Here is a 51,355-nt window from a genome sequence, read left to right as displayed (position 1 = left end):
GCCCCCGTCCGCTCAGGCCTCCACCGTCACCGTGAAGGAGAACCGGTCGCCCCGGTAGCGGATCCGCGCCACGTCCACCGCGCGGCCGGTCTCGTCGTACACCACACCGGTGTAGTGCAGGATCGGGCTGAGCAGCGGCACGTCCAGCAGCTTCGCCGTCTCCGGGTCCGCGAGCCGTGCCTCGACGGTGTCCGTGATGCGGCTGATCCGCACCCCGGCCCCGTCGCGGAGCACCTTGGTCATGGGCTGCCGTACCAGGTCCGCCGGGTCGATCCGCTCCGCGATCTCCGGGCGCACCGCGTTCTCGGCCCAGTTGGTGGGCTCGCCGGTCTTCTCGTCGCAGCGCAGCCGGCGGAACTCCACGACCTCCTCCAGATCCGGGAAGTGCTCGGCCACCTCCGCCGGCACGGGCACGGGCCCGTGGCCCAGCAGCGTGGCCGTCTCACCGGACTGCTGGGCGACGATGCTGTCCACCGAGCCGAGCAGCCGCACCGGCGCGCCGCGCCGGGCCGCGGGCTCGATGAAGGTGCCCCGCCGGCGGTGCCGGCTGATCAGCCCCTCGTTCTCCAGCTCCTTCAGCGCCTGCCGCATGGTCAGCACGCTGACGCCGTAGTGCTCGGCGAGCCGGTCCTCGGGCGGCAGCCGCAGCGGCTCGGTGGGGCGGCGGCCCAGTATGGAGGCGCGCAGCGACTGCGAGACCTGGTACCACAGGGGCAGCTTGCGGTTCAGGACCAGTGAGTCGGGCGAGAAGACGGTGGTCACGGCTGCGGCTCCGGCGGGTCTGCGGTCGGGCGGGTCTGCGGGGCGGTCTCGGGGGCGTGGGACACAGGTGTACCGCAACGCGGTGGCCGGTGCCCCGGAGCCGCGGAACGGGCGGCCGCGCTCCGGCTCCGGCGCCGGCCCCGGTACTCGGGGCCGGCCGCCGGCCGGCCCGCTGTCGCGTACGCCGGAGGGGACCCGTTCGTGTCAGCGCCGGAAGTGCCGTTCCAGCCCGTCCCACACCCGGTCGTAGCCGGTCTGGAGGTGTCCCGCGCCGCGTGCCTGCGCGGTCACCGTCACCGGCCAGCGGGTCTCGAACATGAAGGCGAGGCCGTCGTCCGCCTTCTGCGGTGCCAGCTCGGCCGCGCTCGCCTTCTCGAAGGTCTCCCGGTCGGGTCCGTGCGCGGACATCATGGTGTGCAGCGAGCCGCCGCCGGGCACGAAGCCGCCCGGCCCGGAGGTCTTGGCGTCGTAGGCGCCCTCGATCAGCCCCATGTACTCGCTCATCACATTGCGGTGGAAGTACGGCGGCCGGAAGGTGTCCTCGCCGACGAGCCAGCGCGGCGCGAAGACCACGAAGTCGATCCCCGCCAGGCCGGGGGTGTCGGACGGTGAGGTCAGCACGGTGAAGATCGACGGGTCGGGGTGGTCGTAGCTGATGCTGCCCAGGACGTTGAAGCGGCGCAGATCGTAGACGTAGGGGGTCAGGGTGCCGTGCCAGGCGACGACGTCGAGCGGCGAGTGGCCGTACTCCGCGGCCCAGAGGTTGCCGCAGTACTTGGTGACGACCTCCACCGGCTCCTCGCGGTCCTCGAAGGCCGCGGCGGGGGCGAGGAAGTCGCGCGGGTTGGCCAGCCCGTTGGCGCCGATCGGGCCCAGCTCGGGGAGGGCGAAGGGGCGTCCGTAGTTCTCGCAGACGTAGCCGCGGGCGGAGCCGCCGGTCAGCTCCACCCGGAAGCGGACGCCGCGCGGGATGAGCGCCACCTCGCCGGGCCCGGCGAGCAGCCGGCCGAACTCGGTGTGCAGCAGCAGCCCGCCGCGCTCGGGGACGATCAGCAGTTCGCCGTCGGAGTCCGAGAACACCCGGTCCGTCATGGAGGCGTTGGCGGCGTAGAGATGGATGGCCATGCCGGCGCGCTGCCGGATGTCGCCGTTGCCGCCGAGGGTCCACAGGCCGGCCACGAAGTCCGTGCCCGGGGCCGGGTCCGGCAGCGGGTCCCAGCGCAGCCGGTTGGGGTCGGGCTCGGTCTCGTCGAACGGGGTGCCGCGCAGCGCGCCGTTGTCCGTCCGGGTGAAGGGCGGGTGGGCCGCCGAGGGGCGGATGCGGTACAGCCAGGAGCGGCGGTTGTCGTGGCGCGGCTCGGTGAAGGCGCTTCCGCTCAGCTGCTCCGCGTAGAGGCCGAGCGGGGCGCGCTGCGGGGAGTTGCGGCCCAGGGGGAGCGCGCCGGGCACCGCCTCCGAGCTGTGCTCGTTGCCGAATCCGCAGGAGTACGCCGGGGCCCCCGGCTCCTCGCCGGGGACTGTGACCCGCTCCGTGGTGGTCCCGCTCATGTCCGCTCCCGTCGTCCCGCTGTCCGTGTGCCTTGATTCCTGTGCTGAACCATAGGAATGGCGGCGCGGGCCCGTCAATGACCCGTGGGGCGCGGCGGGACGGGTCCCCGGGCGCGCGCCGGGCGCGGGCGGGGCGCCGGCCGCGCCCGGCGGTGCGGGGGCGCCGGTGAAGCGAGCGGCCGGGCGGGTGGTGCGGGCGCGTCGGCCGGGCGTGTGGAGGTGCGGGCGTGCCGGCCGGGGCGCGGGCCGGGGGTGGGTGTCGCGGCCCGGCGCGCGGCCGGGGTGCGGGCCGGGTGTGCGGGGGCGCGGGTGTGCCGCCTCGGCTCAGGGTGCGCGGGTGCGCCGGGGTGCGGTGGCGCGGGTGTGCCGGGGTGCGGAGGGCGGAGTGCCGGACCGGTTCCGGGCGAGTGATGCCCGCAAGGCGGGTGCCATCGTGCGTACCGGTCGGTATGGTCAGCGGTGCTCCTGTCGCCGCGCCCCGGCTCCCCGTGCGGCGAGCCCGGCCCCCTGCCCCTACCCGCAGCCTCCCGCCCCGGCCCCGCCGGGCGCCCCATCCCCGACGGAGGGAACCGATGAGCCGCACCGCTCCGCGTATCTGCCCGCTCTGCGAGGCCACCTGCGGCCTCGTCCTCACCCTCGACGGCGACCGGGTCACCGGTGCCCGCGGGGACCGCGACGACGTGTTCAGCGCCGGCTTCGTCTGTCCCAAGGGTGCTGCCTTCGGCGGCCTCGACAACGACCCGGACCGCCTCGCCGGGCCCCTCGTGCGCCGCGAGGGGGCCCTGGTGGACACCGGCTGGGCCGAGGCGTTCGAGGAGGCCGCCGCCCGGCTGCGGCCGGTGATCGACAGCCACGGCCCGGACGCCGTGGCCGTCGTCCTCGGCAACCCGAACGTCCACACCATGGCGGGCGGGCTCTACCCGCCGCTGCTGATCGGGGCGCTGCGCACCCGTAACGTCTACACCGCCAGCACCCTCGACCAGATGCCCAAGCACGTCTCCAGCGGGCTGATGTTCGGCGATGCCGCGGCCATCCCCGTCCCCGACCTGGACCGCGCGGCCCACCTGCTGCTGATCGGGGCCAACCCGCTGGAGTCGAACGGGAGTCTGTGCACCGCCCCGGACTTCCCCGGCCGGCTCAAGGCGCTGCGCCGGCGGGGCGGCACCCTCACCGTCGTCGACCCGCGCCGTACCCGCACCGCCGCGCTCGCCGACCGCCATCTGGCGCCCCGGCCCGGTACGGACGCGGCCCTGCTCGCTGCCCTCGTCCAGGTGCTCTTCGCCGAAGGGCTCACCGACCTCGGCCGGCTCGCGGAGCACACCGAGGGCGTGGAGGACGTCCGCGCGCTCACCGCCGAGTTCACCCCGGAGGCGGTGGCGGCCCATTGCGACCTGCCCGCCGAGGACATCCGGGCCACCGCCCGCGAACTGGCCGCCGCGCCCACCGCCGCCGTCTACGCCCGGGTCGGCGGCTCCACCGTCGAGTTCGGCACCCTCACCAACTGGCTGGCCGATGTGCTGAACACGCTCACCGGCAATCTCGACCGGCCCGGCGGTGCGATGTTCCCCCTCTCCGCCACGGCCCGCGCCCCCCGTCCCGCCGGCCCCGGCAAGGGCTTCGCCCTCGGCCGCTGGCGCAGCCGTGTCTCCGGGCACCCGGAGGCCAAGGGGGAACTGCCGCTCGCCGCCCTCGCCGAGGAGATCGAGACACCGGGGGACGGGCGGGTGCGCGCCGTCGTCGTCATCGGGGCCAACCCGGTCCTCTCGGCTCCCGACGGGGACCGCCTGGACCGGGCGCTGGCCGAAGCCGACTGCGTCATATCCGTCGACCCCTACCTGAACGAGACCTCCCGGCACGCCCATGTCGTGCTGCCGCCGCCCCCGCCCTCCCGGACCCCGCACTACGACTTCGCCTTCAACGCGCTCGCCGTGCGCAACCAGGTCCGCTACACCCGGGAGGCACTGCCCCTCGCCCCCGGCCGGCCGGACGAGAGCGAGATCCTCGCCCGGCTCGTGCTCATCGCCGCCGGCCTGCACGGCACGGACCCGGCCGAGGTGGACCGCACGGCCATCGGGGGTGCGCTCGCCAGGGCCGTCGCCGACCCGCACGGTCCGGTGCACGGCCGCGAGCCGGCGGAGCTGGAGGCCGAACTCACCGGGCGCACCGGCCCCGAGCGGCGGCTCGACCTGATGCTGCGGCTCGGCCCGTACGGCGACGGCTTCGGCGCCCGCCCCGACGGCCTCTCCCTGGACCGGCTCCTGGAGCACCCGCACGGCATCGACCTCGGGCCGCTGCGGCCCCGCGTCCCCGGACTGCTGCGCACCCGCAGCGGCCGGGTCGAGCTCTGCCCGGAACCCGTCGCGGCCGATGTGCCCCGGCTGCGCCGCTCCCTGGACGCGGCCGGCGGCGAACTGCTGCTCGTCGGACGCCGCCATCTCCGTTCGAACAACAGCTGGATGCACAACGTGCCCGCGCTGACCGGCGGCAGCAACCGCTGCACCCTCCAGGTCCACCCCGCGGACGCGGACCGGCTCGGCCTGGCCCACGGCGCCACGGCCCGGGTGAAGGGCGAGGGCGGCGAGCTGGAGGTCCCCGTCGAGGTGACGGACGCGGTGCGCACCGGGGTGGTCAGCCTCCCGCACGGCTGGGGCCACGACCGCCCCGGCACCCGGCTCTCCGTGGCCTCGGCGGCACCCGGCGCGAACGTCAACCAGCTCCTGGACGGCAGCCGCCTCGACCCCCTCTCGGGCACGGCGGTGCTCAACGGCTTCCCGGTGCGGGTGGAGGCGGCGGGCTGACCCCGGCGGGAGGCCGGTGCCCTGTGCGCCTCCGGCGGAACGGAACGGGCCGGGCCGGGTCGGGCCGGGCCGGCCGGCGGAGCGGAGGAGCCGCCGTACCGGGCCTCCGGCGCGCGGACCGGTACGGCGGCGGGTGCCGGCCCGGCTCCGGCCCGGCTCCGGCCCGTGTCCGTCCGGGAGACCCGGGCCCCGTAGGTCCCGTCCGCGTCGGCGGGCCCGGCCGCGGGTAGGGAACCGGGCCGGGCCGGGTTGCCGGGTGCGCACGTGCGCGGGCGCGCGGGGAGGACGTGAGCCGGGGCACGTCCGCCCGTCCTGGCGCCGGAAAACTAACAGCGCTAGTTTGGTTCCCCGGATCACATACCGAGCAGTCTGTCCTGGAGGTCAAGGCGATGAAGGCCCACGACGGGATGTACATCGACGGCGACTGGCGGCCCGCCGCCGGGCGGGACACCATCGCCGTGGTCAACCCGGCCGACGAGTCGGTCATCGGCACGGTTCCGGCCGGCACCGCCGAGGACGTGGACGCGGCCGTGCGCGCCGCCCGCGCGGCCCTCCCCGGCTGGGCCGCCACCCCGCCCGCCGAGCGCGCCGCGCACCTCAAGGCGCTGCACGCCGCGCTCGACGCGCGCCGCGACGAGATCGCGGAGACGGTCACCGCCGAGCTCGGCTCCCCGCTGAAGTTCTCGCGGACCGTGCACGCGGCGGTGCCGGCCGCGGTCGCGGGGAGCTACGCGGAGCTGGCCGCCACCCATCCCTTCGAGGAGCAGGTGGGCAACTCCACCGTCCTCTCCGAGCCGGTCGGCGTCGTCGGCGCGATCACGCCGTGGAACTACCCGCTGCACCAGATCGTCGCCAAAGCCGCCCCGGCCTTCGCCGCCGGCTGCACGGTCGTCCTCAAGCCGGCCGAGGACACCCCGCTGGTGGCGCGGCTCTTCGCGGAGATCGTGCACGAGGCGGGGCTGCCCGCCGGGGTGTTCAACCTCGTCACGGGCCTCGGTCCGGTCGCCGGGCAGGCACTGGCCGGGCACCCGGGCGTCGACATGGTGTCCTTCACCGGCTCCACCGCCGTCGGCAAGCAGATCGCCGCCACGGCGGCCGCGGCCGTCAAACCGGTGGCCCTGGAGCTCGGCGGCAAGTCGGCCAACGTCATCCTGCCGGACGCCGACCTTGCCCGCGCCGTCAACGTCGGTGTCGCCAACGTCTTCGCCAACTCCGGCCAGACGTGCAGCGCCTGGACCCGGATGCTCGTGGACGCCGACCGCTACGAGGAGGCCGTCGCCCTGGCCGCCGCGGCCGCCGCGAAGTACGTCCCCGGCGACCCGGCGGACCCCGCGAGCCGCCTCGGCCCCGTCGTCAGCGCCAAACAGCGGGACCGCGTCACCGGCTACATCGAACGCGGCATCGAGGAGGGCGCCCGCCTCGTCGCGGGCGGCCCGGGGGCCCCGGAGGGCCGGGAGACCGGCTACTACATCCGGCCCACCGTCTTCGCCGACGTCACCCCGGAGATGACCATTGCGCAGGAGGAGATCTTCGGCCCCGTGCTGTCGGTCCTGCGGTACGAGGACGAGGAGCAGGCCGTGGCGATCGCCAACGGCACCGTCTACGGCCTCGCCGGCGCCGTCTGGTCCGCCGACACCGAGCGGGCGGCGGCGTTCGCCCGCCGTCTGGAGACCGGACAGGTCGACATCAACGGCGGCCGCTTCAACCCGCTCGCCCCCTTCGGCGGCTACAAGCAGTCGGGCGTGGGCCGCGAACTGGGCAGCCACGGTCTGGCCGAGTATCTGCAGACCAAGTCGCTCCAGTTCTGACCGCGGCGCGGCACGGGCGCCGCCGTCCGTGCCGCGCCGTCACCGCACGGCCCGCGCCGGGCGGGGACGGGAAGCCCGAAGACCGGCCGAGACGCCCGGGCGGACGACGCCCGGGCGGACGACACCCGAGCGATCGAGAAGCCCCGAGATTCCGAGAAGCCCCGAGATACCGAGAAGAGCCGCCATGACCCGTGCCGTCGTGCTGCCCGCCGTCAACGCCCCCCTGGAGATCACGGAGATCGAGCTGCCCGACCCCGGCCCCGGCCAGGTGCGGATCAGGATCGCCGCGGCCGGGGTCTGCCATTCCGATCTGTCCCTCTCCAACGGCACCTTGCGCCAGCCCGTCCCCGCCGTCCTCGGCCACGAGGGCGCGGGCACGGTCACCGCCGTCGGGGAGGGGGTCACCACTGTCGCCCCCGGAGCTGCGGTGGTCATCAACTGGGCTCCGTCCTGCGGTAGTTGCCACTACTGCGGCCTGGGAGAGCCCTGGCTCTGCGCCGGCGCCCTGGCGGGCGCCGCGGTGCCGTACGCGCGCCGCACGGACGGCACCGCCCTCCACCCGGGGCTGAACAGTGCCGCCTTCGCCGAGGAGACCGTCGTCTCCGAACGCTGTGTGCTGCCGCTGCCGGAGGGCGTACCGCTGGCCGACGCGGCCCTGCTCGGCTGCGCCGTGCTCACCGGCTACGGAGCCGTCCACCACGCCGCGCGGGTGCGGGCGGGGGAGTCGGTCGCCGTCTTCGGCGCCGGGGGTGTCGGGCTCTCGGTGATCCAGGCGGCCCGGATCGCCGGGGCCGGGCAGATCATCGCCGTGGACGTCTCGCCGGAGAAGGAGGAACTCGCCCGGAAGGCCGGTGCGACCGACTACCTGGTCGCCGCCGACGACACGGCCAAGCGGATACGGAAGCTCACCGGCGGGCACGGCACGGACGTCGCCGTCGAGTGCGTCGGCCGGGCGCAGACCATCCGCACCGCCTGGTCCTCGACCCGGCGCGGCGGCCGCACCACGGTCGTCGGCATCGGACGCAAGGACGACCAGGTCTCGTTCTCCGCCCTGGAGATCTTCCACTTCGGCCGCACCCTCTCGGGCTGCGTCTACGGCAACTGCGATCCGGCCCGGGACCTGCCGGTGCTGGCGGGACTCGTCCGCGAGGGCAGGCTCGACCTCGGCGGCATGGTCACCGACCGCATCGGCCTCGACGGGGTGCCGGCGGCGTTCGACGCGATGCTGGCCGGCCGCGGCGGCCGGGCCCTGGTGGTGTTCTAGTGCCGCATCAGGCAGCGTTCGCCCCGTCGCGACGCCCGGCACTCCCCCAAGCTCTGCGAGCAGGGGGCGCCCCCACCCCAAGCTCTGCGAGCAGGGGGCACCCCCACCCCGAGCTCTGCGAGCAGGGGGCACCCCCGCGCGTCGCACCGGCCGAAAGCCCCCGTGCGATCCGGTACGAGAACTCCCGGCCGGCTCGCCGGGAGCACGCACCGGACGATGCTCCTCACCGGGCACACGCTGCCTGATGCGGCACCGGTCCGGCACCGGGGCTGTCGCCGGTCCGTCCCCCCGGTGCGCGGCGCGCCCGGGTGGGCGGCCGCCGTCCCGCGGCCTCACGCGACGGCGGTGCCCATCAGCGCCCCGATGGCGTAGGTGACGGCCATCGCCGTGAAGCCGCCGGTGACGTTGCGGAGCACGGCGATGCCCCGTGGCGCCCCGCCCAGCGCCGCGCTGGACCAGCCGGTCGCGGCCAGCGCGAGCAGCACCGTGGAGACGGTGACCCACAGCCGGACGGCCGCCGGCGGCAGGACGATGGCCAGCAGCGGCAGCAGCGCGCCCGCCGAGAAGGCGGCGAGGCTGGCCCAGGCCGCGTGCCAGGGGTTGGTGAGCTCCTCCGGGTCCAGGCCCAGCTCCGCCTCGGCGTGGGCGGCGAAGGCGTCGTGCCGGGTGAGCTCCTCGGCGACCTCGCGGGCGAGGCGGGGGGAGAGGCCCTTCGCCTCGTAGAGGCCGGCGAGTTCGGCGAGTTCGGCCGCCGGTGTATCGGCCAGTTCCCGCCGCTCGGTGGCCAGGGTGGCGCGCTCGGAGTCGCGCTGGGTGCTCACGGAGACGTACTCCCCGACGGCCATCGACAGGGAGCCCGCGAAGAGCCCGGCGAGACCTGCCACGAGCAGGGTGTCCGCCGAGTCCGTGGCCCCCGCGACGCCCACCACGAGACCGGCTGTCGAGACGATGCCGTCGTTGGCGCCCAGGACGGCGGCGCGCAGCCAGTTGAGCCGTACCCCGAGGCCGGCCCGGTGCGGTTCGTCGTGCTGCGGCTCGTCCGCGTCCGGGGAGGGCCCGCCGAATGGTTCGCTCATGGGACGCAGTATCGCCAGGGCCGCCACGGTGCGGCGGTGGGGACGCGCCCGGCCCTTCCCCCCGGCCCGGCGGGAGAGGGCCGCGTCCCGCGCCGGGCGGGCCGGCGCCGGTTCCGGCGCGACGGGCTGTCCGGCTGCTCGGACGCGAAACGCGACCTATGGCGTAGAATACCCAAGGGGGTATGAGAGGAGGAAATGGTGGAGCTGGAAATGGCAGCGGAGGACCTGAAATCGGTCCTCAACCGGCTGCGGCGGGCCCAGGGCCAGCTGGCGGGCATCATCCGGATGCTGGAGGACGGCCGGGACTGCGAGGACGTCATCACGCAGCTCTCCGCCGTGTCCAAGGCGCTCGACCGGGCCGGATTCGCGATCATCGCGACCGGACTGCAGAGCTGCATGGCCGACGGCGCCGCCGACGTGGCGGACCGGGACGCGATGAAGCTCCGCCTGGAGAAGCTCTTCCTCTCCCTGGCCTGATCGGATCCGCGCCGGCCGCGGCCGGCGCACCGCCGGCCCGCCGGGTGAGGCGCCCCGGCGCCCGCCGTCGCACGGCCCGTCCGCCCGGCGCCCCGGCCCCGGGCGGACGCGCAGCGCGCCCGGCTGCCGGGGCGGGAGCGCCATCCGGGCCAGGGGCGGCCGGGGGGGCGCCATCACTCTCCCGCCGGGCGGACGACGCGCAGGCCGGCCTCCCCGGCGGCGTCGAACGCGTCGTCCACCGCCACCACCTCGCGGCCGGCCGCGTCCAGCATCGAGGCGGCGATCGCCGCGCGCATCCCGCTCGCGCAGTGCACCCACACCCGGCCCGGCGGCACCTCGCCGATGCGGCCGTGCAGTTCGTGGATCGGGATGTGCGCCGAGCCCTCGACGCAGCCGCCGGCGCGTTCCGCGTCCCGGCGCACGTCCAGGACCACCGCGTCCCCATCGCCGCCCGTGCCGCCCCCGCGCGTCTCCGCCAGGCCCGCGAAGGTGTTCCGTTCGAAGGACCGCAGCCGGTCACCGTCCCGGACCCAGGAGCCGGGGTCGCCGGTGGCCGCGGCGGCCGGCCGGTCGATCCCGACCCGGACCAGCTCGCGCTGCGCGCCGGCCAGTTGCTCCGGGCTCTCGGCGAGCAGCGTGACCGGCTTGCCCCACGGGATCAGCCACGCCAGATACGTGGCGAGCTGCCCGTCCGCCTCGAAGTTGAACGAGCCCGCCACATGCCCGGCGGAGAAGGCCGTACGGCTGCGCAGGTCCACCACCCACTCCCCGGCCGCCAGCCGCCGCGCGATCTCCCCGGCGTCCGCGGACGCGGCGGGGGAGAGGTCCACCGGGGGCGGGCCGGCGGCGTTGAGCGGCCCGATGTGCGTGTAGTAGGCGGGGATGTCGTCCAGGCCGGCGAGCAGGCCGGCGACGAACGCGTCCACGTCCTTCAGGAGGACGTCGTTGCTCTTCCGCTCGGCGCCGATGGTGGTGCTGTCCCGGTCCGTCTGCGGCGAGGAGGAGCAGAAGCTGCCGAAGCCGTGGGTGGGCATGACCGGCACCTCGTCCCCGAGCTCCCGCGCCAGCCGGTGCGCGGAGGAGTGCTGGGCGCGCGCCAGTTCCTCCGTCAGCCGCGGCTCCACCAGGTCCGGGCGTCCGACGCTGCCGATGAGCAGCGAGCCGCCGGTGAAGGCGGCGGCCTCGCGGCCGTCCTCGGTGAGGACGTACGCGACGTGGTGCGGGGTGTGGCCGGGGGTCGCGACGGCGCGCAGCGCCAGGCCCTCGTCCACCGGCAGGGTGTCCCCGTCGTGGACGGGGGTGTGCGGGAACGACACGCGCGCGGCGGCGGGCACGACGTGGCGGGCGCCGGTGATCCGCGCCAGCTCCGGCCCGCCGCTCACGTAGTCGTTGTGGACGTGGGTCTCCGCCACCCGGACGATCCGCACGCCGCGCCGTGCCGCCATGGCCACGACCCGGTCGACGTCCCTCGGCGGGTCGACCGCCACGGCGGTGCGGGCCCCGCCGGCCAGATAGCCGCGGTTGCCCAGCCCTTCGGTCTCCACGATGTCCACGAAGTACACGGATGCCTCCTTGTCGGGTGCGCCTGCACGCGTACCCGCCGACGGGCGTTCCAGCCGCCGGCGGGCGGGTGCCGCGGCGAGGCCGGGGGCGTGCGCCCGGGGCGTGCGGAGCCGTGGCCGCGGGCGCCCGTGGCGACCCGTCAGGACGGGCGCAGCAGCAGCAGTGCGACGTCGTCGGCGCGCTGGCCCCCGGCGCCGACCGGTTCGATCAGGGCGTCCGCGATGTCGTCCAGCCGTTCGAGGCCGGCCAGGGCGGAGACCCTCTCCGCCAGAGCGGAGACGGACAGCCCGATGTCCTCCCCGGGGATCTCCACGAGACCGTCGGTGTACAGGACGAGCAGGCTGCCGGCCGGCAGCGGCACCTCGGCGATCTCGTACCGGGCCCCGGAGTCGATGCCCAGCAGCAGCCCCGGCGGCACCCGGAGGACCTCGGTGCCGTGCCCGGGGACGTGCAGCAGCGGCGGGAGATGCCCGGCGCTGGCCAGCAGGGCCCGGTGCCGCGACAGGTCGAGGTGCGCGTAGAGGCAGCTGGTGAAGAGCCCCGGGTCCAGGTCGGTGACCAGTTGGTTGGTGCGGGTCAGCACCTCGTCCGGCGGCGCCCCGGCGGTGGCGTGCGCGTGGACGGCGGTCCGCACCTGCCCCATCAGCGCGGCGGCGGTGACGTTGTGCCCCTGGACGTCCCCGATGAACGCTCCGGCCGTGACCGGATCGAGGCGGATGAGGTCGTAGAAGTCGCCGCCGATGTCCATGCCGTGCGTGGCGGAGGCATAGCGGGCCGCGACGTCCAGGCGGCCGGCCATCGGGGGCAGGCTCTGCGGCAGCAGGCTCTGCTGGAGCCCCTGGGCCAGCCGGTGCTTGGCCTCGTACAGTTGAGCCCGGTCGAGGGCCTGGGCGAGGAGGCCGCTCACCGAGGTGAGCGCGGTCCGTTCCTCCGGGGGGAAGGGGTGCGGCTGTTCGTAGCCCAGGACGCAGGTGCCGACCGGGCGCCCGGAGACGATCAGTGGCAGGAAGGCCCAGGCGCGCATGGCGTCGTCCGGCGCGGGGCCCGCGGGGAAGAGGCGTGCCCGTTCCTCCGGAGAGGCGAGGAAGACGGGTGTGCCCCGGGTGAGGGCCCGCGCCACCGGGGCGTGCCCGGAGACCGGCATCCCGTCGAACCGGTTCAGCGTCGCGTCGGGGAAGCCGCGGTGGCCGGCCTGGCGCATCCGGCCGCCCTCGGCGACCATGAGCGCGAAGCCGCCGGCTCCGAAGGCGGGCATCAGGTGGTCCGCCGCCAGCTCCATGACCTGCCGCACCCCCGTGGCCTGGGTCAGCGCGCCCGCCAGGTGCATCAGCTGGTAGATGGACCCCACGCGCGTGGGCTCGGCGGGGTGGTGCTCCTGCTTCCCCGGCTGTTCCGGGTGCTCCCCCACCCGGGCGGGGGAGATCAGCACGCTGATTCCGGAGGCGTCCGGGAAGAGCCGGAAGGTCAGCCACTGGCCCGGCGGCCGCAGGGCGGTGAACGAGGTGGGTCTCCGGCTGATGACGGCGGCGCGGTAGCGGTCCTCGTACACCGGGTCGTCGAGCCAGGGCAGGGCCTCCCACGGCAGCGCCCCCATCAGCTGCTCCACGCCGCGGTCCACGAGTTCCGCGCCCCGGTGGTTGATGTAGGTGATGCGCGCGTCGAGCCCGAGGGCGCAGCACCCGTCGGGGAGGCGTTCGAGGAAGCCGGCCACCGCCAGGGGGGCGGAGCGGCCGCCGGGGGCGGCGGCGCCGCCCGGCTCGGGCAGCACCCGGGTCGCGGCCAGCGGGCGCAGCGGCTTCTCCGCCTCCGCCGCCCGGTGCAGCACCCCGGCCATCCCGGCGGCGAGCTCCTGGACCCGTTCCCGCTCCGCGCCGGGCAGGCGCTCGTCGTGCGAGGCGGGCCAGAACAGGAGGACGGTTCCGTGGCAGACGCCGTCGGCGAGCAGGGGCGCGGCCGCCAGCCGGAAGTCGTACGGCAGGATCAGGGCCGACTGCGGATAGCGGTGGGTCAGCTCCTCCGTTCCGCTGATCCAGACGAAGCGCGCGCCGCGCACGGCGTCGGTCCCGGGGGTGGGCGCGCCCAGGGGGACCCGGGCCCAGGGGGCGATGAACTCCAGCGGCACGCCGATCAGGGTGTCCAGGCGCAGCGCGTTCTCGCCCGGCAGCGGCAGGTACAGGGCGGCGCCGTACGCGTCGGTGTCCTGCACGGCGTTCGCGAGCATCCGTTCCAGCCGGAGTCTCTCCGGGCTGGAACGGATGGCCGAGGGCCGCTGGACCGGCACGCCCTGCTCTCCCGTCTCACCCGCGGGGCGGGGCGGTGTCCTCCGAGGGCCGCGGCGAGGCCCGGCGGGGGGAGGACGGGGCCGGCGCCGCGGGTCCGGAATGCCGGGTATCGGTCATATCCGGATGGTACGCCGGGGTGGGCGCGGCGGCATGTGCGCGCCGGAGGCCGGAGGCCGGGGGCCGGGAGCCGGGGACGCGGCCCGGCGGCTGAGGCGGGGCGGCGGGGTGGCGGGGAGCGGGGCCCGCGGCCCCCGTCAGCCGGCCGCCCGGGATCCCTGTGCCGCGGCGCCGGCGGGCCGGCCGGCGGCCACCTGCTCGTACTGCAGGGCGAGCCCGTCGACCAGGGCCCGCAGCCCGGTCTCGAACGCGCCCTCGTCCACCTGCTGCTGGTGCTCGGCGAGCCGGTGGGCCTGCTGAAGGTGCGGGTAGTCCGCCGGGTCGTACGCGGTGGCGTCGCCGACGAAGCCGCGGGCGAAGGAGCCGAGGGCCGAGCCGGTGACGAAGTAGCGCATCAGGGCGCCGATCCGGGTGGCGTGGGCGGGCGGCCAGCCGGCCTCCACCATGGCGCCGAAGACCGCGTCGGCCATCCTCAGGCCGGCCGGGCGGCGCCCCGGGCCCTGGGCGAGGAACGGGACGATGTGGGGGTGGGCGGCCAGGGCCGCCCGGTAGGAGCGGCCCCAGCGCAGCAGTGCCGTGCGCCAGTCCTCGCCGCCGCCGAACATCGACAGGTCCACCTGGGCGACGACGGTGTCGGCCACCGCGTCGAGGATCTCGTCCTTGACGGTGAAGTGGTTGTAGAGCGACGGGCCGCTGACCCCCAGCTCCGCCGCCAGCCGGCGGGTGGAGAGCGCCGCGAGCCCGTCCTCGTCGATCAGCGCGAGGGCGGCTGTGACGATGCGCTCTCTGCTCAGCAGGGGCTTGCGGGGGCGGGCCATGCGCCACATAGTAGAGACGAGAAAAACTAGCAGCGTTAGTTAAAAGCCCCGAGGACCTGAGGAGCGGGCCGTGGATCTGGAGCTCTCCGAGGAGCAGGCGGCCGTTCGGCAGCTCGCCCGGGATTTCGTCGAGCGGGAGATCGCCCCGCACGCCGCCGCGTGGGACCGCGCCGAGCGGGTGGACCCCTCCGTGCCGGAGAAGCTCGGGAAGCTCGGCTTCCTCGGGCTCACCATCCCGGAGGAGTACGGCGGCTCCGGCGGGGACCACCTCGCGTACGTCCTGGTCACCGAGGAACTCGGGCGCGGTGACTCCGCCGTCCGCGGCATCCTCTCCGTGTCCCTCGGCCTGGTCGCCAAGTCGATCGCCGCCTGGGGCGACGAGGAGCAGAAGCGCGCGTGGCTGCCGCGGCTGTGCTCCGGGGAGGCGCTGGGCTGCTTCGGCCTCACCGAGCCCGGCACCGGCTCGGACGCCGCGGCCCTCACCACCCGGGCGGTGCGCGAGGGCGGCGGCTATGTGATCAACGGTTCGAAGATGTTCATCACCAATGGCACCGTGGCCGATGTGGTCCTGCTCTTCGCCCGCACCGGGGGCCCCGGCCACCGGGGCGTCAGCGCCTTCCTGGTCCCCGCGGACACCCCCGGCCTGGAGCGCCGCGAGATCCACGGGAAGCTCGGGCTGCGCGGCCAGGCCACGGCCGAACTGACGCTGACCGACGTGCGGGTGCCCGCCTCGGCGCTGCTCGGCCAGGAGGGCAGGGGCTTCGCCGTCGCCATGTCCGCGCTCGCCAAGGGCCGGATGTCGGTGGCCGCCGGCTGTGTGGGCATCGCCCAGGCGGCCCTCGACGCCGCCGTGCGGTACGCGGGCGAGCGCGAGCAGTTCGGCAGGCCGGTGGCGCACCATCAGCTGGTGCAGGAACTGCTCGCCGACATCGCCGTGGACGTCGACGCCGCCCGGCTGCTGACCTGGCGGGTCGCGGACCTCATCGAGCGCGGGCTGCCGTTCGCCGCCGAGTCCTCCGTCGCCAAGCTCTACGCGAGCGAGGCCGCGGTGCGGTGCGCCAACAACGCCCTCCAGGTCTTCGGCGGGTACGGCTACATCGACGAGTACCCGGTGGGCAAGCTGGTCCGCGACGCCCGGGTGATGACCCTCTACGAGGGCACCAGCCAGATCCAGAAACTGCTCATCGGCCGCTCCCTCACCGGCGTCTCCGCCTTCTGACCGGACGCGGGCGCCGGCCGCGGTCCCGCCGCCCGCCCGCCTAAGCGCTTGCTCAGCACCCTGTAAGGTGTTCGCCGCCGGTGGAGAGCCCGCCGGGCACCGGAGGAGCGGGGCGCGATGAGCAGCGAGGCGCAGCAGACCGAGGAGTGGGCCGATGTGACGCCCGACGCCGCCAGGCGGCTGGTGACGGCCGCCGTCGAGGCCTTCGCCGAGCGCGGCTACCACGCCACCACCACCCGGGACATCGCCTCCCGCGCCGGCATGAGCCCGGCCGCGCTCTACATCCACTACAAGACCAAGGAGGAACTGCTCTACCAGATCAGCGGGGTGGGCCACCGGCGTGCCCTGGAGATGCTGGAGCAGGCGGCCGACGGCGGCGGCGGCCCCGCCGAGCGGCTCGCCGAGGCGGTGCGGTCCTTCGCCAGCTGGCAGGCCGAGCGCCACACCACCGCGCGCGTCGTCCAGTACGAGCTGGGCGCGCTCGGCGAGGAGCACCACGCCGAGCTGCTCGCCGTGCGCCGGAGGACCGACGGCGCGGTGCGCCGGATCATCCAGGAGGGCGTCACGGCGGGCGACTTCGATGTGCCGGATGTGAACGGCACGGCCCTCGCGGTGCTGTCACTCTGCGTTGACGTGGCCCGGTGGTTCAACCCCGAGGGGCCCCGCAGCCCCGAGGAGGTCGGCGAACTCTACGCGGACCTCGTCCTGCGCATGGTCGGCGCGGCCCGTCCGGAGGTGTGAGCGGCCCCGGGCCGGAGCCGTCCCGGGGCGGGGCGAGCCGGAGCGAGCCGGGGCCGCTCCGGTCCACCCGGAGGCCTCAGAGGTAGAAGCGGGTCACGGCCTCCGCGACGCAGACCGGCTTGTCGCCGCCCTCCCGCTCGACGGTGACCACGGCGGTCAGCTGGACGCCCCCGGTCACCTCGCTCACCTCCGCGATCCGCCCGGTGGCCCGCAGCCGCGAGCCGACCGGCACGGGGGAGGGGAAACGGACCTTGTTGGAGCCGTAGTTGATGCCCATCCGCACCCCTTCCACCCGCATCAGCTGCGGGACGAAGACGGGCAGCAGCGAGAGCGTCAGATAGCCGTGGGCGATCGTCGTCCCGAAGGGCCCGGCGGCGGCCTTCTCCGGGTCGACGTGAATCCACTGGTGGTCACCGGTCGCCTCGGCGAAGAGGTCGATCCGCTTCTGGTCGATTTCCAGCCAGTCGCTGTGGCCCAGCTCCTCGCCGACCGCGGACTTCAGCTCGTCGAGCGACGCGAACACCCGGGGCTCCGCCATCTCCATGACCTCCCAAAGACAGATACTAAGCGGTTGCTCAGCATGCTGCCCGGTGCGGCCCCTGTCAACGGCCGGACCGCGGCTCCGGACGAGATCACACGGGGCGGGGCGCCGGCGGGGCGGAACCGCCGGATCCGGCGGACCGGCGGGCGCCCTCCGGCCCCCGCCGCGTAGCCTTGGGCGGCGTGCCGCAGATTCCCGCAGGACTCCAGGAACTCACCGTGGGCCAGCTCTCCGCGCGCAGTGGCGCCGCGGTGTCGGCGCTGCGCTTCTACGAGTCCAAGGGGCTGATCAGCAGCCGCCGCACGGCGGGCAATCAGCGCCGCTACAGCCGTGACACGCTGCGCCGGGTGGCGTTCGTCCGGGCCGCCCAGCGGGTCGGCATCCCCCTCGCCACCATCCGTGACGCGCTCGCCGAACTGCCCGACGAGCGCACGCCGACCCGCGAGGACTGGGCCCGGCTCTCCGAGGCCTGGCGCTCCGAGCTCGACGAGCGCATCACGCGGCTCGCACGGCTCCGCGACCATCTGACCGACTGCATCGGCTGCGGCTGCCTCTCCCTGGAGACGTGCGTGCTCTCCAACCCCGATGACACGCGCGGCGGTCACGGCAGCGGGTCGGCGCTGCTCTCCGAGCGCGGGCGGGCGCGCGGCGGCTGAACGCTGTGGCGTGCGCCGCGCGGCGGGGGGCCGGAGGGGGCCCGGGTCCCGAGCCCGGTCCCGGTCCCGGTTCCGGTCCCGGTCCGCTCAGCGGGCGGTGGCGGAGGCCAGCTCCGGCCGCCGCGACCGGCGGGAGGCGGCCAGGGCCTGCTCGGTCAGCACCGGTTCCGGTACGACGATGCCGCAGTCCGCGCAGACCGGGCCGGAGCTGGGGACGTGGTCGAGGCCGCCGCGCCAGGTGATGCGCGGCGAGTCGCAGACCGGGCAGACGGAGCCGGGTTCCGACTCCAGCGCCGTGATGATGCGCCGCAGCACGTCGGCGAGCGGCGCCGCCGGATGGACCAGGGGGTCGTCGCACCAGGCCACTCCGCAGCCTCCCCAGGTGCACCGGTGCCAGTCGTCCAGGGCGCTCGGCTGGCGTATGCCCAGCCGCTTCTCCCGCTTGCGGCGCACGCCGAACGCCACGTCGTACGCCAGCCAGACCCGCCGGGCCTCCTCCAGCTCCGCCAGGGCCTCGACCAGCCGGTCCGGCGCCGGGCGCCGGTCCTCGGTGCCGATGCCGACCCGGCCGCACAGATGGTGCCAGGTCGCCCGGTGCCCGTACGGGGCGAACTTCTCCAGGCACCGGCGCAGCGCGGTGCGGCGCTGCTCGGGGGTCAGCCGGGGGTCACGCACCTGTTCGGCGAGACTTCTGAAACCTGCCATCGCTTCCCACCTCCGTCGCTTGTACTTCGGCGATGTGGAATGGACGTACCGCGACCCGAAATGGCTCCCGCTTCCGGGAGTTGACCGCAAACTGTCCGGTTGGGCGCTCTTGCGTCCCGGCCCGCGCATCCCCGGCTCCGGATAGCGCTGACGGCCAATCGGAAAATGTGATGTCAACTCCCTTCCGTGGCCCTGTACCCGGCGGTAACCTCCGGCGCACCCCCCTTCGGAAGGAGCAGGAATGCGCCGCTGCCTCCCGCGTTCCCTCAGCCGCAGAGTCCCGCGCCCGCGCGGGACTCTCGTCGCGACCGCGCTGCTCGCCCTGGGCGCGGGACTGCTGTCCCCGCCCCCGACCGCCGCCGCGGCCGGGGAGACCTCCGCCACCGCGGCCCCCGCCGCGGCCTCCGCCGCCTCCGCGGACGACTACTGCGCGGACCAGTGCTCCGACATCCTCCCGCCCGGCGCCAACGGCAACGCCACCCTCGCCGGGATCCTCGCCCACCGCACCCTCGGCACCCGCCCCGCGCACAGTTCCGACCAACTCGGTCCGTACAACGACCTCGTCGCCGGCTATCCCTCCCTCACCGACGCCGGACTCACCGCCTTCTTCAACGACGCCTCCTTCGGCGTCCCCGAGGACGAGGTCGACTCCGTCACCCGGCCCCGCGAGGACGTGACGATCACCCGCGACAAGAAGACCGGCGTCCCGCACATCAAGGGCACCACCCGCGAGGGCACCGAGTTCGGCGCCGGATACGCCGCCGCCCAGGACCGGCTCTGGCTGATGGACCTCTTCCGGCACATAGGCCGCGGCGAGCTCACCCCGTTCGCGGGCGGAGCCGCCGGGAACCAGGGCCTGGAGCAGCAGTTCTGGCCGCAGGCCCCGTACACCGAGGCCGACCTCCAGGCGCAGATCGACCGGATCGCCGCCTCCGGCGAGCGCGGCGCGCAGGCCATGGCCGACGCCCAGGCCTACCTCGACGGCATCAACGCCTACATCGGGAAGTCCAAGAAGGGCCGCTACTTCCCCGGCGAGTACGTCCTCACCGGGCATGTCGACGCCATCACCAACATCGGCACCATCGAGAAGTTCAAGCTGACCGACATGGTGGCGCTCGCCTCCGTCGTCGGCGCCCTCTTCGGCGGCGGCGGGGGCGGCGAGGTGCAGTCCGCGATCGCGCTGCTCGCCGCGCAGGAGAAGTACGGCACCGAGCAGGGCACCGCCGTCTGGGAGGCGTTCCGGCAGCGCAACGACCCGGAGGCCGTCCTCACCCTGCACGACGGGGAGTCGTTCCCGTACGCCGGCAAGCCGGAGAACGCCCACGGCACGGCCCTGCCCGACCCCGGCTCGGTGACCGCCGAGCCGCTGGTGTACGACCGCGAGGGCGCGGCCGTGAAGGACGCCGAGACCCCGGTCAAGGCGCCCCCGCACCTGCGGAAGCTGCGGAACCTCCACGACGACGGGGTGCTCCCCGCCGATCTGTTCGCCAAGCCGCACGGCATGTCCAACGCCCTGATGGTCTCCGGCGCGCACACCGCGAGCGGCAACCCGGTCGCCGTCTTCGGGCCGCAGACCGGCTACTTCGCGCCCCAGCTGCTCATGCTCCAGGAGCTCCAGGGCCCGGGCATCAGCGCCCGCGGCGCGTCCTTCGCCGGGGTCGGCATGTACGTCCAGCTCGGCCGCGGCCAGGACTACGCCTGGAGCGCCACCTCCGCCGGCCAGGACATCACCGACACCTACGCCGTCGAACTGTGCGAGCCCGACGGCTCCGCGCCCTCCAAGGACTCCTCGCACTACCGCAACGGCGGGGCCTGCGAGCCGATGGAGAAGCTGGAGAAGCGCAACGCCTGGAAGCCCTCCCTGGCCGACTCCACGGCCAAGGGCTCCTACCGGATGCAGGTGTTCCGCACCGACTACGGCATCGTCACCCACCGGGCCACGGTGGACGGCAAGCCGGTCGCCTTCACCTCGCTGCGCTCCTCCTACCGGCACGAGGCCGAGTCGATCATCGGCTTCCAGATGTTCAACGACCCCGGCTACGTCACGGACGCGAAGTCCTTCCAGCGCGCGGCCGAGCACGTCAACTACACCTTCAACTGGTTCTACGCCGACTCCCGCGACACCGCCTACTTCAACAGCGGCAGCAACCCGGTACGGGCCGAGGGCGTCGACGCCTCCCTGCCCGTGAAGGCCGAGAAGGCGTACGAATGGCGGGACTTCGACCCCGGACCCAACACCGCCGCCTACACCCCGGCCGACGAGCACCCGCAGTCGGTGAACCAGGACTACTACATCTCCTGGAACAACCGGCAGGCGAAGGACTACAGCGCGGCCGGCTTCGGCAGCGGCTCCGTCCACCGCGGCGACCTGCTCGACACCCGGGTGAAGCGGCTGACGGAGAAGGGCGGGGTCACCCGCGCCTCCCTCACCCGCGTCATGGCCGAGGCCGGGCTCACCGACCTGCGCGGCGAGGCCGTGCTGCCCGTGCTGCTGAAGGTGCTGCGCGGCGGCGGCGTGAGCGACCCGGCGGCGGCCGAGGCCGTCCAGCGCCTGGAGTCCTGGGCGGACAGCGGCGCCAAGCGCAAGGAGACGGCGGCCGGTTCGCGCACCTACGCCCACGCGGACGCCATCCGGATCATGGACGCCTGGTGGCCGCTGCTCGTCGAGGCCCAGTTCGCCCCCGGCCTCGGCGACCCGCTCTACGAGGCGTTCCGCGCCAAGCTGCCGCTGGACGAGTCGCCCTCGGCGAGCCACGGCGCGACCGGAGGGCACGCGGGCTCGGCCTTCCTCGCCGGCTGGTGGAGCTATGTCGACAAGGACCTCCGGGCCGTCCTCGGCGAGCCGGTCGCGGGCGGTCTGGGGGAGGAGTTCTGCGGCGGCGGAGAGCTCTCCGCCTGCCGGGAGGTCCTGCTGACGACGCTCACCCGGGCGGCCGCCGCCCCGGCCACCGAGGTCTATCCGGGCGACGAGGACTGCGAGCCGGGCGACCAGTGGTGCTCGGACGCGATCATCCACCGGGCGGTGGGCGGCATCACCCACCCGGTCGTCCACTGGCAGAACCGCCCGACGTACCAGCAGGTGGTGGAGTTCCCCCGGCACCGCTGAGACGTCACCTCCGGGACAGGGTCATCCCCGGGCGGCGGCCGGCTCCCACCGGCCGCCGCCCGGCGGCGCGCACGGGCCCGGACCGCGGAACCGCGGCCGCGGGCCGTCAACCCGGCGCCGGGCGGCCGCCGTTCACCGCCGGTACAGCAGATGCTCCGCGCGCATCCGGCGGAAGGCCGCCAGGTCCGCCCGCCAGCCCGCCACCACCTCGTCGGTGTCCGCTCCCCGGTCGATCGCCGTACGGACCCAGGTGCTGCCCGTCAGCTTGTCGATCCAGTGGTCGGAGCGCCAGGTGAAGCCGTCCCACACCCGCTTCGCGGTGACGAGCAGCCCGATCCCGGTGCGCACCGGGTCGAACGCCTCCCGGTCGTGGACGTGCAACTGCACCCCGCCGACGGTACGGCCCTGGAATTTCGAGAAGACGGGCTGGAAGTACGCCTCCCGGAAGCGCACCCCGGGCAGCTCCAGCGCGTTCGCCGCCTCCGCCCAGCGGCGGTCGATCCCCTCGGCGCCCAGCAGTTCGAACGGCCGGGTGGTGCCGCGCCCCTCCGAGAGATTGGTGCCCTCGAAGAGACAGGTGCCGGAGTAGACCAGGGCGGTCTCCGGCGTCGGCATGTTCGGGCTCGGCGGCACCCAGGGCAGCCCGGTCTCGTCGAAGAAGTCACCGCGCCGCCAGCCCGACATCCGGACCACGTCCAGCTCCACCGCCCGCCCGGCCGCCTCCGGCACGAACTCGGCGTTGAACAGCAGCGCCAGCTCGCCGACCGTCATGCCGTGCGCCTGCGCGATCGGCTCCCGGCCCACGAAGGTCGCGAACTCCTTCTCCAGCACCGGCCCGTACGCGCCCCGCCCGGTGACGGGGTTCGGCCGGTCCAGCACCATGAACCGCTTGCCCGCGAGCACGGCGGCGGCCATGCAGTCGTACATCGTCCAGATGTACGTGTAGAAGCGGGAACCGGCGTCCTGGATGTCGAAGACCACCGTGTCCACCCCGGAGGCGGTGAAGACGTCCGCCAGCTCCTGCCCGCTCTTGCGGTAGGTGTCGTAGACCGGCAGGCCCGTCGCCGGGTCCTCGTAGCGGCCCTCGGAGCCGCCCGCCTGGGCCGTGCCGCGGAAGCCGTGCTCCGGACCGAACACGGCCGTCAGGTTCACCCGCTCGTCGGCGTGCATGACGTCCACCAGGTGGCGCACGTCGGCCGTCACCCCGGTGGGGTTGGTGACCACCCCGGCCTTCTGCCCCTCCAGCGGCGCGTAGCCCGCCGCCGCGAGCCGGTCGAAGCCGGTACGGACCCGGGGCCCGCCGCGGCGCCCGGACCGGCCGCCCGCCGCTTCCGCTCCCGCCGCGGGCGCGGCGGTGGCCGCCACCGCGCCGACGGCTCCCGTGACCGCCAGCAGATTTCTCCGGGACAGGGACATCCAGCACCTCCGGGCTCGGCGTCGGACCGGGGCGCGGCGGCGCCGGCCCCGGCGATTGCGCTGTGCCCCCGCACGCTAACCCGCCGTGGCCCCGCGCGGAACGACCCCGGCGGCCCCCGGCCGGGCCGGGCCCCGCCGTCCCCCCGCCGTCCTTCCCCGGCGTCATACCGACCGGTTAGTGTGCGGTGCGGTCCACCCCGGGGTTCCCGGTCCGGCCGCGGCGAGAGGGCCGGGGAATCCGGGCTCCTGCCGGAGCCCCGGCACCGGCAGGTGGGAGGATCCTGCGACGGGACCGCGTGTCCGGCCCCGCGGCGCGCGGGCACGGCGGCGGGACCGCGCGGCAGGGCGCCGCGGAACGGCAGAGCAGAGCAGAGAGGCAAGGTGGCGGTGATGGCCAGAACGACGGAGGGCAGCGGAGCACCCGTTCCGCAGCGGCTGCTGGCCGCCGCCACCCGCCTTTTCGCGGACCGGGGCTACGACCGGACGTCCGTCCAGGAGATCGTGGAGGCCGCGGGGGTCACCAAGGGCGCCCTCTACCACTACTTCGGCTCCAAGGACGATCTGCTGCACGAGATCTACGGCCGGGTGCTCCGCCTCCAGCAGGAGCGGCTGGACGCCTTCGCCGAGTCCGACGCCCCCGTCGAGGAGCGGCTGCGGGGTGCGGCGGCCGACGTCGTCGTCACCACCCTCGAACACCTCGACGACGCGACGATCTTCTTCCGCTCGATGCACCAGCTCAGCCCGGAGAAGAACAAGCAGGTGCGGGCGGAGCGGCGGCGCTACCACGAGCGGTTCCGCGCCCTGATCGAGGAGGGGCAGCGCACCGGCGTCTTCTCCACCGCGACCCCGGCCGACCTGGTGGTCGACTACCACTTCGGCTCGGTGCACCATCTGGCCACCTGGTACCGGCCGGAGGGTCCGCTCACCCAGCAGCAGGTGGCCGACCACCTCGCCGACCTGCTGCTGCGGGCCCTGCGGCCGTAGCCCGCGGTTGCCGCGGGACGACGGCCCGCGGGAAGCGACGGCCCCTGGCGGACGGCGCCACCCGGGGCGGGGGGGCCGCCGTGGTTCCGGTCCGGGCCCGCCCCGGGTGCTCCGCGCAGCGCCCCGCGCCCCGCCCTCCCGGCTCCCGTCGGCCGGCCGCCGTCAGCGGTACTGCTTGATCTCCCGGCGTGCCAGGGAGCGCTGGTGCACCTCGTCCGGCCCGTCGGCGAGCTGGATCGTCCGGGCCGCGGCCCACAGCTCCGCCAGCGGGGTGTCCTGGCTGACGCCGGCCGCGCCGTGCAGCTGCACCGCCCGGTCCAGGAGGGCCACGACGGTGCGCGGCGTCGCGATCTTGATGGCCTGGATCTCGGTGTGCGCGCCCTTGTTGCCGACGGTGTCCATCAGCCAGGCCGTCTTGAGGACCAGCAGCCGGAGCTGCTCGACGGCCACCCGGGCGTCCGCGATCCACCCCTGGACGACGCCCTGTTCGGCCAGCGGCTTGCCGAAGGCCGTACGGGAGACCGCGCGCCGGCACATCAGCTCGATGCCCCGCTCGGCCATGCCGATCAGCCGCATGCAGTGGTGGATCCGGCCGGGGCCCAGCCGGGCCTGGGCGATGGCGAAACCGCCGCCCTCCTCGCCGATCAGGTTCGTCACCGGGACGCGGACCCGGTCGAAGACGATCTCGGCGTGGCCGCCGTGCAGTTCGTCCCCGTAGCCGTAGACCGTCATCGCGCGGCGCACCTCGACGCCCGGGGTGTCCCGCGGGACCAGCACCATGGACTGCTGGCGGCGGATGTCCGCACCGTCCGGGTCGGTCTTGCCCATGACGATGAAGATCTTGCAGTTGGGGTTCATCGCCCCGGAGATGTACCACTTGCGGCCCGTGATGACGTACTCGTCGCCGTCCCGCTCGATGCGGGTCTCGATGTTCGTGGCGTCGGAGGAGGCCACCGCCGGCTCGGTCATCGCGAAGGCCGAGCGGATCTCACCGGCGAGCAGCGGCTCCAGCCACTCCTTGCGCTGCGCCTCGTCGCCGAAGAGGGTCAGCACCTCCATGTTCCCGGTGTCCGGGGCAGCGCAGTTGAGGGCGGTGGACGCCAGGTGCGGGCTGCGGCCGGTGATCTCGGCGAGCGGCGCGTACTGGAGATTGGTCAGCCCCGCCCCGTACCGCTCGTCCGGCAGGAAGAGGTTCCACAGGCCCTGGCGGCGCGCCTCGGCCTTCAGGTCCTCGACGACCGGCGGGATGTGCCAGGGGGAGGGCAGCTCCGCCCGCTGCTCCTCGGCGGTCCGTTCCGCCGGGTAGACGTGCTCGTCCATGAACGCGAGCAGTTTCCCGCGGAGTTCCTCGGTACGGGCGTCGAACGCGAAGTCCATGAGCTCAGCCTTCCTTCAGGGTGGTGAGGCCGTTGTCGATGAAGACCGGGACGAGGGCGCCGATGCGGTCGAAGCCCGAGCCGACGGTCTGGCCGAGGGTGTAGCGGTAGTGGATCCCTTCGAGGATCACCGCGAGCTTGAAGTAGGCGAACGCCGTGTACCACGCGATCCGCGACACGTTGCGGCCGGAGCCGGCGGCGTAGCGCTCGATCAGCTCGGCCGGGGCGGGGTGGCCGGGGGCGTCGGCGGTGGTGCTGATCGGCATGCCCGGCATCGCGCGCTGCCCGCTGTACATCACCAGCAGGCCGAGGTCGGTCAGCGGGTCGCCGAGGGTGGACATCTCCCAGTCGAGGACGGCCCGGACGGAGTCGTCGGGGCCGACGAGGACGTTGTCCAGCCGGTAGTCGCCGTGGACGACGGTGGGCGCCGGGGAGTCGGGCAGCGCCTTGCCCAGGGCGGCGTGGAGCTCGTCGATCCCGGCCAGCTCGCGGTTGCGGGAGGCGTCGAGCTGCTTGCCCCAGCGGCGCAGCTGGCGGTCGAGAAAGCCCTCCGGGCGCCCGAAGTCGCCCAAGCCGGCGGCCTCCGGGTCGACCGCGTGCAGATGGACGAGGGTGTCGACGAGGCCGAGGACCACCCCGCGGGTGCGCTCCGGCCCCAGCGGGGCCAGCTGCTCCGAGGTGCGGTAGGGGGTGCCCTCGACGAACTCCATGACGTAGAAGGGGGAGCCGATGACGGACTCGTCCTCGCAGAGCAGCACGGTCGCCGGGACGGGTACGGCCGTCGGGTGCAGGGCGCTGATCACCCGGTGCTCGCGGTGCATGTCGTGGGCGGTGGCGAGCACATGGCCGAGCGGCGGGCGGCGCACCACCCAGCGGGAGGTACCGTCCGTGACCGCGTAGGTGAGGTTCGACCGGCCGCCCTCGATCAGCCGGGCGGTCAGCGGCCCCCGCACCAGCCCGGGGCGCTCGCGGTCGAGATGGCCGCGGAGGCGGTCCGGATCAAGGCCGGGCGGGTGGTCCTGGCTCATCACTGCTCCTTGGGGGGAAGGGACGTCCCGCTTATCATGCCGACCAGTCGGTATGACGTCCAGACCCGGGCGGCACTTGACAGCGGCGGCCGGGCCCGTCGGCCCGGTGCCGCGCCGTGGGGCCGGGCGCCCCGCGACGGGTGTCACAGCACCAGGAGGATCCCGCAAACCGCGATGGCCACGACGCAGAACGCCGCGAGGGTGACCGACCGTACGGACACGGCCTCGGGCCGCGCCCGGTCCAGGGCCCGGATCCGGCGGTGGGCCGCGGTCAGCAGGACGAGCCAGGCCGCGGCCATCAGGGCCAGCGCCGCCCCCGCGACGTGCCCGGTGTCCCCGTGCAGGGCCAGCCGGGCGGCCAGGATCGCGGCGACCGTGGCCGCCAGCGTCGAACGCCGCCAGGCGAAGCCGGTGCGCTCGGGCTGTGCGGCCGGGTCGCGCGCGACCGGGTCCGTCATCAGCCGGCCCAGCCGACGGCCACGGTGGTCACCATGACCGCGGAGACGAGGATCACCCCGGCCGCGAGGAAGGCGGGGAAGCGTGTGGACGGCAGATCGTCGCCGCGCCGCATCGCCAGCTCCACCCGCACCCAGTGGTTGACCGCCCGCGCGGCCACCAGCGCCCCGCCCACCAGCAGGAGGACGGCGACGGTGGCCCGTACCGACCGGTGCAGGTCCGGCAGGAACTGGGCGACCGCGAAGCCGCCGCCCACCAGGGCCAGGGCGGTGCGCAGCCAGGCGAGGAAGGTCCGCTCGTTGGCGAGCGAGAAGCGGTAGTCGGGCGTCTCGCCCTCGGAGCGGATGCGGGCGGGGGCGAACCACAGCCGCACCGCGGCCGCGGCCGCGCGAATCTTTTCGAACCCGGTTCCGGCCATGCCCCCATCCAATCATCAGGGCCCCGGGGAAACCTTCGAGGGGTGAACGCGAGGAGCTCCCCGGCCGGGGCGCGGGGGTTTCCTTTCCCGTCCAACGGGCCGCCGGCCTGCGGTCCTGCACTTCTCGGGGCGGACGCCGCGCGGAACGGATTGTCAACAAGATGTAAACAGCCATCCGGTGAGGAAACGGTCCTCCGGGGACGCCTTGACGCGGAGTGGTGACTAACGCTTTGCTGTCTGTGATCATCGACCGGTGTAGCGGAGATCACGCCGCCGGCGGGTCCGCCAGATGCACGGACAAGTGCCCCATACCGGGCGGGAAGTGGCGTGTTGCCGTGGAGGAAGAAGCTCACGGATGACCCCTCCACCGCCGCCACCGCCTCCGCTGGGCAGATCCCGCAACAAGGACGGCTTCGCCTTCGACCCCGCCCTCGACGACACGGAACTCGCCGGGGTCCGCGACGCGCTCGTCCAGGGCCGCTGGGGGGAGAGCCGCGCCCTGCTGGCCAGGACGGGCCGGGACTGGGACCGCCGGGGTCACCGGCTGGTCGTCCTCGGCATGGAGCCCAACAGCGCCGCCTGGGCCGAGGAGTGGCGGCTCGCCGAACCCGACAGCGTGGACGCCGCCGCCCTGTACGCGTGCGCCGCGGTCTTCCGCGCGCTGCGCGGCAAGGAGAAGCCGGCCGCCGCCCGCGAGGTCTGCCGGGCCGCCGCCCGGATGTACCCGGCCGACCCCTCGCCCTGGCTGGCCCTGCTGATCCTGGCCCGGCACACCGGCACCGACGAGGAGCGGCTGCAGATCTTCGACCAGGTCCGCGGCCGCCACCGCGAACACCACCACGCCCACCACCTCATGACGGCCTGCCTGGCGGAACACCAGCAGGACCGGGACGACCCCTTCCACGAGGTCTACGACTTCGCCGCCTGGGCCGCCGAACAGGCCCCCGCCGACTCGCCCCTGTGCGCCCTGCCGGTCGTCGCGCACACCGAGCGCTACCGGGTCCTCGCCCAGGCCGGCATCGAACCGCGCGACCCCACCCGCTCCGGCCACTGGAAGAGCCGCCGCGCCCGCCAGGTGATGAAGGCGGCCTTCGACTGGTGGCTGGAGTGGGGGTACGAGGAGCACCCCCGCCGCCTCGTGGACCTCAACTTCCTGGCGCACGCCAAGTACCACGAGGGCCGGCCCTGGGAGGCCGCCGCCCTGTTCCACCGCATCGGACGTCACGTCACCAAGGAGCCCTGGTCCTACCCCGACCGGGATCCGCGGAGGACGTACCGCGCGGCCCACGCCGCCGCCACCGGCGGGACGGACCTCCGGTGACCGGCCCTCCGTGCGTCCGGCACCCCCTCTTATCCGGCCGACAGACCCAACCAGCGGGAAGGTGACCATGCTGACGGACAACGCCTCCGGCATCAGCACGTACAAGGGCGAGGAAAGGGCGCTGCGCGCGGACCGGATCGGCCTGGGCGGGCTGCTGCTCTCCGTTCTGGCCGCCAGCGCGCCCCTCCTCGTCGTCGCGGGTGTCATGCCCACCACATACGCGGTGATGGGCATCGTCGGGCAGCCGCTGCTCTTCGTCCTCCTCGGGGTGGTGCTGCTCCTCTTCAGCGTCGGCTACGCCGAGATGAGCCGGCATGTGCACAACGCCGGCGCCTTCTACGCGTACATCGCCCGGGGCCTGGGCGGCACGGCCGGGGCCGGTGCCTCCGTCGTGGCTCTCGTGGCCTACAGCGCCATGCAGGTGGGCATCTACGGCATCTTCGGCTTCGAGATCAGCGGGCTCGCCGCGACCCACCTGGACCTGACCGTCGCCTGGTGGATCCCCGCCCTCGCCGCCGCGCTGATCGTCGGCGTGCTCGGCTGGCTCAAGATCGACCTCAGCGCCAAACTGCTCGGCGTGCTGCTCGTCATCGAGGTCTGCATGGTCGTCATCTTCGACGCCGCGGCCATCGGCGACCCGGGCCCCCAGGGGCTCTCCCTGACGGCCTTCGACCCCGGCACCCTCGCCGGGGCCGGCCTCGGCACCGCGCTCTGCTTCGCTTTCGCCTCCTTCGTCGGCTTCGAGCAGGCCCCGGTCTACGCCGAGGAGACCAAGCGCCCGCAGATCGTCGTCGCCCGGGCCATGTTCCTCGCCGTCGGCTTCGCCGCGCTCTTCCTGGCCCTCAGCTCCTGGGCCCTCAACATCGCCTCCGGCCCGTCCCGGATCGTCCAGGACGCGCAGGAGCAGAGCGCCGGACTGCTGTTCTTCCTCACCGAGAGCCGGCTCGGCGGAACCTTCACCGACGTCATGCACGTCTTCTTCGTCACCGGCATGTTCGCCGCCATGCTGAGCTTCCACAACGTCGTCGCCCGCTACGCCTTCGCCATGGGCCGCGAGGGCCTGCTGCCCGCCGCCCTCGGCCGGACCACCCGCGCCAGCGGGGCCCCCGGCACCGGATCGCTGCTGCAGAGCGCGGTCTCGCTCGTCGTGATCGCCGTCTTCGCCGTCACCGACGACAAGCCGCACGGCGACCCGACCGCCCCGGTGCTCAACCTCTTCACCTGGATGGGCAACGTCGGGGCGCTCGGCGTCATCGTCCTGATGGCCACCGCCTCGGCGGCCGTCATCGCCTTCTTCGTCCGCCGGGGATCCGCCCGCGCCCAGGCCTGGCGGCTGGTCTGCTCCGGGATCGCCTGCGCCGCGATGCTCACCATCGTCGTCTACACGGTGAAGGACTTCGACGTGCTGCTGGGCGCGGAGCCCGGCTCCGTCCTCCGCTGGATCCTGCCCGGCATCATCGGCCTCGCCGTGGCCGGCGGCCTCGTCTACGGACTGGTGCTGCGCACCGTACGGCCCGAGGTGCACCGCCGGATCGGGCTGGGGAACCAGGCGTTCCAGCTGGAGCGGACGGCGGCCGCGGAAGCGGACTCCGCGCCCCCCGCGGGCACCGCGGCTCCCCGCGGCTGACCACCGCGACGGCACGCGACGTGCGGCCCGGATCCCGGGATCCGGGCCGCACGTCCGATCATCACTCTTTCGAGTGCTGAACGCCCGGCCACCCCTAGGCAGTTGAGGATTCCGAACGGTAACTTGCGCTCGCCGACGGCCCCGCCGCGGCGGGAACGGGTTCGAGAGAGGTGACGCGGTGCGCGAACTCAGCCTTCCGCCCCTGGTGCAGAAGCTCCGTACGGGAGGACTCGCGGATTCCGTGTACGAGATCGCCGGAAGAGCCCCGGGCCGGGTGCAGTTCTCCCGGCGCGAGGACGGCCCCGACGGCATCCGCTGGCTCCCCGTCACGGCCCTCGGCTTCCGCAGCGAGGTCACGGCCCTGGCCAAGGGCCTGATCGCGGACGGCGTCCGCCCCGGCGACCGGATCGCCGTGATGTCCCGCACCCGCTACGAATGGACCCTCTTCTCCTACGCCCTCTGGGCCCTCGGCGCCCAGCTCGTCCCCGTCTACCCCACCTCCTCCGCCGAACAGGTGCACTGGATCCTCTCCGACACCCGCGCCTCCGCCGTGGTCGTCGAGCACGCCGAGGAGGCGATGACCGTCGGGGCCATCTGCGACGACCTCCCCGGGCTGCGCCGCATCTGGCAACTCGACGAGGACTGCGTCTCGGAGCTGACCGCCCTGGGCCGCGGCATCCCCGACGCCCTGGTGGACCGGATGCGCGCCGGCGTGAGCCCCGACGCGGCGGCCACCATCACCTACACCTCCGGCACCACCGGCCGCCCCCGGGGCTGCGTGATCACCCACGCCAATCTGGCCTTCGAGTGCGACACCCTCATCGAGGGCTGGCGCGAACTCCTCGCCGAACCCGGCGAACAGCCCGCCGTGCTCGCCTTCCTGCCGCTGTCCCACGTCTACGGGCTGATGGTGCAGGTGGCCTGCCAGCGGCACGGCGTACGCCTCGGCCACCAGCCGGACCCGTCCGCCGCCGGGCTCCTCCCCGCGCTCGCCTCGTTCCGGCCCACCTTCCTCTTCGCCGTGCCGTACATCTTCGAGCGGATCTACCGCACGGCCCGCCGCCAGGCCGAACAGGCCGGGAAACTGGAGGCCTTCGACCACGCCGTGGACGTCGCCATGCGCTACGCCGAGGCCGTCGAACGGCGGTCCCTGCTCCGCGGCTCGGGGCCGGGCCCCGGCCTGCGGGTCCAGCACGCCCTGCACGACCGCGCCGTCTACGCCCGGCTGCGCGCGGTGCTGGGGGGCCGGGTGCGGCACGCCGTCTCCGGCGGCTCACCGCTCTCCCGGGAGCTCGGGCTGGTGTTCGCCGGGGCGGGGGTCACCATCTACGACGGCTACGGCCTCACCGAGACGGCCGCCGCCGTCACCGGCCACCCCATCGGGCGCCCCAAGTTCGGCACCGTCGGCCGCCCGCTGCCCGGCTGCTCCGTGCACATCGCGGAGGACGGCGAGATCTGGGTGCGCGGGGACAACGTCTTCGCCGGATACCTCGACGACCGCGAGGGCACCGAGGAGGTGCTGCACGACGGCTGGCTGGCCACCGGCGACATCGGCCACCTCGACGAGGACGGCTACCTGCACCTCACCGGGCGCAAGAAGGACATCATCGTCACCAGCGGCGGCAAGAGCGTCTCCCCGCTCGTCCTGGAGGAACGGCTCCGCTCGCATCCGCTCATCTCGCGCTGCCTCGTCGTCGGCGACAACCGGCCGTTCATCGCGGCCCTGATCACCCTGGACGAGGAGGCCCTGGGCCACTGGCAGCAGCTCCGCTTCCGGCAGCCCATGGACCTGCGGGTGGTGGTGCGCCACGCCGAACTCCAGGAGGAGATCCAGCGCGCGGTGTCCCGCGCCAACACCGCGGTCTCCCGCAGCGAGTCCATCCGCGCCTTCCGCCTCCTGCCGCACGACTTCACCGTCCAGGGCGGCCTGCTGACCCCCTCCCTGAAACTCCGCCGGGGCGCCATCGTCAAGACGTACGCGGCCGAGATCGCCGAGCTCTACCGGCGGTGACCCGCCGGGCGGTGACCCGGCGGGCCCGCGGGCCCGGCCGCCGGCGGAGGGGGGCGGCGACCGGGCGGTCCGTCAGCGGACGTGCACCCAGTGGGCCTTCGAGGGCACACCCGCGGAGTCCGTCACGAAGAGCATGTACCAGCCGCGGGGCACCAGCGTCGGGTCCTCCGGCACCGTCACCGCCAGCCGGCCGCCGGGCCGCCGCTCCAGGCCGAGCTCGACGGAACGCTGTTCGACGTCGGTGGTGTGGGTGACGGCGCTCGGCCGCATCAGCCGGGCCCGGGCCGGGCGCCTGGCCGACTCGACGGTGAGGACGGCCGTGCCGCCGCGCTCGGCCTCGGCCGGCCCGCCGGTGATCCGCGGCCGCTCGCCCCGGTGCAGATAGGGCGGGGAGAAGATCTCGACGCGCTGCTCGAAGGTGCCCGGCTGGTTGTTCTCCGGGTCGGCGTAGAGCGGGTCGGAGCCGAAGGTGGCCACCCGCCCGTCGGGCAGCAGCAGCGCCTCGGAGTGGTAGTTGCGGCCCACCACCGGGGACGCGGCGGGCCGGAACGTGTTCTTCTCCGGGAGGTAGAACTGCGCCTTGTGGATGTCGCTGTCGCCCTTGCCGCGGTAGTCCTCGGAGCCGCCGGTGGTGAAGACGGTGTCGTCCGGCAGCAGCACGCTGGACAGATAGCGGGTGCCCTGCGGCAGGTCGGGGCCCGGGGTGAAGCGGGGGTCCTTCCGCGCCAGATCGGCGACGGCGGTGCGTGCGGTGGACTTCGGCGACTCCCCGACGCCCCCGCCGCCGAGCACCATGACCTTCTGCTCCTGGGCGGGCGGCAGCAGCACCGAGGCGGAGGTCTCCAGCTGGTCCTGGTCGGCCAGTCCGGGCACGGGGCGGAAGGTGTTCTTCTCCAGGTTCCACAGCCCGGGGGCGCGGCCCTTGTCGGCGGGGCCGTAACCGGCGTTGGACCCGGAGTAGAACAGGTCTCCGCCGCGGGTCAGGAAGAGCGCCGGATAGGTGGGGAAGTAACGTTCCGGCGCGGGTGACCAGGTCCGGGTCTCCGGGTCGAAGATCTCGTTCTTTCCGGGGACGACCTGCCCGATCTCGTCCAGGCCGGAGACCGCGAGGACCCTGCCGTCCTTGAGGGTGGTCAGCGTGGGGTACCAGCGGGCCTCCGCCATCGGGTCGACCGGCAGGTACCGCTCGGCCACGGGATCGAACTCATAGGCGACGTCGAGACCGTGGTAGTCCTGCTTGTCCAGGGTCAGCGACTGCGCGAGGCCGTAGACGTTCCGCCGGTCCTCCCCCTTCAGCCCGTCGACGGTGTACTGGGCGGGGCGCCGGGTGACCTGCCCCCTGCCCTTGCGCACGGCCTCGACGAAGACCCGCTCCTCGCTCGCCGTGACGGTGACCTTGCCGCCCTTGCCCTTCTTCTTCCCGGCGGCGGGCAGGTCGAAGGCCCGGGTGGTGCGGTACTCCCTGCCGTCCGGGGAGCGGAAGACGGTGCCGCGGGGGAAGTGGTGCTTCCGGTCCGGGTCCTCGTTCTTGACGAGCATCCCGCCGCCCGCGCGCTCGACCTTGCCCTCCAGCACCTCGTAGCGGGCGGTGCCGCCGGCCACCAGCAGTTTGCCGCTGGGGAGCTGGGCGTGGCCGGAGCAGAACAGGTCCTCGGGGGTGGGGATCAGCCGGAAGGTGTCCTTCTCCGGGTCCCACAGCAGCGTCTTGAAGGTGCCCGCCTCGAACGTCTTCTCGTTGTTGCCGGAGCCGGCGATCAGCAGCACCTTGCCGGTGTGCAGCAGGGCCGCGTGGATGGCGTTGACCCGGTACTTCTCCGGGACGCCGAGCAGGTCCCAGTGGCCGTACCGCGCCTTGTACTCCGGCTGTTCGATCTTGTAGGCGTGGTAGGTGCGCTCGGCGTAGCTGATGGCGGCGGGGGCGTTGAGCCCGGCCAGGGTGAGGAAGGCGGCCGCTCCGAGGGCCGTGGTGCGGAAGCGGGGGCTGATCAGATGGCGCACAGCGGGTCCTTCTCTGCGGGGGTGTCACTCTCCGTGGACGCGGCCGGGGAGGCGGCCGGTGGCGGCGCGGACGCGGGTCCGGCCGCGGCGGGGACGGCGGCCGGGGAACCGCCCGGGCCGCGGCGGGAGGTGCCCGGCTCCGCCGGGCGGGGGGAGGAGTCCGCCCGGGCGGCGGGGACAGCGGGCTTCGCCGCGACCGCGGCCCGCGACCGCCGTTCCCCGGCGGCCCAGACGAGCACGGGGGCGAGGCACAGGGTCAGGGCGAGCAGGGCCCAGGCCGTTATGGCGGCGTGGAGATGGCCGAGGAAGAGGGCGGCCACCACCGAGCCGCCGAAGACCAGGGCCCAGCCGAGGTGGATCCGGAAGGTGGCGAGCCGGTCGGGGCTCGCCGAATCACCCTTGGGCGTCACCACGAAGGAGCTCTTGCGCCGCAGCGCGGCGTCCACCAGCGACTTGGCGTAGACGGGCGCGGAGAGGGCGGACATCGCCATGCCGGCGAGCCCGCCGGACCCCTCCGGCTCGTGCGGCGAGACGTTGTGCCGCCGGTTCCAGATGTAGAGGCCGATCTGCAGGGCCGCCGCGTCGCTGTACAGCATCAGCCAGATCTCCGCGGGAACGTGCAGACCGGAGGCGCCGACCACCAGGAAGAGCAGGCAACTCAGCGCGGCCAGCATCCAGTTGAGCGCCGTCATCGGGTAATAGACGATCATCAGTGTGTAGTTGAGCAGCCGGCCCGGCGAGAGGGAGAACGGCGCCTTCCAGAACTGCTTCAGGATGGTCTCGTACGTCCCCCGCGACCAGCGGAGCTGCTGGGTGAAGAAATCCGTCCACGCGGCCGGTCCCTCGCCCACGGCGAGCACGTCGGGGGTGTAGACGGAGCGCCATTTCCGGCCGGTCTCCGGATTCCTGGCCCGGTGGATCTCGAAACCGGTCGCCATGTCCTCGGTGATGGAGTCGTAGAGGCCGCCGATTCCCCGGATGGCCTTGATGCGGACGGCGTTGGAGGTGCCGACGAACATGGGCGATCCGTAGGCGTTCCCGGCCCGCTGGATGAGCGCGTGGAAGAGGAACTGCTGGCTCTCCGCGGCCTTGGTGACGGCGGTGTCGTAATTCCCGTACACCTGGGGGCCGATGACGAAGGCGACGTCGGGGTCCCGGAAGAAGCCGAGCATGCGTTCCAGATAGTTGGGGAGCGGCACGTGGTCGGTGTCGACGGAGGCGAAGAAGTCGTAGTCCCCGCCGTGGGCGTCCAGCCAGGCGTTGTAGTTGCCGTGCTTGGTCCGGGCGCGGTGCGGGCCGGCCGGCCGGTTCCACCTCTCGACGCCCTTGCGGGTGAAGTGACGGACGCCGAGGCGGGCGCAGACGGCCTTGGCCACCGGGTCGTCGCCCTCGTCGAGGAGCCAGACGTGCACGGTGCCGCGGTGCCGGATGCGGACGGCGGCCTCCAGGGTCCGGGTGACCATCTCGATCGGTTCCTTGCCGGGCACGAACGAGGTCAGAAAGGCGACCCGGGTACCGGCCTCCGGGGTGACGGGCACGGGGTCCCGGGCGACGAGCGTCGCGTGGGCGTTGGAGAAGACCGTGCACAGCCGGAAGAACTCGATGAGGCCGATCGAAACGAGCATCGCGGTGTCCGCGGCCGATTCCCAGGCGGACACGTACGGGCGGTGCACCCAGTGGTCCGGCTGCAGCAGCCAGACCAGCAGCAGCGCCGAGACGAGGGGAGCGGCACAGAGGAGGAGGGTGGCGCGGACCCGGTGCGGCTCCTGCGCCAGCAGGCTGCGGTAGGCCACCCGGTACGGCGCTTCTCCCTTTTCCGGGTCGTGGAGCGGCCCCGCGAGTCTGCTGTACCGCTCGTAATCGTAGGCCGGAGAGGAATCGGGGACGGGCGGCTCCCCGGCCTTCTGGGTTACGGAATTCGGTGACGCCATCGGGGCACTCCCGTGGGACTGACTGGAAGGAACACGAAGGGCGATGACCCGGATGGCCCAGAATTTTCATGTCATCGACCGAGATGAGAAGGTAACAATCACCAGTCGGAATCCTGCGGAAATGTGATGTTCGGCGCGCCATGATAATGACCCCGGAGCGGCAGGGGGACGGCACCGAAAAGGACGTCCGCGCCTGCGGAAACGGGCCCGCGCGGCACCGTCATTGCACGGCCGGACCGGCGGACGCGCTGCGGGACGACCGGTAGCGGAGCGCCCGGCACGGGCCGCCCCGCCCCGCGCGGCGGACGCGGGAGGCAGGGCCGGGGGCAAGCCGGGGCGTCCGGGAGAGCGAGGACCGTCCGAGTGGCGTCAGCCGTCCGCGGCCACGGCGCCGTACACCTCGGCTGTTCCGTACCGGGGCGCCGTACGCCTCAGCCGTCGAGGACCACGGCGCCGTACGGGGGCAGCCGCAGCGTGCCGTCCGCCGCCGCCCGCGCCGCGGAAGGGGCCGGACCGCCAGGACGCCGGCAGCACCCGCCCGCCCGGCGCGGTGCGGGGCGCGTCCGCAAAGTTGACCGCGACCGTCACGGACCCCCGCCCGCCGGGGGGCGCGGTGCGCCGGTACGCCGGCCCCGGCCGTCGTCACCGCGGATGTCCGCCCGCCCCGGGCCGGGCACGGTGACCCGGACGGTGCGCGGCGCGCGGGCCGCGCTGTGCAGCGGGGCGCGCCGCGGCGCCCTCACGGCAGCCGGTCCGGGCGGGCCACGCCGATCCTGGCGTCGGCCATGCCGTGGAAGACGTAAGCCACCCCGTCGATCTCACGGCCCGTGATCGGCGAACCGGGGCCAGGAGCATCGTGGTTGCAGGGTCCGGCCGCGCATCCGTCAGCAGCAGCCGTGCGTGAGGGGCGGGAAGGAGCCGACCGGAGGCCACAGCGCAAAGAAGTCCACGGCAAAGGCCGCGCAGCAGGCGGCAATACGTCCCGGCAGGACTGAAGGACCGGCAGAGTTGACCCATGTCCGTCATCCCTGTCCTCATCTGCTGCGCCCTCACGACCGCAGGGTGGTTCTGGAGCCGTCCGCTGATCCTGGGCACATGGCGGCGCAACCCCGCATGGCTCACCTGGAGTGCGGTGCTCCTCCTGATGGGAGCCGGTGTCACCTACCTCATCGGCCTCCTCTTCCCCATCACGTCACTGGACCCGGCGGAGGCCTGCACCAAAGCGGGCCAGGCCTACGACGGGGACTACCGCAGTGCGAACTTCGAGGAGTACACGCGGTGGTTCCCGCTGCACAACAAGTGCAACGCGGAATACGACCTGATCCCCGCCTGGGTGAATCCGGCCCTGGTCGCGCTCCCCCTTCTGGCGCTCCTCTGCCTGGCCTACGCCGTGCTCCTGGCCGTCATCCGACGCCGGACCAGGAACAAGGGCACGACGTAAGCGACTTGAGCAGGCGCCGTGAGCTCGCCGCCGCAGGCGGCCCGGCCGGGGCCGCTGCCCTCGGCTCGGCGGTCCCGGCGGTCTGGCGATCCGCAGCCGCGTCAAACGCTGGCCCCCGCCCGCCCCCGCAACAGCCGGCCACGCGAGCGGCCTGCCGGAACGACCGGTCCGCCAGGTCGTTGCGTTCCCGGTCCATCGGCGCCAAGGCGCAGGCACCCATGGCGACTCCGGCCGCGCCCCGCCACGGTGCTCTTGCCCGCACCCGGTGGACCGGTGAGGACGATCGCCCTTTCCGACGGAGAAGCGGAGGTCGGCGCGTCGATGGTGGGCGGATTCATGCGGCGATCCTGTGGCGCGGCGCGGAAAACTCGGCTGCGATCCGGACCGGCCCGCCCATATCCTCGCGCGGGGGGCCGACTTGGCGCCCTGCCGGCAGCCGGCACCCAACGGACCGAGGACGCGTGGAGCAATGAGCAGCCGACTCTTCGCAATATCCTTCGACGCGCACCAGCCCGAACACCTGGCCCGCTTCTGGTCCGGCCTCCTCGGCCTGGAGAGCGCCGGCGATTCCGCCTCCTACGACGGCGTCGCCGTGCGGTCCGGAAACGCCGCCGGCTACCGCCTCGGCTTCCGTCCCTCCCCGGCGCGGAAGGCGGCCCAGAACCGGCTGCACTTCGACCTGACCAGTCTCTCCCCGGAGGACCAGCGGGAGACCGTGGCCCGGGCGCTCGATCTGGGCGCGCACCACGCCGACGTCGGCCAGGGACCGGACGCCTCCCATGCGGTGCTGGCCGACCCGGACGGCAACGAATTCCGCGTGCTGGCACATGGCTGAGGCCGTAACTGCGGGGCCGTGATGTGCGGTTGGTGCACCGAGGGGCGGCTCACGTCCCGGTCTCCGGGTGCCCGGCATCGAGGGGAAGCCTCACCTTCGCCGCCTCCGCCTTCGAGGAGGACGCGGAGCCCGGCTTCTGCCGGACCCAGTACGCCGGTCACGGGCCGGGCCCGGAACTCCTGGGGGAACCCGCGCTCCGTGCTGGAGATCGGCTGCGGCACCGGCCGCGCCCTCGCCCGCCTCGCCCGGCAGGGCATCGCCGCCCCGGGTGTCGACCTGCCAGTGGCGTCATTCCTCCAGCGTGATCACTACCTTGACGTCGTCCGGGCGCTGCTCGAAGGCCTCGGCCGCCCGGTCGAGCGGCGGACGGCGGGTGATGAGCCGGTGCAGCCATGCCGTGTCGGCCCGTGCGAGGGCGTCGGCGGCCTGCCGGTAGTGCCGGCCATTGGCGTTGACGGAGCCCACCACGACATCGTTCTCCAGCACGATGTCGCGGTTCACCGAGCCGGCGTCGACGGTCAGCCGGCGTCCGGCGGGTGACACCCCGGTGAGGCAGACCACGCCGTAGGAGGCGGTGCCGCGCAGGGCGGCGAACACCACCCGTCCGGCACCGGTGGCCTCCACGACGACGTCCGGACGCACGGCCGACAGCACGTCGTCCACCGCGCCGCTGTGGTAGGTGGCCCCCAGAGCGCGGACCAGCCCGGGCTTCGGTCCCTCCGTCACCCGGTCGAGGACGTGGACCTCCAGCCGGCGCTGCTTCCCGAGCAGGGCGGCCAGCAGACCGATCGGGCCGGCGCCGGTCACCAGGACGCGCCGGGGCTCGAACCAGGCCCTGGCCCCCACGCGCTCGATCTGCTCCCAGGCCTTGGCGACGACACTGGCCGGTTCCAGCAGGACGCCCGCAAGTCCCAGATCCGCGTCGACCGCGACGGCGTAGTCGTCCTCCACACACCACAGGCCGGCGCCGTAGCCGTCCAGTTCCTTGATACCGCGTTCCCGGTAGCGCCCGTTGCGGCACATGTCGTACTCGCCGTGCGCACAGGCGCCGCACGGTTCCGGGTCCGGGCGCCGCACCACCCCCGCGACCAGGTCGCCCAGGGCGAAAGCGCTGCCGTCCGGTGCCTCCTCGACCCGGCCCAGTGATTCGTGGCCCAGCACCAGCCGGTCCCGGTCCGCGGGCGCCCGGCCGTACTCGCCCGCGGCGATCTCGCGGTCCGTGCCGCACACCCCCACGGCGATACCGCGGATCAGGAGTTCACCCGGTGCCGGCTTCGGCTCCTCCACATCCCGCACCTCGAGCGAACCGCTGTGACCCGGCCGGACCGTCAGTGCGCGCACGTTGCTCTTCCTCTCCAACCCCGGTGTACGGATTCCCGGCCGGGTACCGCGGAACGCGGCCGGTACACCTCCCCGGGAGAGACCGGAATGCCGCCGGCTCCTCGTGTCCGGTAGCGGTGAGCGCCGCGCACGTGATCGTCCGGCACACCCGCCGCGGCAGCCGGCGGCCGGCGGACGCCCCGCCGCCGAACGTTCCCTGCACTTCGGAGGCCGACGGCCCCCCGCCGAGCCCTCGGGGACGTCACATGCCGGGCGACCCGGTGGCGCCCGCCGGTCCGGCCCCACGGACCGCGCGCTCCGGCTCGGCGCGTCCGGGCCGTTCCCCGACCCGGTCCCGGCCCCGGCGCGGAACGCGGTCCCGGAGACGGCCCTGCTTCGGCCGCCCGGACCCGGGTACACACAACGACGGCCGCGGGGATGCGCCGGCCGCGGCCCGGGGCCCTCCCGGCAGTGCCGTTGGCCGGACCCGGCGAGAGCCCGGTCCGGCCGCTCGCCGCTGCCCGCCGACGAGGTGACCCGCCGTCTCGCCAACCCTGGAGCCAGCATGTGGAAGCGCAGGAAGGACCGTCGCCCCGGGGACCCCGTCCCTCTGGAACTGTGCGATCTGTGCGCGCGGACCTTCCCGGAGGACGAGGCGGTGAGCGGCTATGTCCGGGACTCCTCCTGCGCGCATCCCCGCCGCCAGTGGTTCGACGGTCTCCGCCGGGTCACCGCCTGCAGCGAGGAGCACTTCGGGAAGATCCGTGAGGAATACCGGCTCCGCCCCTTCGTACCGGAGGAACTCTGGGCGGCGAAGGTCAACTGCGTCCTCACCACGGGCCGTCCCGTGCTCACCCTGGAGGAACTCGGCCGCCGGACCGGCCTGCACGAGCCGGAGATCCGACGGGCCATCGCCTGGCACAACGAACGGCTGCGGCACGCGGGCGGCAACGGCACCGACGAGGGGACGAGCACGGTCTGAGCCGTGCCCCGGCGGGAACACACGGTGCCGTCGTACCCGCTGCCCGCCGTCATCGGCGAGGCCGGGCGGCACGTCCGCGACCGGACGACCGCCGCATCGCGGAGCGTGTGCCGCGGCTCCTCGCCCGTCGTGGCGGGCTCGCATCGGCACGGACCGGATGCGCGCAGCGCGCCGGAGGCGGCGGCGCCGGGTGGGAGACCCCCGGGGGTGAGCTCGGGGGAACCGGTGTCATCCGGCGGCGAGCGGGCACTGGGGGCGGCACCCACCGGCCGTTGGGCGGTCGGCCACGGCCCGGCCGTGGCACGTCCCGCCGGCCTCACGGTGCCCTGCCGTGACGCGGCCCCGCGGGCCGTCGCCCGAACGGCACGCGTCGCCATTCTGCCGAAACGACTCCTGGATGCCGCTGCCCCGGGGCGATGCGCAGCACTTCACGTCATGCCCGCCCCCGACGTCATCGGCAGCATGACGCCCGGGCAAGGACCCCGCACAACGGTGGCTGCGGCAGCGGGCCCGCACGGCGGCGAAAGCCTCCGCCCGACAGGCCGGGAGCCCGGCCCGGATACACCGCGGCGCCCGGCCAGCCGGCCATCCCTCCACCCCCGTCCACCCCCTCCACCCCCGTCCGTGTCCGCGTCAGGCGGGGTGGCACTCGCGGGCCGTTCCGCCGGCCGGGAGGAAGCAGACGCGCAGACCGGCGCGGTGGACGCCGCCCAGCATCGGGGTGAAGCGGTAGACGCGCGTGTCCGCCGGGGTCCGGATGACGACACGGCGCGGCGTCGCGCCGGGCACCGAGATCTCGACCGCGTCCCCGACCCGCGCGTGCCAGACCCGCCCCCACGCCGCGGCGCAGACCGTGCTGTACCGGATCTCCACGTGCGCGCCGGTGCGGGTGCGGCGGGGCGGGCCGAACGCGTCGGCCCGGCCGGGCAGCCCGCAGGCCATGGCGTCGGGATCCTTTCCGTCGCAGGCCTCGCCCCGGCAGCCGGGGGGCGGATCCAGCACCGGGGAGGCCGGCACCGCCGTACGGCCGGAGGTCTGGCCGGGCAGCCACAGGGCGGCCGTCGTCACGGCGGCTCCGGCGCCGAGGGCCAGCAGGTACCACGGCCGGAGCCGGCGGGGGCGCGTGGCCGTCCGCGCGGCCTCCGGAGGCACCGGCCCCGGGGCGGCCGGCGGGGGAGCGGTGGAGCGGGCGCGTCCGCTCCATTCGGCGTCGGCCAGCTCCCACAGCGCGAGCAGCCGTCCGGGAGGCTCGCCCGCCATCGCACAGAGCGCCTCGACGGCCTGCCGGGGAGCAGGCAGCTTGCCGTTGAGATAGCGCTCCCAGGAGGACTTGCTGTACGTGGTGCGCCGGGCCAGGGCCGCCAGGCTCAGACCCGTACGGGCCCGCACCGCGCGGAGCCCCTCGGCCAGGGCCGCGCACTCGGGTGCGGGGGTGGTCATCCGCGCAGCACCCGCCAGGTGTGCGGGCCCACGACGCCGTCCGCCGGCAGCCCCGCCTTCTTCTGCAGCCGCATCACGGCCGCGATGGTCTGCTGTCCGTAGACCCCGTCGACGATGCCCGGGTCCATCTCGTGATGACCCAGCAGGCACTGGGCCTCCACGACGTCCCAGCCCGGCCCGGCGAGGACGGCGGTGCGTGTCGTGCTGTATCCCGCGACCAGGCCGGGGCCGTCCGGGCCACCTGATCTGCGGACCTCGCAGGGGTAGGATCTGCCGGGCTCGAAGACGTACCGTCCCCGCCCGTTGCCGGCGGACGTGGCCGGGGCGGGGGAGCTCGGCTGCGCGGCCGGTGTGCCGAGCGCCGTGCCGGCCTTCTCGCCGCCGCCGTCGCCATCGCCGTCGGCGTCACCGCGCAACGGTGTGCCCAACAGCAGCCCCGCGTACAGCCCGGCGAGCGCGGCGGCCGCGACGGCGACGGCGGCGGATCTGGAGATCCCCGGCCGACGCCCGCTGCCCGACGCGGCGGGCTCCTCGCCGGCGGGCTCCGCCGGCGCCGCGCCGGTCCGGCCGCGCCGCTCCCCGGCCTCCGCGCCGGCCGGCGGAGAGGGCGCGGACCGCTCCTGCCACGCCTTCTCGGCCACCTCGTGCAGGACCAGCAGCCGGGTCGGCTCCGTCCCCGTGATCCGTGCCAGTTCCTCCACCGCGTGCCGTGGAGGCAGCGCCTTTCCGTTCAGGCAGCGTTCCCACGACGACCGGCTGTACTCCGTCTTGGCGGCGAGCGAGACGAGGCTCAGCCCGCTGCGGTCCTTCAATCTCCTCAGCTGGACGACCAGGTGCCGGACCCTCTGATCCAGCGAATCCGGCAGTTCCTTCCAACGCCGCATGGCTCGCTCCGTAAGCGTCGTCAGGGCCCGAGGGCCTTCACCTCCTCCATGGTGGGACCGCCGTCGTCCCCGGCGCAGGCTCCTGCCCCGGGTTCACCCGGTGCCCACGCCTCTTCGGCCACGTCCCCAGACGGCCCGGCGTCCCGGCGATCCGGCGTTCCGTCGTACGCCTTCGCAGGTCAGCACGTGGGACATCCCACGGTGTCCCGGCCGGCCCGATGCCCCTGGCCGCCGTTCCGGGTTGGCCGGCAATCTCGGTGGGGCCGAGCCGGACGGTGCGGAAACGTCCACCACCCGCACCGTTCTCCGGCCACCATCGACAAGGGGGAACCATGAACAGGATCACATCAGCCGTCGCCACAACGGTGGCGGCGGCCGCTCTCACCGTCGGCCTCACCGGCGGCGCCACGGCCGCGGACCGGGCCGACGCCGGCCGGGGCGGCACCGCCGGGCTCGCCATCGCCGGAACCGCGCCCGCGTGTATCGAGCGCACGAGCGTCACCAACAAGCCCGACGGCGGTGTCCGGGTCCACCTGCGCAACTTCTGCGGCAAGACCATGCGCGTCAAGGTCGTCGTCAAGTACTGGTCGGACAGCGGGTGCACGTCCATGCGGAACGGGACCGGCCGGCTTTTCCAGACCGTCGGCGGCCGGTACGACCGCACCGTGGTGTGCTGAGCGGGGACGGGAGAGAACTCATGACTGTCACCACCAGGACGCTTCTCGCCACGACCGCGGCCCTGGCGGCCCTGGCGGCCCTGGCGGTCACGGCGCCGCCGGCCGCCACCGCCGCGCCCGCGTCGGCCGCGGCGCGGTGCCCGGTCACGGCCTGGGGCCACCAGGGCTACTAAAAGTGCGGCACGGACCTCAAGGCCGGCTACGTCGACTGGAACGAGGACGGCCGGACCGACGAGGTCTTCGTGATCGCTCCGAACCGGACGATCTGGCACACATGGAAGAACGCCGGCGGCTGGAGGGAGATGCCGGGCAACGGCCGTGCCGACAACATGCTGGGGCACAACGGCACCGGCACCTCGCGCCGTTGCATCGTCGTCTACGTGAACAACGCCGACTACCACTACTGGCAGAACTGCCACTACAACGGCCGGTGGCACAACTGGACCACGAGCGGCTGACGCACCGTCCGCCGGGGGCGGCCCCGCGAAGCACCGGGCCCCGGAGCTGTCCTGACAGCTCGGGGGGCCCGGTGGCATGGTGCCGTCCACCCGGCAGGTGTCCGTCCGGGGGGCCGACGCCCGGTGCCCGGCCCAGAGCGCTCGTCCGCGCGGCACGGCCCCTCGACGGCTTCGATAGCCTGGCGCCATCCGTGCGCCGGGGGGCTGACCGTGGAGAACATCCTGTCCGTGGCCATCGGGGCCGGTATCGGCCTCATGGGAGTCGTGTTCGGTTCGTGGTTCACCGCACGCCGGCAGGACCGCATGTGGCTCCGCGAACAGAAACTCAGGGCCGGGATCGGCTTCAACACCGCCGTGGTGGCGCTCCTCGACCACCTTCGTCACACGCAGCTGGCCGAAGACGGTCCCGGAGCCAACGAGTTGGCGGACCGGATGCAGGAAGCGCGGTCGGCCCTCTACCTCCTGTGCGCCGAGGACACCGTCGACCTCGCCGCTGCCCTCGCACGCCGGGTCTGGCAGGCCCGGCCCAGCGAGGGCAGGGCCGACCGCAAGGCCGAACACCGGGAGACGGAGGAACTCCTCCGCCGCTTCACCCATCAGCTTCGGCGCGAGATCGCGGGCGCACAGGCCCCGCCGGGCCGCCCCCGGCGCCGCGGCCGAGGCGGCTCGCGACCGTGAACCGGTGCCGCACGGCCGCCCCGCCCGGCCCCGCCCCGCCCGCGTCCGTCGGCAGGACCGACGGGAGAAGACCCCGGGGCAGGGCGGGACGGGAGGAGGGGGCAGGGTGGCGGACGGCCGCGTGACGGAAGTCCCGAGCCGTTCAGTGCCCCGCCCCGGGCGGCCACCGTCCCGTGCCCGTTCCTCTCCGCTTCTGCCGGGCTGCCGTACTGATCGGGGTACAACTCCGGCCGCCGCCCTCGGTGCCGGCCTGGCGACGACCGCGGGCGGCGCCTTCGTACGGGACTCAGCAGCCCCCGGTGCCCGTCGTCCCGCGTCCGCGGGTCCGGCGCGTACACGCCACCACCCCCTCCGCCCGGTTCCCCGCGGACCGGGGAGGGACCGGCCCGGCCGCCGGGAGCCGGGCGAGCCCCGCCCCGGCCGGGCCGGCGTCGTCTGCGGGGCCGCGGGAGGCACCCGGGGGTGAAGTCCCCCGTAGGATCGGAGCGCATGAGCAGGCAGGCCGGCCGGGTCGCTCAGGGACACCGCGCGGAGATCCGCCGGTCCTCCGGGTTACGGGTTCCGGGGGAGTGCGCGCCGGCCGGCCCGGACAAGGCGGCCGGCGAGCCGCCGGAGGATGGCCGTGGCGACACCTCAGGTACTCGATGAGCTGCTGCGTCAGCTGATACCCCGAGCCCGCCGGGACGCCGGCCCCGGCCCCGGTCCCGATCCGCGGGGGCTCATCGACTGGCTGGGGCGGCAACTCGGCGCGGAGATCGCCCTGGTGGACCGCGCCGGCACGGTGGAGGCGTCCACGGCCCGGTTTTCTCCGGACCTCCTCGGCGGTCTCCAGCCGGTGCTGACGCGGCTGGCCGACGGGCGGCTGGCCGCCGCGGCCTCGCAGGCGGGCGCGGTCCACGTGCGCTGCGAGGCGCTGGGACGGCACGTGCCGCGTCCGGTGCTGGTCGTGGCCGGCCCGCGGCCGCTCACGCGGGAGGCGCTGGCGCTGACGTCCCGTGCCGGCGCCGTGGTCGAGGTGGTGCGGCGCGCCCGCCGGGCCGACGACTTCGCCCTCCGCCACCAGCGGGCGGCGGCACGGCTGCGCCTGGGAATCCTCGCGGCCCTGATGACCGGAGAACCGACGCTGGCCCGCCGGATGACGGCCGGCGCCGTCCCGCCGCTGCTGGATGCCGCACGTCTGCGCGTCCATCTGCTGCGCTGCCCGCCGTCGCACCGCGGCAGGATCATCGACGCCTACGAGGACGAGTCCGGCTACCACGGCCGCGGCCTGATGGTGCGCTGCCCCGTCTACGACGAGCACCTCATCTGCCTCCTGCCCCCGGACGACGATGCCGGCAACGGCCGTGCCGACGACGGCGACGGTACCGGCCGTGCCGACGACGGCGACGGCGGCCTGGCCGCGCCCCTGCGGGCGCTGGTGCGGGACAACCCGGACTACGCGCTGGGCGTCAGCGCCCCCGCGCCCCTGCCGGCCACGGCGCAGGCCTACGAGCAAGCCCGCCACGCCCTGGCCGTCGCCTGCCACACGCCCGAACGGATCGCCGACTACCACGGCTGGCCGCCCCTGGCCGGGCTGCTCCCTCGCCGGGAAGCCCTCGCCTGGGCCCGCGCCCTCCTGGCGCCGATCAGGGCGGCCCCCCGGCTCACCCTCGACATCACCAGCCTCGCCCTGCACTTCCCCCGCTCCGGTGTGGCACGGCTGCTCGACGTCAGCCGTAACACCGTCACCGCCCATCTGCGGCGCGTCCAGGACGCCCTCGGCCTCGATCTGCAGGACCCCCGCGATCGCGCCGAACTGGCCCTGGCCCTGGCGGTCACCGACCTCCCGCCGCCCGACGACGGCGCCGGGGCCGGGCATCCGCCAACGTCCTCGCTCGATGCTCTGCTGTCCACCGAAGCGGCCGTCAGCTGGGCCCGCGCCTTCCTCCAGCCCCTGCGGTCCGGCACGGGCCGCGCCGTGCACCGGAGCCTGCGCGCCTGGGTCGAGGCCGGCACCGATGCCCAGTGCACGGCCCGGAACCTCGGCATCAGCCGCACCACCGTCCGCGCCCACCTGCGCACCGCCGAACAGCTCCTGGAACGCACCCTCCTGACCCCGGGCCCCGGCACCCACGACCTGGTCCACGCGTTCCGCATCGCCGACCGTGCACCGTGAACAGCCGCGGCCCCGCGACTGCGCACCGTGCGCATTGCCCGCCGTCCGCGGGGCTTCCTAAGGTCTGTCCCACCCCGGTCCGGTGTGACACCGGCCAGGGGGAACGGGGGAGGGCGGGCCGTCGCCACGGGGGAACAGCGTGACGGCCCGCCCTGGGCGCGCAGCGCCGGCCGGGTCCGCCGAACCGCCACCGTGTGATGCCGGCGGTCGGGACCGGGCGAGGCCGGGAAGCCACCGTCCACGTCGCCGTCGGGCGCCGGCTGCTCGCCGGACGACAGGCATGGCCCGTACTCGCGCACCTGCGGCACGGCACGCTCAGCCCTGGTCTGATCGCACCATCGCCCAGACCGCCCTCGTCCTCCACAACGCAGGGCGATGAATCTCGTTGAGAAAACGACCCAGCACGTGACGCCGGCTTGGTGAGGGCGGCGGGTGGGGCCGCGGGAGGTTCGCCAGGGGGCCCACGACCGGGGCGCGGATCCGACGGAGGTGCCCCGCCGCCCCGCCGCCCCGACGGGCGCCCGGCCGTCAGGCGCTGGCGCGGACGACCAGCCGGGTGGGCAGAAGCAGCGGAGTGGGGGCCTGCCCGCCCACGAGGGCGGCGAGCATGCGCGCCATCTCCCGCCCGAGGGCCTGTATGGGCTGGTGCACGGTGGTGAGGGGCGGATCGGAGACCTGCGCCGCGGCCAGGTCGTCGAAGCCGACCACGGCGACGTCCTCGGGGACCCTCCGGCCCGCCCCGCGCAAGGTGCGCAGCGCTCCCACTCCCATGTGGTCGTTGGCGGCGAACACCCCGTCCACATCGGGGTGTTGGGCCAGCAGCGCGGCCATGGCGGCGGCCCCGCTGCGCTCGGTGAAGTCGCCCTCCTGCGGCGGGAACGGCTCGAGACCCGCCGCCAGCATGGCGTCGCGGTATCCGCGGTACCGGGCGCGTCCGGCCTCGGTGTCCAGCCGCCCGCAGAGCGCGGCCACGCGCGTCCGGCCGAGCGAGACGAGGTACTCGGCCGCCTCGCGCGCCCCGCCGGCGTTGTCGACGTCCACGTACCAGCGGGGTGCCGGGCCGACCGGCCGTCCGCCGAACACGACGGGTACCGCGGCCCCCTCGGCCATCCGGGCCAGCGGATCGCCCTCGCGCAGCGCCATCAGCATCACGCCGTCGGCGATCCTGGACCGGAAGAGCTCCTCCACCCGCTTGCGGCCCCGGTCGGAGGCGGCCAGACACAGCATCAGGTGCAGGTCGGCCTCCTCCAGGGCGGCCGAGGCCCCGACGATCACCTGGGCGTAGAACGGATCGGCGAAGATCGAGGGATCCTCTCCCGAGACGACCAGGGCCGCCGCCCCCGTCTGCCGGGTGGCCAGCGCCCGGGCGGTCGGGTCCGGCACGTAACCGAGCTGCCGGACGGCGCGTTCGACCGCCTCGCGTTTGGCCCGGCTGACGTGCGGGGCGTTGTTGAGGGCCCGCGAGGCCACGGAACGGGACACGCCGGCGAGTCCGGCCACCTCGTCCAGCGTCGGCCGCCGGCGCGGCGCGTCCTCTGTCATGAACCGTTCCCCTCGCTGTCGGCCGGACGGGGTCTCATCCTCGCGCATGCGGCCGTCCCCGTCTCGGGGACGGGAGCCGGGCCGGGGGAGGACGCCCGGGCGGAGAGAAAACTGGGACCGCTTCCAGTCGCGTAGGCTTCACGTTCGGCCGCATCGCCGATCCTCGTAACTGAGCCCTTGACAGCGGAAACAGGGCAGGACAACGATACCGGTCACATGCCGGGATGCGGCGTTGAGGGCGCTCTGGACTGGAAGCGCTTCCAGTATCGACGTCGCATCCCGCGCAGGTCGTCCCCGCCCGCCGGCCGGAAGGCCGTCGCCGCGCGGGGCCGTCGGACCACCGCACTTCCTTCAGCGCGCCGCATGCCCGGGACGCGGGCGGGCGGCGCATCCCCCACGAAACCGAGGTCCAGACATGCGCCGCAGACTCCGCTCCCTGGCGGCAGCGCTGTTAGCCCTGCCGCTCGCGCTCGCCGCCGCCCCCTCCGCCCAGGCCGCCGACCCGACCGGCATGACCAGCGGGTTCTACGTGGACCCCGACTCCAGCGCCAAGCAGTGGGTCGCCGCCAACCCCGGCGACGGCCGGGCAGCCGATATCGACCGCGCGATAGCCAACACCCCGATGGCCCGTTGGTTCGGCTCCTGGAGCGGCGCCATCGGCCCCGCCACCGGCGCCTACGCGGGCGCCGCGGACAGCCGGGACAAGCTGCCGATCCTCGTCGCCTACAACGTCTACAACCGCGACTACTGCGGCGGGCACTCCGCGGGCGGCGCCTCCTCGCCCTCCGACTACGCGAACTGGATATCCCAGTTCGCCGGCGGCATCGGCAGCCGTCCGGCCGTCGTCATCCTGGAACCGGACTCCCTCGGGGACTACGGATGCATGAACCAGGCGCAGATCGACGAGCGCGAGGCCATGCTCACCGGCGCCCTCTCCGCGTTCAGCCGCCAGGCCCCCAACACCTGGGTCTACATGGACGCCGGCAACCCCGGCTGGACCGACGCGACCACCATGGCGCGCCGGCTGCACGAGGCCGGCCTCCCGCAGGCCCGCGGCTTCTCGCTGAACGTCTCCAACTACTTCACCACGGGCGAGAACACCGCCTACGGGGACGCCGTCAACCGTGAACTGAGCGCCCGCTACGGCTACACCAAGCCGTTCGTCGTGGACACCAGCCGCAACGGCAACGGCTCCAACGGCGAGTGGTGCAACCCCTCGGGCCGCCGCATCGGCACGCCCACCCAGCTGGGCGGGGGCGCCGAGATGCTGTTGTGGATCAAGGCGCCGGGTGAGTCCGACGGCAACTGCGGCGTCGGGGGCGGCTCCTCGGCCGGCCAGTTCCTCCCCGAGGTGGCCTACAAGATGATCCACGGCTACTGATTCCGGCCGGCTCCCGGGCGCCCGTGCGTGCTCCTGAGCTCCTGCGTTCCCGTGGCCCGGTCGCTCACTGCCGCGCGGCCGGGCCACGGGCGCCGAATCCGCGGCGACCGGCCGCCGGGCCGTCCCTCCACCGGTGACACGTCCGCCCGACGCGGGCGCCAGGAGGCCGGACACCGCCCGGACCGGAGAGGCCGGCGGGCTCCGCGGAGGAGCCGGCTAACGCACCACGCGGTAGCGGAGGTGGACCGCCTTCGAGCCGACGGTGCGGGCCTCGGCGAGTTCGAGGTCCACCCGGCGCTCGCGCCGCGGGAAGAACGGCATACCGCCGCCCACCAGCACCGGGTGGACCACGGTCCGGTACTCGTCGATCAGATCCAGCTCGGCCGCCTCGGCGGCGAGCGTCGCGCCGCCGATCGCGATAGCGCCCTCGCCCGGCTCGGCCCGCAACCGCTCGATCTCCTCCGCCAGGCCGCCGGACGCCAGCCGGGCATGGCCCCGCACCTCGGACAGCGTGGTCGAGAACACCACCTTGGGGAGCGGCTTCCAGAGCGCGGTCCACTCGCGCCCGGCGTCATCGAGCGACGGATCCTCCTCGGCCGTCTCCCAGTACAGCATCGTCTCGTACAGCCGCCGCCCCAGCAGGTGGACGCCGACCTCCCGGATGTCGTCGATCCAGAAGCGGAAGACCTCCTCGTCGGGCTCCGTCCAGTCGAAGTGGCCGTCCGGCCCGGTGATGTAGCCGTCCAGGGAGACGCCCATCGAGTAGGTCACGCTGCGCATCGGAAGCCCTCCTCGGCACCGGGGTTCGCCAGTACGGCCGCCGGACGCCGGAGGCTACCGTGGCACGAGGAACTGACGGCTCGACTGTAGTGCGCGGGAACCACAAGGGACAGGATGAACACCATGCAGGAACTGTGGCGCCGATTCGAGGAGTGGCTCCGGCGGAACGCGCCCGGCGATTATTCCGCGCTCCGCCCGGGAGCTTCGGATGCCGATATATCCAGGCTGGAGAGCGGAATCGGTTTCCCGCTCCACAGTGAACTGAAGGCGTTTCTCTCGGAACACAACGGCGTTACGCCCCGCAGGTCCAGCATGGAGCCCGGCGCCTTTCTCCTCGGGTACAGCCTGCTGGACACCGAGGGAATCCTGGAATGGCATCAGAACCTATCCTCGATGGCGGACGAAGCGGCCGAGGAAGGGTACGAGGAGGAAGTGGTCGGGCGCATCGCGCACACCCGGTGGGTTCCGTTCGCCCAGGACATCACGGGTGATCTGCTGTTCGTCGACCACCGTACGGGCCACTGCGGAGAGATCGGCGAGATCTCGTTCGGCGACCCCGAGTACGTCCTTCTCTGGCCGTCCATGGCCCCGATGATGGCCGACCTGTGCGAGGCGGTAGAGAAATCACTGCGGCTGCCGGCCGCGCGGTGCCGTCCGTCGGTCCACGAAGGGCGCATGCTGGAATGGGTCACGGGCTGACCCGGCAGCGAGACGTGCCGCCGGATCACCGTGATC

At 74.2% G+C, this 51,355-nt stretch carries 42 protein-coding genes and 1 pseudogene; 23 read left to right on the top strand and 20 right to left on the bottom strand.

The genetic code is table 11. The annotated features are described in order from the left end of the window. Positions 1–12: 12 nt before the first annotated feature. Complete coding sequence (locus tag KBZ10_RS27105; RefSeq protein ID WP_210990377.1) at positions 13–762, bottom strand: GntR family transcriptional regulator; 750 nt, start codon at positions 760–762, stop codon at positions 13–15. Between the two features lie 204 nt (positions 763–966). Further along, positions 967–2,310: a homogentisate 1,2-dioxygenase gene (gene hmgA / locus KBZ10_RS27100; protein WP_210990376.1), complete on the bottom strand. Its 1,344-nt coding sequence runs from the start codon at positions 2,308–2,310 to the stop codon at positions 967–969. 572 nt (positions 2,311–2,882) lie between these two features. Here hmgA and KBZ10_RS27095 point away from each other — a divergent pair. The 3 genes from KBZ10_RS27095 to KBZ10_RS27085 all read left to right on the top strand — a co-directional run bounded on the left by KBZ10_RS27095 (position 2,883) and on the right by KBZ10_RS27085 (position 8,180). Beyond that, a complete protein-coding gene (locus tag KBZ10_RS27095; protein ID WP_210990375.1) occupies positions 2,883–5,108 on the top strand; it encodes a molybdopterin-dependent oxidoreductase in 2,226 nt (741 codons plus the stop codon). 389 nt (positions 5,109–5,497) lie between these two features. Further along, positions 5,498–6,916 (top strand): aldehyde dehydrogenase family protein, encoded by a 1,419-nt coding sequence (locus tag KBZ10_RS27090; RefSeq protein ID WP_210990374.1) that lies wholly within the window; start codon positions 5,498–5,500, stop codon positions 6,914–6,916. Positions 6,917–7,100: 184 nt separating this feature from the next. Beyond that, on the top strand, positions 7,101–8,180 hold the full coding sequence (locus tag KBZ10_RS27085; RefSeq protein WP_210990373.1) for a Zn-dependent alcohol dehydrogenase: 1,080 nt from the start codon (positions 7,101–7,103) through the stop codon (positions 8,178–8,180). Between the two features lie 332 nt (positions 8,181–8,512). Here the strand turns inward: KBZ10_RS27085 and KBZ10_RS27080 are convergent, their stop codons facing one another. After that, positions 8,513–9,256, bottom strand: coding sequence for a VIT family protein (locus KBZ10_RS27080; protein WP_210990372.1), 744 nt, complete (start codon positions 9,254–9,256; stop codon positions 8,513–8,515). 198 nt (positions 9,257–9,454) lie between these two features. Between KBZ10_RS27080 and KBZ10_RS27075 the strand changes: the two genes are divergently transcribed. Continuing rightward, complete coding sequence (locus tag KBZ10_RS27075) at positions 9,455–9,733, top strand: metal-sensitive transcriptional regulator (RefSeq protein ID WP_307847621.1); 279 nt, start codon at positions 9,455–9,457, stop codon at positions 9,731–9,733. Positions 9,734–9,906: 173 nt separating this feature from the next. On the opposite strand, the gene KBZ10_RS27070 is transcribed toward KBZ10_RS27075, so the two are convergent. The 3 genes from KBZ10_RS27070 to KBZ10_RS27060 all read right to left on the bottom strand — a co-directional run bounded on the left by KBZ10_RS27070 (position 9,907) and on the right by KBZ10_RS27060 (position 14,513). Continuing rightward, the gene (locus KBZ10_RS27070; RefSeq protein WP_210990370.1) at positions 9,907–11,295 is read right to left on the bottom strand and encodes an MBL fold metallo-hydrolase; all 1,389 of its coding nucleotides are present in this window, start codon (positions 11,293–11,295) and stop codon (positions 9,907–9,909) included. A gap of 140 nt (positions 11,296–11,435) precedes the next feature. Further along, on the bottom strand, positions 11,436–13,577 hold the full coding sequence (locus tag KBZ10_RS27065; RefSeq protein ID WP_307847620.1) for a SpoIIE family protein phosphatase: 2,142 nt from the start codon (positions 13,575–13,577) through the stop codon (positions 11,436–11,438). Positions 13,578–13,832: 255 nt separating this feature from the next. Beyond that, positions 13,833–14,513 (bottom strand): TetR/AcrR family transcriptional regulator, encoded by a 681-nt coding sequence (locus KBZ10_RS27060; protein ID WP_210990369.1) that lies wholly within the window; start codon positions 14,511–14,513, stop codon positions 13,833–13,835. A 70-nt stretch (positions 14,514–14,583) separates the two neighbouring features. Between KBZ10_RS27060 and KBZ10_RS27055 the strand changes: the two genes are divergently transcribed. Both KBZ10_RS27055 and KBZ10_RS27050 read left to right on the top strand, forming a co-directional pair. After that, complete coding sequence (locus KBZ10_RS27055) at positions 14,584–15,732, top strand: acyl-CoA dehydrogenase family protein (protein WP_210990368.1); 1,149 nt, start codon at positions 14,584–14,586, stop codon at positions 15,730–15,732. Between the two features lie 117 nt (positions 15,733–15,849). Then, complete coding sequence (locus KBZ10_RS27050; protein WP_210990367.1) at positions 15,850–16,473, top strand: TetR/AcrR family transcriptional regulator; 624 nt, start codon at positions 15,850–15,852, stop codon at positions 16,471–16,473. Between the two features lie 76 nt (positions 16,474–16,549). Here KBZ10_RS27050 and KBZ10_RS27045 read toward each other — a convergent pair whose 3' ends face one another. Further along, positions 16,550–17,011: a MaoC family dehydratase gene (locus KBZ10_RS27045; protein ID WP_210990366.1), complete on the bottom strand. Its 462-nt coding sequence runs from the start codon at positions 17,009–17,011 to the stop codon at positions 16,550–16,552. Positions 17,012–17,196: 185 nt separating this feature from the next. On the opposite strand from KBZ10_RS27045, the gene soxR reads away from it, so the two are divergent. Beyond that, positions 17,197–17,670 (top strand): redox-sensitive transcriptional activator SoxR, encoded by a 474-nt coding sequence (gene soxR / locus KBZ10_RS27040; protein ID WP_210990365.1) that lies wholly within the window; start codon positions 17,197–17,199, stop codon positions 17,668–17,670. An 87-nt stretch (positions 17,671–17,757) separates the two neighbouring features. On the opposite strand, the gene KBZ10_RS27035 is transcribed toward soxR, so the two are convergent. Then, positions 17,758–18,375, bottom strand: coding sequence for a hypothetical protein (locus KBZ10_RS27035; protein WP_210990364.1), 618 nt, complete (start codon positions 18,373–18,375; stop codon positions 17,758–17,760). A gap of 241 nt (positions 18,376–18,616) precedes the next feature. Between KBZ10_RS27035 and KBZ10_RS27030 the strand changes: the two genes are divergently transcribed. After that, positions 18,617–21,481 carry a penicillin acylase family protein gene (locus KBZ10_RS27030; RefSeq protein WP_210990363.1) on the top strand — a complete coding sequence of 955 codons (2,865 nt, stop codon included), beginning with the start codon at positions 18,617–18,619 and terminating at the stop codon, positions 21,479–21,481. A 132-nt stretch (positions 21,482–21,613) separates the two neighbouring features. Here KBZ10_RS27030 and KBZ10_RS27025 read toward each other — a convergent pair whose 3' ends face one another. Next, positions 21,614–22,897 (bottom strand): exo-beta-N-acetylmuramidase NamZ domain-containing protein, encoded by a 1,284-nt coding sequence (locus KBZ10_RS27025; protein WP_210990362.1) that lies wholly within the window; start codon positions 22,895–22,897, stop codon positions 21,614–21,616. Between the two features lie 390 nt (positions 22,898–23,287). On the opposite strand from KBZ10_RS27025, the gene KBZ10_RS27020 reads away from it, so the two are divergent. Further along, positions 23,288–23,881, top strand: coding sequence for a TetR/AcrR family transcriptional regulator (locus KBZ10_RS27020; RefSeq protein WP_210990361.1), 594 nt, complete (start codon positions 23,288–23,290; stop codon positions 23,879–23,881). Positions 23,882–24,043: 162 nt separating this feature from the next. Here the strand turns inward: KBZ10_RS27020 and KBZ10_RS27015 are convergent, their stop codons facing one another. The 4 genes from KBZ10_RS27015 to KBZ10_RS27000 all read right to left on the bottom strand — a co-directional run bounded on the left by KBZ10_RS27015 (position 24,044) and on the right by KBZ10_RS27000 (position 27,159). Then, complete coding sequence (locus KBZ10_RS27015; RefSeq protein ID WP_210990360.1) at positions 24,044–25,258, bottom strand: acyl-CoA dehydrogenase family protein; 1,215 nt, start codon at positions 25,256–25,258, stop codon at positions 24,044–24,046. Between the two features lie 4 nt (positions 25,259–25,262). Then, complete coding sequence (locus KBZ10_RS27010) at positions 25,263–26,285, bottom strand: phosphotransferase family protein (RefSeq protein ID WP_210990359.1); 1,023 nt, start codon at positions 26,283–26,285, stop codon at positions 25,263–25,265. Positions 26,286–26,428: 143 nt separating this feature from the next. Next, positions 26,429–26,743 carry a DUF202 domain-containing protein gene (locus KBZ10_RS27005; RefSeq protein ID WP_210990358.1) on the bottom strand — a complete coding sequence of 105 codons (315 nt, stop codon included), beginning with the start codon at positions 26,741–26,743 and terminating at the stop codon, positions 26,429–26,431. Further along, entirely contained in the window at positions 26,743–27,159 is a 417-nt protein-coding gene (locus KBZ10_RS27000) for a YidH family protein (RefSeq protein WP_210990357.1), read from the bottom strand. The genes KBZ10_RS27005 and KBZ10_RS27000 overlap by 1 nt, the downstream gene beginning before the upstream one ends. Positions 27,160–27,514: 355 nt before the next feature. On the opposite strand from KBZ10_RS27000, the gene KBZ10_RS26995 reads away from it, so the two are divergent. The 3 genes from KBZ10_RS26995 (at position 27,515) to KBZ10_RS26985 (ending at position 32,118) form a co-directional block, all read left to right on the top strand. Further along, positions 27,515–28,480 (top strand): hypothetical protein, encoded by a 966-nt coding sequence (locus KBZ10_RS26995; RefSeq protein WP_210990356.1) that lies wholly within the window; start codon positions 27,515–27,517, stop codon positions 28,478–28,480. A 67-nt stretch (positions 28,481–28,547) separates the two neighbouring features. Beyond that, positions 28,548–30,107, top strand: coding sequence for an APC family permease (locus KBZ10_RS26990; protein WP_210990355.1), 1,560 nt, complete (start codon positions 28,548–28,550; stop codon positions 30,105–30,107). Positions 30,108–30,285: 178 nt separating this feature from the next. Beyond that, positions 30,286–32,118 (top strand): long-chain fatty acid--CoA ligase, encoded by a 1,833-nt coding sequence (locus tag KBZ10_RS26985; RefSeq protein ID WP_210990354.1) that lies wholly within the window; start codon positions 30,286–30,288, stop codon positions 32,116–32,118. Between the two features lie 72 nt (positions 32,119–32,190). Here the strand turns inward: KBZ10_RS26985 and KBZ10_RS26980 are convergent, their stop codons facing one another. Then, positions 32,191–34,116 carry a kelch motif-containing protein gene (locus KBZ10_RS26980; protein ID WP_210990353.1) on the bottom strand — a complete coding sequence of 642 codons (1,926 nt, stop codon included), beginning with the start codon at positions 34,114–34,116 and terminating at the stop codon, positions 32,191–32,193. Further along, entirely contained in the window at positions 34,104–36,047 is a 1,944-nt protein-coding gene (locus tag KBZ10_RS26975) for a glycosyltransferase family 2 protein (protein WP_210990352.1), read from the bottom strand. Before KBZ10_RS26975 ends, KBZ10_RS26980 begins: the two co-directional genes overlap by 13 nt. Positions 36,048–37,062: 1,015 nt before the next feature. On the opposite strand from KBZ10_RS26975, the gene KBZ10_RS26970 reads away from it, so the two are divergent. The 3 genes and pseudogenes from KBZ10_RS26970 to KBZ10_RS29890 all read left to right on the top strand — a co-directional run. Further along, positions 37,063–37,488, top strand: a complete 426-nt coding sequence (locus tag KBZ10_RS26970; protein ID WP_210990351.1) for a hypothetical protein — start codon at positions 37,063–37,065, stop codon at positions 37,486–37,488. A 469-nt stretch (positions 37,489–37,957) separates the two neighbouring features. Then, a complete protein-coding gene (locus KBZ10_RS26965) occupies positions 37,958–38,323 on the top strand; it encodes a VOC family protein (protein ID WP_247703051.1) in 366 nt (121 codons plus the stop codon). A 32-nt stretch (positions 38,324–38,355) separates the two neighbouring features. Further along, positions 38,356–38,602: pseudogene (locus tag KBZ10_RS29890) on the top strand (SAM-dependent methyltransferase); the annotation flags it as partial. 9 nt (positions 38,603–38,611) lie between these two features. On the opposite strand, the gene KBZ10_RS26960 reads toward KBZ10_RS29890, so the two are convergent. After that, entirely contained in the window at positions 38,612–39,664 is a 1,053-nt protein-coding gene (locus KBZ10_RS26960) for a glucose 1-dehydrogenase (protein ID WP_210990350.1), read from the bottom strand. A gap of 544 nt (positions 39,665–40,208) precedes the next feature. On the opposite strand from KBZ10_RS26960, the gene KBZ10_RS26955 reads away from it, so the two are divergent. After that, on the top strand, positions 40,209–40,625 hold the full coding sequence (locus KBZ10_RS26955; RefSeq protein ID WP_210990349.1) for a hypothetical protein: 417 nt from the start codon (positions 40,209–40,211) through the stop codon (positions 40,623–40,625). Positions 40,626–41,258: 633 nt separating this feature from the next. Here the strand turns inward: KBZ10_RS26955 and KBZ10_RS26950 are convergent. Then, entirely contained in the window at positions 41,259–42,065 is an 807-nt protein-coding gene (locus tag KBZ10_RS26950) for an XRE family transcriptional regulator (protein ID WP_210990348.1), read from the bottom strand. Continuing rightward, entirely contained in the window at positions 42,062–42,949 is an 888-nt protein-coding gene (locus KBZ10_RS26945; protein WP_210990347.1) for a helix-turn-helix domain-containing protein, read from the bottom strand. Before KBZ10_RS26945 ends, KBZ10_RS26950 begins: the two co-directional genes overlap by 4 nt. A 332-nt stretch (positions 42,950–43,281) precedes the next feature. Between KBZ10_RS26945 and KBZ10_RS26940 the strand changes: the two genes are divergently transcribed. From KBZ10_RS26940 to KBZ10_RS30400, 5 genes are all read left to right on the top strand, one after another. Then, entirely contained in the window at positions 43,282–43,626 is a 345-nt protein-coding gene (locus tag KBZ10_RS26940; RefSeq protein ID WP_210990346.1) for a hypothetical protein, read from the top strand. Positions 43,627–43,646: 20 nt separating this feature from the next. Next, positions 43,647–43,799 (top strand): hypothetical protein, encoded by a 153-nt coding sequence (locus tag KBZ10_RS26935; protein WP_210990345.1) that lies wholly within the window; start codon positions 43,647–43,649, stop codon positions 43,797–43,799. A 69-nt stretch (positions 43,800–43,868) separates the two neighbouring features. Next, positions 43,869–44,084, top strand: a complete 216-nt coding sequence (locus KBZ10_RS26930; protein WP_210990344.1) for a hypothetical protein — start codon at positions 43,869–43,871, stop codon at positions 44,082–44,084. Positions 44,085–44,294: 210 nt separating this feature from the next. Then, entirely contained in the window at positions 44,295–44,762 is a 468-nt protein-coding gene (locus KBZ10_RS26925) for a hypothetical protein (protein ID WP_210990343.1), read from the top strand. A 622-nt stretch (positions 44,763–45,384) separates the two neighbouring features. Further along, complete coding sequence (locus tag KBZ10_RS30400; RefSeq protein WP_210990342.1) at positions 45,385–46,917, top strand: helix-turn-helix domain-containing protein; 1,533 nt, start codon at positions 45,385–45,387, stop codon at positions 46,915–46,917. Positions 46,918–47,445: 528 nt separating this feature from the next. Here KBZ10_RS30400 and KBZ10_RS26915 read toward each other — a convergent pair. Next, the gene (locus KBZ10_RS26915) at positions 47,446–48,459 is read right to left on the bottom strand and encodes a LacI family DNA-binding transcriptional regulator (RefSeq protein WP_210990341.1); all 1,014 of its coding nucleotides are present in this window, start codon (positions 48,457–48,459) and stop codon (positions 47,446–47,448) included. 415 nt (positions 48,460–48,874) lie between these two features. Here KBZ10_RS26915 and KBZ10_RS26910 point away from each other — a divergent pair, with 415 nt between their 5' ends. Continuing rightward, on the top strand, positions 48,875–49,840 hold the full coding sequence (locus KBZ10_RS26910; protein ID WP_210990340.1) for a glycoside hydrolase family 6 protein: 966 nt from the start codon (positions 48,875–48,877) through the stop codon (positions 49,838–49,840). Positions 49,841–50,056: 216 nt separating this feature from the next. On the opposite strand, the gene KBZ10_RS26905 is transcribed toward KBZ10_RS26910, so the two are convergent. Continuing rightward, positions 50,057–50,620 (bottom strand): dihydrofolate reductase family protein, encoded by a 564-nt coding sequence (locus KBZ10_RS26905; RefSeq protein ID WP_210990339.1) that lies wholly within the window; start codon positions 50,618–50,620, stop codon positions 50,057–50,059. A gap of 114 nt (positions 50,621–50,734) precedes the next feature. Here KBZ10_RS26905 and KBZ10_RS26900 point away from each other — a divergent pair, with 114 nt between their 5' ends. Then, a complete protein-coding gene (locus KBZ10_RS26900; protein ID WP_210990338.1) occupies positions 50,735–51,319 on the top strand; it encodes an SMI1/KNR4 family protein in 585 nt (194 codons plus the stop codon). Positions 51,320–51,355: the final 36 nt, after the last annotated feature.

Source organism: Streptomyces sp. F63, from assembly GCF_018070345.1.
Taxonomy (GTDB): domain Bacteria; phylum Actinomycetota; class Actinomycetes; order Streptomycetales; family Streptomycetaceae; genus Streptomyces.
This window is presented reverse-complemented; position numbering and strand designations above follow the sequence as displayed.

Excerpts from the sequence above, each read along its gene's own strand:
- hmgA (WP_210990376.1), bottom strand. The coding sequence starts at position 2,310 with ATGAGCGGGACCACCACGGAGCGGGTCACAGTCCCCGGCGAGGAGCCG.
- KBZ10_RS27095 (WP_210990375.1), top strand. The coding sequence starts at position 2,883 with ATGAGCCGCACCGCTCCGCGTATCTGCCCGCTCTGCGAGGCCACCTGC.
- KBZ10_RS27090 (WP_210990374.1), top strand. The coding sequence starts at position 5,498 with ATGAAGGCCCACGACGGGATGTACATCGACGGCGACTGGCGGCCCGCC.
- KBZ10_RS27085 (WP_210990373.1), top strand. The coding sequence starts at position 7,101 with ATGACCCGTGCCGTCGTGCTGCCCGCCGTCAACGCCCCCCTGGAGATC.
- KBZ10_RS27080 (WP_210990372.1), bottom strand. The coding sequence starts at position 9,256 with ATGAGCGAACCATTCGGCGGGCCCTCCCCGGACGCGGACGAGCCGCAG.
- KBZ10_RS27060 (WP_210990369.1), bottom strand. The coding sequence starts at position 14,513 with ATGGCCCGCCCCCGCAAGCCCCTGCTGAGCAGAGAGCGCATCGTCACA.
- KBZ10_RS27050 (WP_210990367.1), top strand. The coding sequence starts at position 15,850 with ATGAGCAGCGAGGCGCAGCAGACCGAGGAGTGGGCCGATGTGACGCCC.
- KBZ10_RS27045 (WP_210990366.1), bottom strand. The coding sequence starts at position 17,011 with ATGGCGGAGCCCCGGGTGTTCGCGTCGCTCGACGAGCTGAAGTCCGCG.
- KBZ10_RS27035 (WP_210990364.1), bottom strand. The coding sequence starts at position 18,375 with ATGGCAGGTTTCAGAAGTCTCGCCGAACAGGTGCGTGACCCCCGGCTG.
- KBZ10_RS27030 (WP_210990363.1), top strand. The coding sequence starts at position 18,617 with ATGCGCCGCTGCCTCCCGCGTTCCCTCAGCCGCAGAGTCCCGCGCCCG.
- KBZ10_RS27025 (WP_210990362.1), bottom strand. The coding sequence starts at position 22,897 with ATGTCCCTGTCCCGGAGAAATCTGCTGGCGGTCACGGGAGCCGTCGGC.
- KBZ10_RS27020 (WP_210990361.1), top strand. The coding sequence starts at position 23,288 with ATGGCCAGAACGACGGAGGGCAGCGGAGCACCCGTTCCGCAGCGGCTG.
- KBZ10_RS27015 (WP_210990360.1), bottom strand. The coding sequence starts at position 25,258 with ATGGACTTCGCGTTCGACGCCCGTACCGAGGAACTCCGCGGGAAACTG.
- KBZ10_RS27010 (WP_210990359.1), bottom strand. The coding sequence starts at position 26,285 with ATGAGCCAGGACCACCCGCCCGGCCTTGATCCGGACCGCCTCCGCGGC.
- KBZ10_RS27005 (WP_210990358.1), bottom strand. The coding sequence starts at position 26,743 with ATGACGGACCCGGTCGCGCGCGACCCGGCCGCACAGCCCGAGCGCACC.
- KBZ10_RS27000 (WP_210990357.1), bottom strand. The coding sequence starts at position 27,159 with ATGGCCGGAACCGGGTTCGAAAAGATTCGCGCGGCCGCGGCCGCGGTG.
- KBZ10_RS26995 (WP_210990356.1), top strand. The coding sequence starts at position 27,515 with ATGACCCCTCCACCGCCGCCACCGCCTCCGCTGGGCAGATCCCGCAAC.
- KBZ10_RS26990 (WP_210990355.1), top strand. The coding sequence starts at position 28,548 with ATGCTGACGGACAACGCCTCCGGCATCAGCACGTACAAGGGCGAGGAA.
- KBZ10_RS26975 (WP_210990352.1), bottom strand. The coding sequence starts at position 36,047 with ATGGCGTCACCGAATTCCGTAACCCAGAAGGCCGGGGAGCCGCCCGTC.
- KBZ10_RS26970 (WP_210990351.1), top strand. The coding sequence starts at position 37,063 with ATGTCCGTCATCCCTGTCCTCATCTGCTGCGCCCTCACGACCGCAGGG.
- KBZ10_RS26965 (WP_247703051.1), top strand. The coding sequence starts at position 37,958 with ATGAGCAGCCGACTCTTCGCAATATCCTTCGACGCGCACCAGCCCGAA.
- KBZ10_RS26955 (WP_210990349.1), top strand. The coding sequence starts at position 40,209 with ATGTGGAAGCGCAGGAAGGACCGTCGCCCCGGGGACCCCGTCCCTCTG.
- KBZ10_RS26950 (WP_210990348.1), bottom strand. The coding sequence starts at position 42,065 with ATGACCACCCCCGCACCCGAGTGCGCGGCCCTGGCCGAGGGGCTCCGC.
- KBZ10_RS26945 (WP_210990347.1), bottom strand. The coding sequence starts at position 42,949 with ATGCGGCGTTGGAAGGAACTGCCGGATTCGCTGGATCAGAGGGTCCGG.
- KBZ10_RS26940 (WP_210990346.1), top strand. The coding sequence starts at position 43,282 with ATGAACAGGATCACATCAGCCGTCGCCACAACGGTGGCGGCGGCCGCT.
- KBZ10_RS26935 (WP_210990345.1), top strand. The coding sequence starts at position 43,647 with ATGACTGTCACCACCAGGACGCTTCTCGCCACGACCGCGGCCCTGGCG.
- KBZ10_RS26915 (WP_210990341.1), bottom strand. The coding sequence starts at position 48,459 with ATGACAGAGGACGCGCCGCGCCGGCGGCCGACGCTGGACGAGGTGGCC.
- KBZ10_RS26910 (WP_210990340.1), top strand. The coding sequence starts at position 48,875 with ATGCGCCGCAGACTCCGCTCCCTGGCGGCAGCGCTGTTAGCCCTGCCG.
- KBZ10_RS26905 (WP_210990339.1), bottom strand. The coding sequence starts at position 50,620 with ATGCGCAGCGTGACCTACTCGATGGGCGTCTCCCTGGACGGCTACATC.
- KBZ10_RS26900 (WP_210990338.1), top strand. The coding sequence starts at position 50,735 with ATGAACACCATGCAGGAACTGTGGCGCCGATTCGAGGAGTGGCTCCGG.